Origin of the sequence: Alkanindiges illinoisensis (assembly GCF_004377485.1) — a bacterium.
Taxonomy (GTDB): domain Bacteria; phylum Pseudomonadota; class Gammaproteobacteria; order Pseudomonadales; family Moraxellaceae; genus Alkanindiges; species Alkanindiges illinoisensis_A.
In genome coordinates this window covers 115,344-168,314 of the sequence record NZ_SNTY01000036.1, presented here as the reverse complement: position 1 = coordinate 168,314, position 52,971 = coordinate 115,344, and the positions used below count along the sequence as shown (strand labels likewise).

The 52,971-nt window shown below is 48.3% G+C and carries 54 protein-coding genes and 1 pseudogene (1 of these 55 cut by a window edge); 29 read left to right on the top strand and 26 right to left on the bottom strand.

The window, feature by feature from the left end; translation table 11 throughout:
• Positions 1-112, top strand: a pseudogene (locus tag E2B99_RS09780) (IS982 family transposase); the annotation flags it as partial.
• A 436-nt stretch (positions 113-548) separates the two neighbouring features.
• On the opposite strand, the gene E2B99_RS09775 reads toward E2B99_RS09780, so the two are convergent.
• The 4 genes from E2B99_RS09775 to E2B99_RS09760 all read right to left on the bottom strand — a co-directional run bounded on the left by E2B99_RS09775 (position 549) and on the right by E2B99_RS09760 (position 4,679).
• Entirely contained in the window at positions 549-1,670 is a 1,122-nt protein-coding gene (locus tag E2B99_RS09775; RefSeq protein WP_134244787.1) for a hypothetical protein, read from the bottom strand.
• Entirely contained in the window at positions 1,667-2,080 is a 414-nt protein-coding gene (locus tag E2B99_RS09770; RefSeq protein WP_134244786.1) for a DUF2345 domain-containing protein, read from the bottom strand. Before E2B99_RS09770 ends, E2B99_RS09775 begins: the two co-directional genes overlap by 4 nt.
• 366 nt (positions 2,081-2,446) lie before the next feature.
• Entirely contained in the window at positions 2,447-3,610 is a 1,164-nt protein-coding gene (locus E2B99_RS09765) for a fatty acid desaturase family protein (RefSeq protein WP_134244785.1), read from the bottom strand.
• A 43-nt stretch (positions 3,611-3,653) separates the two neighbouring features.
• Positions 3,654-4,679 carry a ferredoxin reductase gene (locus tag E2B99_RS09760; protein ID WP_134244784.1) on the bottom strand — a complete coding sequence of 342 codons (1,026 nt, stop codon included), beginning with the start codon at positions 4,677-4,679 and terminating at the stop codon, positions 3,654-3,656.
• A 219-nt stretch (positions 4,680-4,898) separates the two neighbouring features.
• Between E2B99_RS09760 and E2B99_RS09755 the strand changes: the two genes are divergently transcribed.
• Positions 4,899-5,555, top strand: a complete 657-nt coding sequence (locus E2B99_RS09755) for a TetR family transcriptional regulator (protein ID WP_134244783.1) — start codon at positions 4,899-4,901, stop codon at positions 5,553-5,555.
• 80 nt (positions 5,556-5,635) lie between these two features.
• On the opposite strand, the gene E2B99_RS09750 is transcribed toward E2B99_RS09755, so the two are convergent.
• Positions 5,636-6,280 carry a thiol:disulfide interchange protein DsbA/DsbL gene (locus E2B99_RS09750; RefSeq protein ID WP_134244782.1) on the bottom strand — a complete coding sequence of 215 codons (645 nt, stop codon included), beginning with the start codon at positions 6,278-6,280 and terminating at the stop codon, positions 5,636-5,638.
• A 228-nt stretch (positions 6,281-6,508) separates the two neighbouring features.
• Here E2B99_RS09750 and ubiG point away from each other — a divergent pair, with 228 nt between their 5' ends.
• The 6 genes from ubiG (at position 6,509) to E2B99_RS09720 (ending at position 12,130) form a co-directional block, all read left to right on the top strand.
• Positions 6,509-7,255 carry a bifunctional 2-polyprenyl-6-hydroxyphenol methylase/3-demethylubiquinol 3-O-methyltransferase UbiG gene (gene ubiG, locus E2B99_RS09745; RefSeq protein WP_134244781.1) on the top strand — a complete coding sequence of 249 codons (747 nt, stop codon included), beginning with the start codon at positions 6,509-6,511 and terminating at the stop codon, positions 7,253-7,255.
• Positions 7,256-7,273: 18 nt separating this feature from the next.
• Positions 7,274-7,975, top strand: coding sequence for an HAD family hydrolase (locus E2B99_RS09740; protein ID WP_134244797.1), 702 nt, complete (start codon positions 7,274-7,276; stop codon positions 7,973-7,975).
• Between the two features lie 120 nt (positions 7,976-8,095).
• Positions 8,096-8,848 (top strand): YciK family oxidoreductase, encoded by a 753-nt coding sequence (locus tag E2B99_RS09735; protein ID WP_134244796.1) that lies wholly within the window; start codon positions 8,096-8,098, stop codon positions 8,846-8,848.
• Between the two features lie 219 nt (positions 8,849-9,067).
• Positions 9,068-10,234, top strand: coding sequence for an acetylornithine deacetylase (argE, locus tag E2B99_RS09730; RefSeq protein ID WP_134244780.1), 1,167 nt, complete (start codon positions 9,068-9,070; stop codon positions 10,232-10,234).
• A gap of 94 nt (positions 10,235-10,328) precedes the next feature.
• Positions 10,329-11,675, top strand: coding sequence for an amino-acid N-acetyltransferase (argA, locus tag E2B99_RS09725; protein ID WP_134244779.1), 1,347 nt, complete (start codon positions 10,329-10,331; stop codon positions 11,673-11,675).
• A gap of 89 nt (positions 11,676-11,764) precedes the next feature.
• Positions 11,765-12,130, top strand: coding sequence for a hypothetical protein (locus tag E2B99_RS09720; protein ID WP_134244778.1), 366 nt, complete (start codon positions 11,765-11,767; stop codon positions 12,128-12,130).
• Positions 12,131-12,235: 105 nt separating this feature from the next.
• On the opposite strand, the gene E2B99_RS09715 is transcribed toward E2B99_RS09720, so the two are convergent.
• Complete coding sequence (locus tag E2B99_RS09715) at positions 12,236-13,243, bottom strand: LLM class flavin-dependent oxidoreductase (protein ID WP_134244777.1); 1,008 nt, start codon at positions 13,241-13,243, stop codon at positions 12,236-12,238.
• A 194-nt stretch (positions 13,244-13,437) separates the two neighbouring features.
• Here E2B99_RS09715 and E2B99_RS09710 point away from each other — a divergent pair, with 194 nt between their 5' ends.
• On the top strand, positions 13,438-13,626 hold the full coding sequence (locus tag E2B99_RS09710; protein WP_026472229.1) for a hypothetical protein: 189 nt from the start codon (positions 13,438-13,440) through the stop codon (positions 13,624-13,626).
• A 74-nt stretch (positions 13,627-13,700) separates the two neighbouring features.
• Here E2B99_RS09710 and E2B99_RS09705 read toward each other — a convergent pair whose 3' ends face one another.
• The 4 genes from E2B99_RS09705 to guaA form a co-directional block, all read right to left on the bottom strand.
• Positions 13,701-13,976 (bottom strand): peptidylprolyl isomerase, encoded by a 276-nt coding sequence (locus E2B99_RS09705; RefSeq protein WP_134244776.1) that lies wholly within the window; start codon positions 13,974-13,976, stop codon positions 13,701-13,703.
• A gap of 36 nt (positions 13,977-14,012) precedes the next feature.
• Positions 14,013-14,876, bottom strand: a complete 864-nt coding sequence (locus E2B99_RS09700) for an alpha/beta hydrolase (protein ID WP_134244775.1) — start codon at positions 14,874-14,876, stop codon at positions 14,013-14,015.
• A gap of 98 nt (positions 14,877-14,974) precedes the next feature.
• On the bottom strand, positions 14,975-15,907 hold the full coding sequence (locus E2B99_RS09695; RefSeq protein WP_134244774.1) for a restriction endonuclease: 933 nt from the start codon (positions 15,905-15,907) through the stop codon (positions 14,975-14,977).
• A 278-nt stretch (positions 15,908-16,185) separates the two neighbouring features.
• On the bottom strand, positions 16,186-17,787 hold the full coding sequence (guaA, locus tag E2B99_RS09690; protein ID WP_134244773.1) for a glutamine-hydrolyzing GMP synthase: 1,602 nt from the start codon (positions 17,785-17,787) through the stop codon (positions 16,186-16,188).
• A 217-nt stretch (positions 17,788-18,004) separates the two neighbouring features.
• Between guaA and E2B99_RS09685 the strand changes: the two genes are divergently transcribed.
• Positions 18,005-19,258, top strand: a complete 1,254-nt coding sequence (locus tag E2B99_RS09685; RefSeq protein WP_134244772.1) for a D-amino acid dehydrogenase — start codon at positions 18,005-18,007, stop codon at positions 19,256-19,258.
• A gap of 38 nt (positions 19,259-19,296) precedes the next feature.
• Here the strand turns inward: E2B99_RS09685 and E2B99_RS09680 are convergent, their stop codons facing one another.
• Positions 19,297-20,421 carry a fatty acid desaturase family protein gene (locus tag E2B99_RS09680; RefSeq protein WP_134244771.1) on the bottom strand — a complete coding sequence of 375 codons (1,125 nt, stop codon included), beginning with the start codon at positions 20,419-20,421 and terminating at the stop codon, positions 19,297-19,299.
• 68 nt (positions 20,422-20,489) lie between these two features.
• Positions 20,490-21,677, bottom strand: a complete 1,188-nt coding sequence (locus tag E2B99_RS09675) for a ferredoxin reductase (RefSeq protein WP_205669667.1) — start codon at positions 21,675-21,677, stop codon at positions 20,490-20,492.
• Between the two features lie 101 nt (positions 21,678-21,778).
• Here E2B99_RS09675 and fabR point away from each other — a divergent pair, with 101 nt between their 5' ends.
• From fabR to E2B99_RS09650, 5 genes are all read left to right on the top strand, one after another.
• Positions 21,779-22,459, top strand: coding sequence for an HTH-type transcriptional repressor FabR (gene fabR / locus E2B99_RS09670; RefSeq protein ID WP_240687791.1), 681 nt, complete (start codon positions 21,779-21,781; stop codon positions 22,457-22,459).
• 217 nt (positions 22,460-22,676) lie between these two features.
• Positions 22,677-23,321: a DedA family protein gene (locus E2B99_RS09665; RefSeq protein WP_134244769.1), complete on the top strand. Its 645-nt coding sequence runs from the start codon at positions 22,677-22,679 to the stop codon at positions 23,319-23,321.
• 302 nt (positions 23,322-23,623) lie between these two features.
• Complete coding sequence (locus E2B99_RS09660; protein WP_026472217.1) at positions 23,624-23,785, top strand: DUF1328 domain-containing protein; 162 nt, start codon at positions 23,624-23,626, stop codon at positions 23,783-23,785.
• Between the two features lie 365 nt (positions 23,786-24,150).
• Positions 24,151-25,650, top strand: coding sequence for a flavin-containing monooxygenase (locus E2B99_RS09655; RefSeq protein WP_430981473.1), 1,500 nt, complete (start codon positions 24,151-24,153; stop codon positions 25,648-25,650).
• 134 nt (positions 25,651-25,784) lie between these two features.
• Positions 25,785-26,528 carry a dienelactone hydrolase family protein gene (locus tag E2B99_RS09650; protein ID WP_134244767.1) on the top strand — a complete coding sequence of 248 codons (744 nt, stop codon included), beginning with the start codon at positions 25,785-25,787 and terminating at the stop codon, positions 26,526-26,528.
• A 144-nt stretch (positions 26,529-26,672) separates the two neighbouring features.
• Here E2B99_RS09650 and E2B99_RS09645 read toward each other — a convergent pair whose 3' ends face one another.
• A complete protein-coding gene (locus E2B99_RS09645) occupies positions 26,673-27,155 on the bottom strand; it encodes a hypothetical protein (protein ID WP_134244766.1) in 483 nt (160 codons plus the stop codon).
• A 101-nt stretch (positions 27,156-27,256) separates the two neighbouring features.
• Between E2B99_RS09645 and mutY the strand changes: the two genes are divergently transcribed.
• From mutY to ahr, 9 genes are all read left to right on the top strand, one after another.
• Positions 27,257-28,312, top strand: a complete 1,056-nt coding sequence (gene mutY, locus E2B99_RS09640) for an A/G-specific adenine glycosylase (RefSeq protein WP_240687790.1) — start codon at positions 27,257-27,259, stop codon at positions 28,310-28,312.
• 164 nt (positions 28,313-28,476) lie between these two features.
• Positions 28,477-29,121 carry a hypothetical protein gene (locus tag E2B99_RS09635; RefSeq protein WP_134244765.1) on the top strand — a complete coding sequence of 215 codons (645 nt, stop codon included), beginning with the start codon at positions 28,477-28,479 and terminating at the stop codon, positions 29,119-29,121.
• On the top strand, positions 29,093-29,875 hold the full coding sequence (locus E2B99_RS09630) for a hypothetical protein (RefSeq protein WP_134244764.1): 783 nt from the start codon (positions 29,093-29,095) through the stop codon (positions 29,873-29,875). The genes E2B99_RS09635 and E2B99_RS09630 overlap by 29 nt, the downstream gene beginning before the upstream one ends.
• A 133-nt stretch (positions 29,876-30,008) precedes the next feature.
• Entirely contained in the window at positions 30,009-30,608 is a 600-nt protein-coding gene (locus E2B99_RS09625; RefSeq protein WP_134244763.1) for a M23 family metallopeptidase, read from the top strand.
• A 41-nt stretch (positions 30,609-30,649) separates the two neighbouring features.
• Positions 30,650-30,904, top strand: coding sequence for a hypothetical protein (locus tag E2B99_RS09620; protein ID WP_134244762.1), 255 nt, complete (start codon positions 30,650-30,652; stop codon positions 30,902-30,904).
• On the top strand, positions 30,904-31,461 hold the full coding sequence (locus tag E2B99_RS09615) for a M23 family metallopeptidase (RefSeq protein ID WP_134244761.1): 558 nt from the start codon (positions 30,904-30,906) through the stop codon (positions 31,459-31,461). Before E2B99_RS09620 ends, E2B99_RS09615 begins: the two co-directional genes overlap by 1 nt.
• Before the next feature lie 144 nt (positions 31,462-31,605).
• Positions 31,606-32,745, top strand: coding sequence for a sterol desaturase family protein (locus E2B99_RS09610; protein WP_134244760.1), 1,140 nt, complete (start codon positions 31,606-31,608; stop codon positions 32,743-32,745).
• A gap of 52 nt (positions 32,746-32,797) precedes the next feature.
• The gene (locus E2B99_RS09605) at positions 32,798-33,397 is read left to right on the top strand and encodes a DNA-3-methyladenine glycosylase I (RefSeq protein ID WP_134244759.1); all 600 of its coding nucleotides are present in this window, start codon (positions 32,798-32,800) and stop codon (positions 33,395-33,397) included.
• Positions 33,398-33,423: 26 nt separating this feature from the next.
• Positions 33,424-34,443 (top strand): NADPH-dependent aldehyde reductase Ahr, encoded by a 1,020-nt coding sequence (ahr, locus tag E2B99_RS09600; protein WP_134244758.1) that lies wholly within the window; start codon positions 33,424-33,426, stop codon positions 34,441-34,443.
• A gap of 142 nt (positions 34,444-34,585) precedes the next feature.
• On the opposite strand, the gene E2B99_RS09595 is transcribed toward ahr, so the two are convergent.
• The 4 genes from E2B99_RS09595 to dnaJ form a co-directional block, all read right to left on the bottom strand.
• Positions 34,586-35,698, bottom strand: a complete 1,113-nt coding sequence (locus E2B99_RS09595) for a S1 family serine peptidase (protein WP_134244757.1) — start codon at positions 35,696-35,698, stop codon at positions 34,586-34,588.
• 70 nt (positions 35,699-35,768) lie between these two features.
• Positions 35,769-36,467 carry an START domain-containing protein gene (locus E2B99_RS09590; protein WP_134244756.1) on the bottom strand — a complete coding sequence of 233 codons (699 nt, stop codon included), beginning with the start codon at positions 36,465-36,467 and terminating at the stop codon, positions 35,769-35,771.
• A gap of 54 nt (positions 36,468-36,521) precedes the next feature.
• Positions 36,522-37,334, bottom strand: coding sequence for a 4-hydroxy-tetrahydrodipicolinate reductase (dapB, locus tag E2B99_RS09585; RefSeq protein WP_134244755.1), 813 nt, complete (start codon positions 37,332-37,334; stop codon positions 36,522-36,524).
• A gap of 243 nt (positions 37,335-37,577) precedes the next feature.
• Positions 37,578-38,687, bottom strand: a complete 1,110-nt coding sequence (dnaJ, locus tag E2B99_RS09580; RefSeq protein ID WP_134244754.1) for a molecular chaperone DnaJ — start codon at positions 38,685-38,687, stop codon at positions 37,578-37,580.
• Positions 38,688-39,058: 371 nt separating this feature from the next.
• On the opposite strand from dnaJ, the gene E2B99_RS09575 reads away from it, so the two are divergent.
• The gene (locus E2B99_RS09575) at positions 39,059-40,375 is read left to right on the top strand and encodes a PQQ-dependent sugar dehydrogenase (protein WP_134244753.1); all 1,317 of its coding nucleotides are present in this window, start codon (positions 39,059-39,061) and stop codon (positions 40,373-40,375) included.
• Positions 40,376-40,425: 50 nt separating this feature from the next.
• Here E2B99_RS09575 and E2B99_RS09570 read toward each other — a convergent pair whose 3' ends face one another.
• From E2B99_RS09570 to E2B99_RS09550, 5 genes are all read right to left on the bottom strand, one after another.
• Complete coding sequence (locus tag E2B99_RS09570; RefSeq protein ID WP_134244752.1) at positions 40,426-40,860, bottom strand: MgtC/SapB family protein; 435 nt, start codon at positions 40,858-40,860, stop codon at positions 40,426-40,428.
• Positions 40,861-40,965: 105 nt separating this feature from the next.
• Entirely contained in the window at positions 40,966-41,337 is a 372-nt protein-coding gene (locus E2B99_RS09565; RefSeq protein ID WP_134244751.1) for a hypothetical protein, read from the bottom strand.
• Positions 41,338-41,555: 218 nt separating this feature from the next.
• Positions 41,556-41,972 (bottom strand): DUF1810 domain-containing protein, encoded by a 417-nt coding sequence (locus E2B99_RS09560; protein WP_134244750.1) that lies wholly within the window; start codon positions 41,970-41,972, stop codon positions 41,556-41,558.
• A 135-nt stretch (positions 41,973-42,107) separates the two neighbouring features.
• The gene (locus tag E2B99_RS09555) at positions 42,108-45,278 is read right to left on the bottom strand and encodes an efflux RND transporter permease subunit (RefSeq protein ID WP_134244749.1); all 3,171 of its coding nucleotides are present in this window, start codon (positions 45,276-45,278) and stop codon (positions 42,108-42,110) included.
• 3 nt (positions 45,279-45,281) lie between these two features.
• Positions 45,282-46,457 carry an efflux RND transporter periplasmic adaptor subunit gene (locus E2B99_RS09550; RefSeq protein ID WP_430981472.1) on the bottom strand — a complete coding sequence of 392 codons (1,176 nt, stop codon included), beginning with the start codon at positions 46,455-46,457 and terminating at the stop codon, positions 45,282-45,284.
• 169 nt (positions 46,458-46,626) lie between these two features.
• Here E2B99_RS09550 and E2B99_RS09545 point away from each other — a divergent pair, with 169 nt between their 5' ends.
• Positions 46,627-47,259: a TetR/AcrR family transcriptional regulator gene (locus E2B99_RS09545; RefSeq protein WP_134244748.1), complete on the top strand. Its 633-nt coding sequence runs from the start codon at positions 46,627-46,629 to the stop codon at positions 47,257-47,259.
• A 19-nt stretch (positions 47,260-47,278) separates the two neighbouring features.
• On the opposite strand, the gene E2B99_RS09540 is transcribed toward E2B99_RS09545, so the two are convergent.
• The 3 genes from E2B99_RS09540 to E2B99_RS09535 are packed head-to-tail and all read right to left on the bottom strand — an operon-like array spanning position 47,279 to position 48,076.
• Positions 47,279-47,545 (bottom strand): hypothetical protein, encoded by a 267-nt coding sequence (locus E2B99_RS09540; RefSeq protein WP_134244747.1) that lies wholly within the window; start codon positions 47,543-47,545, stop codon positions 47,279-47,281.
• Positions 47,546-47,556: 11 nt separating this feature from the next.
• On the bottom strand, positions 47,557-47,703 hold the full coding sequence (locus tag E2B99_RS14615; RefSeq protein WP_166739030.1) for a hypothetical protein: 147 nt from the start codon (positions 47,701-47,703) through the stop codon (positions 47,557-47,559).
• Positions 47,704-47,746: 43 nt separating this feature from the next.
• Positions 47,747-48,076, bottom strand: coding sequence for a hypothetical protein (locus tag E2B99_RS09535; protein WP_134244746.1), 330 nt, complete (start codon positions 48,074-48,076; stop codon positions 47,747-47,749).
• Positions 48,077-48,351: 275 nt separating this feature from the next.
• Between E2B99_RS09535 and ppc the strand changes: the two genes are divergently transcribed.
• From ppc to E2B99_RS09520, 3 genes are all read left to right on the top strand, one after another.
• Positions 48,352-51,189 carry a phosphoenolpyruvate carboxylase gene (gene ppc, locus E2B99_RS09530; RefSeq protein WP_134244745.1) on the top strand — a complete coding sequence of 946 codons (2,838 nt, stop codon included), beginning with the start codon at positions 48,352-48,354 and terminating at the stop codon, positions 51,187-51,189.
• Positions 51,190-51,282: 93 nt separating this feature from the next.
• Positions 51,283-51,687 (top strand): DUF4259 domain-containing protein, encoded by a 405-nt coding sequence (locus tag E2B99_RS09525; RefSeq protein WP_134244744.1) that lies wholly within the window; start codon positions 51,283-51,285, stop codon positions 51,685-51,687.
• A gap of 40 nt (positions 51,688-51,727) precedes the next feature.
• The gene (locus E2B99_RS09520; protein WP_134244743.1) at positions 51,728-52,126 is read left to right on the top strand and encodes a hypothetical protein; all 399 of its coding nucleotides are present in this window, start codon (positions 51,728-51,730) and stop codon (positions 52,124-52,126) included.
• Here the strand turns inward: E2B99_RS09520 and E2B99_RS09515 are convergent.
• Positions 52,080-52,971 carry the 3' portion of an alpha/beta hydrolase family protein gene (locus E2B99_RS09515; protein WP_134244742.1) on the bottom strand. The gene runs 11 nt beyond the window's last position, so the window shows 892 of its 903 coding nt (coding positions 12-903); its start codon lies off the right edge, out of view; the stop codon is at positions 52,080-52,082. The genes E2B99_RS09520 and E2B99_RS09515 overlap by 47 nt on opposite strands.

Sequence of the window (52,971 nt, the reverse complement as noted above, 5' to 3'; positions counted from 1 at the left end):
TAGAGCACGTAGTCTTCATGGATTTCTGAGTGGAATTTACGCCTCACTATGTGCATATCAACTCACTCATCAAAATAAGCCAACAATTCAAATTAAGGAATCATCGGCTTAAGCACGATTCGGGTTAAATAGCATTATTGTGCTCCTTGTTAAAATACAGTCCAGGCCGTAAACGCTTCTAGTTCTTTATCAAATATGTCGCACTAGGTATTTGAATCCGCATTTTTAATGTTTTTCCAATATACAATTTCCTCCTGCATAGCGATTGATTTCGCTGAAGTATATAAATTGGTTTTTAATTCTTTTAGCTGCCCATAATACCCTAATTTAATTTTATCATCGAATTCAGAGTAACTATAAAAATTACCTTAAAGGTTGAAAGAAATTGAATATCATATAGCCTAACCACAAAAGTATAAATGCACAGCCAATATAGAAGCTTTTTATATATCTAGAGTCACTAATATGATTATCATTCTGATATAAGGTTGGCATACTGAAAATTATAAAACATGAACCTATAAGCATAAAAGCATAAAAGATGAATTTTAAAAAAAGTTCCATGTTGTAAACTCCTCAATTTCAGCATCATAAGCTTCTAATAATTTATACGCTCCCCATCCGCCTATTGCTGAACCGACAAGACCTGCCACAAACATACATAAAGGTGCGGCTGGACCACAAGCAGCCTCTGCTGGAGTACTTACTGCCATTGTTGTAGCAGCACCAGTGGCCATTCCTGTAAAAATGGTAGTCCCTTGCCTAATTGATTCTTTTTCTCTATTTTCAGCATAATAAATCTCTTTCCCTGCAAAAACGACAGTCACGACAAGAAAGACTGTTCCTAACGATCCGACACCTTTCATTTGACTTGTTACTTTGGGATTGGCATTACCTGCACTCCTCATGATTGAGTAATACACACGATTTTTCCCTGTTGGGGATAAAGCATTGAAAAAAGATTTGCCTAATGCCATCTGTTTTTTTATAAACCCATCCAGTTGCCTAGTATTTTTTAATTCTTCATAATTAGTAGGATTGGTTAATTTATATGCATATTTTTCACTTAAAAAGTCAATTGTTAGGCCGTTAGTTTTTATATTTTTAGCTCCAGCCACGCCTACAGCAGTGGTTCTTTTTCTAGTTGTTTCCATTACTTCATTTCTAAGTTTATTACACTCATTAGCTGCCTCTTTTAATGTGAGTTTTCTATCTTTAACAAGCATGATATATTTATTAGATACTTCTTTAGCTTTTTTTTGATACGTCAACCTAAGAACAGGATTTTGTATCGTTTCTTTAGCTATGTAAGATGTTGTTGATTCCCATTGCTCAATAGCAATTTCCAGCTCATTTTTGACTTTTACAGGAACTTTGTTTGATTCAGCTTTCTTGGTTATGCCCTGCGTCATTTTTAATTTGTAAGTTGACTTATTAAAATCTCCATTTTCAAGCGCAGGAATACGAACTCTGGCAAGTTTTGTATTGTTTAAAATTAGTTCAATAAAGATTAAGTCTAATTTATTACAGTTATAAACCCTAGTACAGCCATTATTATCCAGCTTTCCGCCGTAATTTTTATTAGATGAGGTATTTAAAAAAGTATAACTTAAATTGGACAATATATTCTTATCATTACAGAATACTTTTAATCTGGCAGTATACGTCATGCTTCTTGCTCCGTAGATTCAGCATCAGTTTTATGCACGATGATGGTATATTTTTCTTCTTGATCATTTGAGGTAATTCTTACAATTCCATCTTTAGGCACGTCACCACTACGAACATTTCCTTTTGAGTCAATCAGACTAAAAGTGGCTGCACTTCCCAATAACCCATTATCTACTTTATGCCGAACATCAAACTCTAAAATATATCCACCATTACTCGGTGAGGGTAAAAATGGAATATCGCTTATTACCCTCTGCCCACTGCTAAACACATGCTGCCCGGCTTTCACCTCAAATTTACCGCCAGTAATCACTTCAATACCTTTGGCACTGATCCTGATTTGTGAACCACCCGCACTGAGAACAGGCGTGGCAGTACTCCAACTATTGATGGCAAATGATTGATTCATGTTATTAACCTTTAACCTTTGCTTTAATTATGAGGCATTATTTAAATTGGTTCGCATTCTAACCAAACCCTTAATTTTTACCAAATGACTTTTATTGTTGCAATGTAGCTTAAAAAAGCATGATTGTTGTCCTTCATATTTGCATTTTATAATAGACTTCTTTCATAAGTTGTACCAACTCGCCTTCGACAGGCTCAGGCAGCGTTGGTTGAGCTTTTCGAAACCAGACTTATGCAAGAGATCTAATATTTAAAACTAAAAGGAGTTGACTAATATTTTACTCGACAATAAAAAACCCTATCACTATGAAAGCAACAGAGTTTTATAGGGTGTTTTCTACACGGTGCAGCTGTGCTTAAAACCAGTTTAGGCAGCGCGGGCAAACAGGTTTTTCAGTGACAGCTTGGCACGGGTGGCCTTGATCTTGTCAACCATCTGGTCAGGAAGGGAATGCTCAGCCAAACGTACCCACACGCTGGCAAACTGCTTGGCAAAACTGGCTGAGTTGTAGTTCTGGCCATACTCTTCACACACTGCACGTACCTTAGGCGCCATTTCCTGATAGCGGTTGGCTGGTACATCCGGGAATAAATGATGTTCAATCTGGTGGCTCAGGTTACCACTCATAAAGTGAATGATCTTGCCGCCAGTAAAGTTGCTTGAGCCACGAATCTGGCGCAGATACCACTCAGCCTTGGTTTCGTTTGCAGTGTTATCCGGCATCATTTCAGCATCTTCAGTAAAGTGACCACAGAAAATCACTGAGCCTGCCCACAGGTTACGGATAATATTGGCAACAGCATTACCAGCAAATACTGGCAGGAACATCGGGCCAGCAATTACCGGAAAGAACACATAGTCTTTTAAAATCTGACGACGTGCTTTTTTACGGAATTTGGCTGCATCAGCCCATACCTGTTTCCAGCTTTTGGTCTTATAGATAATCGCATCTTCCAGATGCAGGTTTTGCACACCCACGTACCATTCAAATGCCACTAATAATTGTGCTGCCAGAGGAATATTAAACAAGAAGCGTGGTTCCCATTTTTGCTCACGGCTCATGCGCATCAGGCCATAGCCAACATCATGATCCTTGCCAATCACGTTGGTATACGTGTGGTGCATGTAGTTATGGGTATATTTCCAGTCATCGCCTGTGCCCATGGTATCCCAGTCGTAGTTGGCACCGTTTAAGGTGGGGTCATTGAGCCAGTCAAACTGACCATGCATCACGTTATGACCCAGTTCCATGTTTTCAACAATTTTAGACACACCCAGCATGGCTGTACCCAGCAACCAGACCGGTGGAATCCAGCCACCGAACATCAGCATGCCGCGTGAGGCAATTTCGGTATAGCGCACAAAGTTACGCACCTTGTAGATATAGTCGGAATCTTCCTTGCCAATCTTGGCCATAGTCTCGGTACGAATGGCGTCAATCTTGCGGCCAAATTCCTGAATCTCATCAAAGCTTAATGCACGGCTTTTGCTTTTGGTAGCTTTTACCGCATCATAGTTCATCATGTTCATGGTCTTATACTCGATTTATTGGCTAATTCATTAAAAGGCTGGCTTACAGGTCAATTTCAACCGGACTGACTGCTTCGCTCACACATAATTTGATTTGCACATTGTTCTGGTCATTAATTTCGCCAGTCAGCTGGTTCTTCACCGCACCACTGACTTTGGTACACACGCAGGTGTTGCAAATGCCCATGCGGCAACCAAATGATGGTTTTAAACCTGCGGCTTCGGCACTGGCCAGCAAATTGCCACGGCCTTCAAACTCCTGCATGCTGCGGCGGAAATTTACCGGAACCGCTTGTGCATCATCACTCACGGTTACGGGTAAAAAGCTTTCCTGAGTGAGCTTGTCGCTCCAGCCGCGTTTTTGCCAGATCTGGCGGGTGGCTTTCATCAGGCCGGGTGCAGCACACACATAGGTTTCACGGTATTTGGCATCAACACACAGTTGATCCAGCGTTTCTTCATCAAAAAACGCGGGTTTGTCCGCACTGTCCACAATAATGTGCAAGTTAAAATGCGGATGCTTGGCAGCCAGTGCTTCCAGCTCGGCACGGAATGCCGGATCACGGGAATAATAAATCAGGGTCACTGGCAGTTTAGAGCGTTCAAGCGCCTGTTTGGCCAATGGAATCATGGGCGTAATGCCACTGCCAGCAGAGATGAGCAACACCGGATGATCGTGTTTTTTTAAGGTAAATTCGCCCATGGCCGGGGTAATTTCCAATACATCACCTGGACGCGCATCATTGGCCAGATAGTTGGACACACGACCCTGCTTTTTAATCCCCAGCACAATGGTTGAATCGCCAGGATAGCTCACCACACTATAGGCACGTTGATGTTGCACCCCGTCAATCCGCACAGTCACCATGACAAACTGGCCGGGCTGGTACTGATTAAATTTGTTATTGGTACGCAAGGTGAGCTTAATCATGCCATCAGCAATGGGTTCAATGCTTTCAATGCGTGCCATGGTACGACGCAGGGTCCACATCGGATTCACCTTGGCCAGTACAAAATCAACAAAGTCTTCGCGAATCCAGTGTGGTTTGTAGTTGCTGGTCTGTAACATGATGCGGCCCTCTTGCTTATCTTCTGATGCTGGTGTTCTGGATGTATTCACGTATTTGGCAGTTTGCTACTTTAGTGAACACTTGTTAGTATTGTGAACACTTGTACACTAATATAGCGTGTTTTAAATTTGAGTCAACACCTGTACACTGAATTTTTAAAAAGAAGTTTATTTTTTTTGTTAAACTTGTTGCCTCATTAGTTTTTTTGGTCTGTCTGAATGTCGATCAGAGACGAACGCAAGCAACAAAGCCGTCAAGCCCTGCTGGAAGCGGCCCTGACGTTAAGCACCTCTGGACGTTCGTTTAGTACGATCAGCCTGCGCGAAGTGGCGCGTGAAGCTGGTCTTGTGCCCACCGCGTTTTACCGGCATTTTCAGGATATGGATGAACTGGGCAATGATCTGGTGGATCAGGTGTCCATTAGCCTGCATCATTTGTTGCGCAGCCTGCGTGAGGGATACACCGTTAAGGCTGGCTCCAAAACCCGGCTCAGCATTGAACGGTTTTTTAATGCTGTTGACCAGTCCGCACGGCAGTGGCTATTCCTGATTGGCGAGCGCTGGGGTGGCTCATCGGTCGTGCGTGATGCCATTGCGCGTGAAATTCATTTTTTTGTGGATGATCTGGCCGAAGACCTGAAAAAATTGCCGGCCTTTGAGCATGTGGGTGCCACGCAGGACTTGCAGATCATGTCGTCAATTTTAATTAATATGTCGTTTTCCTGGGCCATGACCTGGCTGAATTTGCCGGATAAAAATAACCCGGCCACGCTAGCAGAACAGCGCGAACAATTGATTCAAAACACCACCAAGCAGGCGCAACTGATGTTCCGTGGCATTTCCAACTGGAATAGCGAAGCGGGTAACAAGTCCTGAGTTTGCCTTTATATAGTTGAAATAGGTAGCCATAAAAAAAGCCTCAAACAGTTGAGGCTTTTTTTATACGTTGAAAACGCTTATTTTTTGGCAGGTGCTGGTTTTTTCACCACTGCACGTTCTTTATTGATCAGGTAATTCACCACCTGAATCACTTTTTGGTCTTCGCCTTTCACCACATACTTGCCATTGACGACTAAGGCAGGTACGCCATCCAGCTGGTAGGCCTGCGCCAGTTGCTTGGACTGGGCAATCTTGCCAGAAACTGCAAACGAGTTAAACATGGCATTAAACTTGTTGCTGTCCACGCCATAGCCCTGATAGAAATTCGCCAGTGATTTCTGGTCGAACAGGCGCTGGTTTTTCTGGTGAATGGCATCAAACAATGGCTTGTGGACTTTATTGGTCAGCCCCATCAGGTCAACTGCATAATAGCCACGGGCATTTTGTTCCCATACCGGATTCATGGCCGCCGGGCTGCGCACAAAATTAATGTTGGCAGGTTTGCTGGCCAGCCACGATGCCACATAAGGTTCCAGACGGTAGCAATGCGGGCAGCCATACCAGAAGAACTCACGCACCTCAATCATGCCGGGTTTTTCCACTTTGCCCGGATTGGACAGTACGGTGTAATCCTTGCCTGCTACAAATGGTTCAGCAGCATTAGCCAAACCAGACATAGCCATTACAGATACGGTCATTGCACTTAAAACCAAATGTTTCATCTTGATCATACGTCCTGTGCGTGTATAAAAATTTTAGTAAATGGTAAAACATCTTGTGGGATAGTATATGTGGATTCTGTGAACTTTTGCACAAGGTCACTGTTTTTATTCAATGTTAGCGATTATGCTGGTTTACAATCAGCACATGCAAGGCCTACCAGCGTGCTAGCGCCTGCAATGAATCATGTTGCAAAAATACTTTTAATTAACTTTTGGAATGTTGTGACTATGGCCTCTACAAATGGGTCCGCTACAAACGGGCCAGCTGCCAATGTGGATACACAGGAAATTGCCAAATTTGATGCACTGGCTGCAAAATGGTGGGATACCACGCCAAACTCCGAGTTTTATCCCCTGCACCAGATTAACCCATTGCGCCTGAACTGGATTACTGAACACGGCAATGGCATCAGTGGCAAGAAAATTGTTGATGTGGGCTGTGGCGGCGGCATTCTGGCTGAGTCCATGGCACGCCGTGGTGCTGAAGTCCTTGGAATTGATCTGGCTGAAGCCCCATTGGCCGTGGCCAAACTACATGCCGAACAGGAGAGCGTGACCAATATCAGCTATCGACATGTGCCAGTGGAGCAACTGGCTGCGGAGCAAGCCGGACAATACGACATTGTGACTTGCATGGAAATGCTGGAGCATGTACCTGATCCAGCCGCCGTGGTACAGGCCTGCTTTGATCTGGTGAAGCCGGGCGGCCATGTGTTTTTTTCCACCATCAACCGTAACCCCAAGGCTTATTTGTTTGCCATTATTGGCGCTGAATATGTGCTGCGCCTGCTCCCCCGTGGCACGCATGACTTTAAAAAGTTTATTCGCCCGTCCGAGCTGGCATCCTATATCCGTCAGGCCGGTTTAAGCTATGACCACATCATTGGCCTGCACTACAACCCGCTAACCAAATATTACTGGCTGGCGCCCAATGTGGATGTCAATTATATGGTGCATACGCGGAGGCCTGCCTAAATGAGCTTGCAACAGCCGCTGCGTGCTGTCCTGTTTGACCTTGATGGCACCCTGATTGACACCGCACCGGATTTTATCCGCATCATTCGCCTGATGTGTGAACAGGCTCAAATTCAGGTTCCCACAGATGACCTGATCCGTGCGCAAGTGTCGGAAGGCGCGCGCGCGATGGTTAACCTGATTTATCCTGATCTTGAGCTAAACAGCCCGCAGTTGCTACAGATACGCCAGCAGTTTCTGGATATTTATGCCCAGAATATTGCGGTGGATACCTGCCTGTTCCCACAAATGGATGCATTATTGAGTGCACTGGATGAACTGGGCTTGCCGTGGGGTATTGTCACCAACAAGCCTCGCAGCCTGAGTGAATCATTATTGGCAACCCTGAATTTGACCGAACGCTGTCAGGTGCTGGTATGCCCTGATGATGTGAGCCGGACCAAACCTGATCCTGAACCCATGTTACTGGCAGCCAGTCAGCTTGGCTTGCCACCGGAACAAATTATTTATGTGGGCGACCACCCGCGTGATATTGATGCCGGACGTGCAGCAGGAATGCCGACTGTGTTAGCAGCTTACGGCTATTTACCGCCTGACCACAAGGATAATCTTGAGGGCTGGCACGCCAATCATATTGTCTACAATGTTGATGAATTGATTGAATTAATCCATCAATCGGCTCACCATTTGCTCACAGAGCAACGCCCAGCCGGATGCTAGAATCCTAACGTGTAAGGCCGGGAAATACTGGCTTTGCCCCAAGCCAGCCTATAGGCCATTTATCCTGTTCAATAATTATTAATGAATAAAACAGAGGATGCTATGATTGATTTAAAACAGATTAACCTCAAACAGTATCAGCCCCGCACCGACTTGCTGGCAAACCGGGTGATTCTGGTGACTGGCGCCGGTGATGGCATTGGCAAGAGTGCTGCCCTGACCTATGCCCGTCATGGCGCAACCGTGGTGCTGCATGGCCGTACTATTTCCAAACTCGAAGCCGTGTATGACCAGATTGAACAGGCTGGTGGCGCCAAACCCGCGATTCTGCCCCTGCATTTGGCCAGCACTTCAGAGCTGGAATATTCACAACTGGTGACCACCCTGCAAAACCAGTTTGGCCGTCTGGATGGCATTTTGCACAATGCCGGCATTCTGGGGCATCGCATTGCACTGGAGCAATACGATGTACAAACCTGGGATGAAGTGATGAATGTGAATCTGCGAGCGCCATTTTTGCTGACCCAGTCGCTGCTGCCACTCCTGAAACAATCGCAGGATGCCAGCGTTATCTTCACCAGTAGCGGCGTGGGCCGTACTGCACGCGCCGAATGGGGTGCCTATAGCGTGTCCAAATTTGGTGTGGAAGCCTTAAGCACCATTTTTGCTGCCGAATTTGCCAGTAACCCGGCCATCCGCTTTAACTGTATAAACCCCGGTGCTACCCGTACCAGTATGCGGGCAGACGCTTACCCGCAGGAAAATCCGCAAACGGTGGCTACACCGGACAGTATTATGCCAGCATACCTGTACCTGATGGGACCAGACAGTCGTGGTGTGAGCGGTGAATCAGTCGATGCACAGCAACCATAAGTCAGCCAGTAAAAACAGGCCAGTACAGACAGATGAATTCAGTTTTTTTCAGGCTGTGTTTTCACAAGGCCTGTAAAACATGATAAAACCTTAATCTTGCTTCTAGCCTTGCTGGCTAACTGGTCTGTTGCAAGCCGCTCATGAAATAACGCTTTAATGAGTGCGCCCCTTAATATGTAATGCTTAAATAATCTGTATTTGCAAGGAAACCCTGCCCCTATGATAAAGCCGCGCTTACGCCAGCAGCTTGCCGAGCTAACCGCCATTCCCAGCATTTCCTGTACCATGCCGGAGCAGGACATGTCGAATGTGCCGGTGATTGAAACACTGGCAAACTGGTTTGAAAGTGCCGGTTTTATTTGCGAAATCATGCCGGTTGCGCCCGGCAAGGCCAACCTGATTGCCGTTCGTGCCGGAACTGACCCGCAGGCACAGGGTGGGCTGGTGCTGGCTGGCCATTCGGACACGGTTCCGTTTGACCAGAACCTGTGGAAAAACGATCCCTTTAGCATGACAGAACGCAATGGCAAGCTATATGGGCTTGGCATGGCGGATATGAAAGGCTTTTTTGCCCTGATTCTGGATGCCGTGGCCAACTATGCCAGGACACCATTTCGGGCGCCGCTGATTGTAATTGCCACCTGTGATGAAGAAACCTCAATGGCTGGTGCCCGCGCCTTGATGGAACAATCCAAAGGACAAGGACGTTTTGTGCTGATTGGTGAGCCGACCAACCTAAAACCTGCGCGCCTGCACAAGGGTGTGATGCTGGAACGCGTGGTGATTACTGGCAAGTCCGGCCATTCCAGCGATCCCGAACTGGGCCGCAATGCCATTGATGCCATGCATGAAGTGGTCAACCGCCTGCAACAATTTCGCACCAGCCTCAAAAACATCCAGCAGCCGCTGTTTCCAGTGCCGTATCCCACCCTGAATCTGGGCTGTATTCATGGTGGCGACAATCCCAACCGCATTTGTGGCCTGTGTGAATTGCAGTTTGATGTGAGGCCACTGCCCGGCATGGAAATTGAAAATATTCGCGCTGATATTCGCCACCTGCTGAAAGGAATCGAACAGCAGTTTGGCGTCAGCATGCTGTATGAACCAGCCACTGCAGGTTCCGGTGCTGCCGAAACCCCAGCCAACTCACCATTTGTGCAAAAAATTGAAGGCCTCTTGGGAGAAACTGCCGGTGCAGTATCATTTGGCACAGAAGCACCGTATTTTCGGGCGCAAAACATGGATACCGTGATTCTGGGGCCGGGCAATATTGAACAGGCACACCAGCCGGATGAATATCTGGAAATTAAAAATATTTCACCCATGCTGTTATTATTAAACCAGTTGATTCATTACTATTGCGTTCAGGGCAATGCCCGGCTTTAAAATCCATCGGGTTCGTTATATAACGTGTTATCCCTTTTTTATAGCAATTCTGGTGAAAGAATTTGCCGGATTTAACAGGTAGACCATACTTGCCATGACAGACGAATTTTTGTGTCCAGACACCATGACAGAACAATACGTTCACTGGTTCCGTAACTCTGCGCCCTACATCAATGCCCATCGTGACAAAACTTTTGTGCTGATGTTTGGTGGCGAAGCGGTAAACCATGAGAACTTTCGCAACATTATCCATGATATTGCCCTGCTACACTCACTGGGCATTCGCCTGATTCTGGTGCATGGTGCGCGTCCGCAAATCAATGAAAACCTGATTGAATATAATCTGGAAACTCCATTTCATAATGACCTGCGTATTACCACCCGTGAAGCATTGCGCTGCGTGCTGGATGCGGTGGGTTCCATTCGTCTGGAAATTGAAGCCTTGTTGTCCATGGGTCTGGCCAATTCGCCCATGTATGGGGCGCGCATTGATGCAGTATCCGGTAATTTTGTGACCGCACGTCCGTATGGGGTACGCGATGGCGTGGATTATCAGCTCACGGGTGAAGTGCGCTCGGTGGATGTCGATGCGCTGCAAAAAAGTCTGGCCAACCGCAATATCATCGTGCTTGGCCCAACTGGCTACTCCACCACAGGTGAAGTATTCAACCTGCTTGGGGAAGAAGTGGCGGTTAAAACAGCCATTGCCCTCAAGGCCGACAAGCTGATTTTTCTGGGTGAAAAAGAAGGCATTAGCGATGATGACGACCGCTTGCTGCGCGAACTGATTCCCAATGAAGTGGAAAAATACCTGCGTAACAAACCGCTGGACAGTGAATTGCTGCTGCACATGAAAGGTGCTGCTGATGCCTGCCGGGGTGGCGTGCGCCGGGTGCATATTATTTCCTATGCGCGTGATGGCGCGCTGCTCCAGGAACTGTTTACCCGTGATGGTTCCGGCACCTTGATTAGCCATGACCCATATGAAGAAATCCGTACTGCGGATATTGACGACGTGGTGGGCCTGATTGAACTGCTGCGCCCACTGGAAGAAGAAGGCATCCTGGTGTATCGCTCGCGTGAACGGCTGGAAACCGAAATTGACAAGTTTGCCGTGATTGAACGCGATGGCATGATTGTGGGTTGTGCCGCCATGTATCCAATTCCAACCACGGGTGATGAAGTGCACGCCGCCGAAATTGCCTGTGTTGCGGTGCATCCCAACTACCGTAGTGGCAACCGGGGTGCCGAGCTGCTGGACTATCTGGAAGCCAAGGCACGCAGCAAAGGCATCCGTGACTTGTTTGTGCTCACCACCCGTACTGCGCACTGGTTTATTGAACAGGGCTTTGAGCCGGTACCCGTTGAAGCACTGCCCAATGCCCGGCAAGCGCTGTATAACTATCAGCGCAACTCCAAAATCTTTAAAAAGATGATTTAGTTAAATTGAATAGGACTTATAAAATATTATATTAGTCCTATTTTTCATTTTTAGTCTTAAATCAATTATTAATTAAGAAAATTTCTGATATGCAACTCAATAGAGATACTATTTTTACTGCTTTTTTTATAATTGTTATATTTTTAGGTTTATACTTTTTTGGAATTACCTACTCTTTAATGGGTAAATATACCAAAGAAGGATCAAAAATTCCTAATAAAGAATACTCTATTAAACTTAATAATAAAGGCAGTATTCGTTATATAACTCCAGAACAAAGTGAAAAATTAAATAATAATACTTTAATAGACTTCTTTCATAAGTTGTACCAACTCGCCTTCGACAGGCTCAGGCAGCGTTGGTTGAGCTTGTCGAAACCAGACTTATGCAAGAGATCTAATGTTATTTATTTTCTTTCCCTTAATATTAGTGATGGGAGGATTTCTAGATTATAAGAAGGGTTTGCTTAAAGATAATTCAGCAATATTTATTAAAAAGAATGATCGTTAATTCTTTCTAACCCCTATGCTGAATTTCTTGAATTTATTTTGGCTATCAAACTATTGATGCTTTCCCTTAAATATTTCAGCCACGATTTCAAAGCTTCTTAACCGGTCTGTAAACTCATATAAATCACCAGTAAAAATCAATTCATCCGCCTTGGTTTGCTGCACAATATCTGTGAGTCGCCGCTTGATTTTCTCTGGCCCACCAATGGCCGCCATGCCTAAAAAACTATTTAAGCTGGCTTGTTCATGCGGATTTAATTCACGCATCTGCCGGGTTGGCGGCTGGCTTTTAATACTCTTGCCCTGCATCAGGTTTAAAATGCGCTGGTACAAACTGGTGGCCAGATATTCAGCCTGTGCATCGCTGTCTGCTGCAATCAATGGTACGCCCAGCATCACATACGGTTTGTCCAGTACCTTGGAGGGCTGAAAATTTTCCCGATATAGCTTGATGGCATCCATCATAAAGCGCGGTGCAAAATGCGAGGCAAAGGCATATGGCAAACCCTTAGCGGCTGCCAGTTGCGCACTAAACAGGCTGGAACCCAATAGCCAGAGTGGCACATGCGTACCTTGCCCCGGTACGGCCTTAATACGCTGGTCGGGTTGTGGCTCGCCCAGTAAAGCTTGAATCATGCTCACATCTTCGGGAAATTCTTCAGCAGTTTCCAGATGATTGCGACGCAAGGCACGCGCTGTATATTGATCAGCGCCGGGTGCACGACCCAGCCCCAGATCAATCCGGTTGGGATATAAAGTGGCCAGCGTGCCAAATTGCTCAGCCACCACCAGTGGTGAATGATTGGGTAGCATGACACCACCGGAACCCACACGAATGGTTTGGGTGTTAGCCGCGAGATAGCCAATCAACACGGCAGTGGCCGAACTGGCAATGCCGTCCATGTTGTGGTGTTCAGCCACCCAAAAACGGGTATAGCCCAGTTGTTCTGCATGCTGTGCCAGCGCCAGTGAGTTTTTAAGGGCTGTAGCTGCATTACTATCATCGCGGATAGGTGCCAGATCGAGAATCGAATATTTGCAGGATAACAAAACCGACATAAGGGTTCCTCATAAGCGCAGATAAATCCCAAAACAGGAATCCAGGACTAGAAAAATATGCCTAAAGTGTAGCGGGTTTTATCTATCACACCGCCTGCAATTACATAAACATTAAAAACACAGCATTTCTTAACAGCCAGCAGCGCCAGTTTGCTTTAGGGTGAAATCATCAACTCAGCACATGGAGGAACACGATGTCTCACAAGCAAAACCAGCCTGCAGGCGGTCATAATGTAAAACAAGTGAACGGCCAGCTGGTACAGGATCATGGTGGTAATGATCAGGACAACCGCAATCAAAGTACGCGTGACCAGCGTAATAAAGGCCAGGGGCCGGAAGGCGGCCAGACCAACCACAATAACTATCAGCAATCACGCCGATAGTGAATTTTGCCAAGAATCAGAAAGCATGGGTTTGGCCCATGCTTTTTGTTTTAAATGAGTAGAAATAAAGAAGATTAATAACGAAACTTGATTTCGACCAGATGAAAACCAAACTGGCTTTTAATCGGGCCATGGATTACTTTTTCCGGCTTGGTAAACACCACTGTATCAATTGGTTTGACTAACTGGCCTTTTTTAATTTCACCCAGCTCGCCACCTCTTTTGGCCGAATTACAGGTCGAGTGCTGCTTGGCCAGTTTGGCAAAATCAGCGCCATTGGCCAGTTGGGCTTTCAGCTGTTCGGCCTGTTCACGGGTTTTGACCAGGATATGACGGACGATGGCGGGCATGAGGATGCTCTGATAAAAAATTAATGAATCGATTATTTATAAGCGTGCTGTCGGCATGCGCTGGCTTAACCAGCATAATAGCTGGGCAAGGGTTTCATCATGGCCAATGTCATTGAGCAACTCATGATAACCACCCTCAACCGTATACAGCGTCTTATCTAAGGCCGCAATGGTAGCTAAAAATCGCGTGCTGCTTAGATAAGGAACGAGTTTGTCCTTAGTGCCGTGCATCAGTAATACGGGCGTTGTCCAATCTTTATAATGCGGCCAATTGGGATGCGACAGCTTGGACAAACTGGCGCCAACCTGTAAAGGCACGCTACCATGATACATCAGCGCATCATTGGTTGCATGGTTCACCTGTGACTTAATACGAGATAAATATTTGGCTTTTAGCGGCGGCTGAACAGGAACAGACGGAAAAACCTTAGCAAGCGGCTGCGATAATATGCGCACTGGCGCAGGTATATTCATATCTAGCGCGGCACTGCTTAATATCACGCCTTGAATACCTTCAGACTGCTGAACCACACTGCTAGCAGTGACCAATCCACCCAAAGAATGCCCCATTAGAAAAATGGGTAACGGCTGTGCTGCCAGTTTACGCCGTGCCGCTAGATGATCTTGCACCGCTTGTGTCACGTCAACATGCCCTCGTTTACCAGAGGAATAACCATGACCATGCAAATCGATAGCATAAACAGAAACCCCTTGTGCCTGTAAATGCCCAATGAGGTGACTATATTGCTGCGCATATCGCTGTGCATATTCACCATAACCATGTTGTAGCAGTAGTACAGCGCGTGGATGATCTGCTTGCCACACATAGCCTTTAACGCCTGTGCCAATATCCCAGTCTTGCGGTGTATTGATATTATTGTTGGATACGGAGGCAGACATTATTTTCTCTTATCAGCAATTAATACGGCAAATAATGGCCGAATTTACTCATTTTTTATAGGATGGTTTAGAAAACTTGAGCTAATTTTTAAACTCTGTTAAATACTTTCTTCAAAGCGGTCGCTGTCTATGCGGTACACATGAAAACTTCGCTCAATGGTGACGCCCAAGCCAAACTCAATCATGAGTGAAGTCAAGCGATCACCATCGATGAGCACGATGCCAGATTTTTTAGCGGATTCTATAGCTTCTTTACTAAAACTAGATGTTGTAATAAACACACCTTTTTTAGCTACTTGATCTGCCAATGCGCCTTTAAATTGCTGAATATCTGGGCGACCGATTGTGTTTTCCCACCGCTTGGCTTGAATGTAAATTTTGTCTAAACCTAATCTGTCTTCACTAATAATGCCATCAATACCACCATCGTTGGTTTTACCAATGGCTTGTGCAGCATCTTGATGTGAACCGCCATAACCCATCGCGACCAGTAGATCGACAACTAGGCGCTCAAAGAAGGCTGGACTATTTTCTTTTATTAACTTTAACAAATCACTTTTAATTGTACGTTTTAATAGCTCTGCATTATCTTGCAACATCTCCTCAGGAGTTCTAGTTTCTTCTAATAATGAAAAATTCGGTGAATTGGAATCAGGTTTCAAATTTTGATTATTTATACTTAAATCGCCCGATTTATACTGAGCAAAACTTTCAAATTGCATTAAATATTCATTGTTAATAGCAGATAATTGTGACAGATCAATGGAATGTCCTACAGGACTTAACTCACAAAAGCCTCTTTTAGGTTGTTGAATAAGGGCTGCTTTAACTAAGTAAGTTTTTGCCCAACCTACTCGATCATAGAATACAGTTTTTGTGCCACTTGGAAGCATTAAACTTAGCTCTTCGCTTGTTAGGCCTGATCTATCAGATAGAATTTGCGTTGCTTCACTCAATTTAATTGGTTTTTTTTGTTCAGCCAATAGCTTCATTAATGGCAACATTAGTTGGTTATATGTCGGCAAAGTCACTTTTTTCTCATTAAGTTTCTAATTTAAAAATAGTATAAACAAAAAAGGACCCTTTCGCGCCCCTCTTCATAAGTAGCTCTACTTCAAACCCCAGCTGCCGCGAGCAAAGCTCTTGGCGTAAATTCGGCTGAAAGCGTTGCTTTCAGAAATCCCACTGCCGCAGGCGTAGCCTTTGGCGTAAAACTGGCAAGCGGCAGCGCCGCTTGAAATCCCTACTGCCGCAGGCATAGCCTTTGGCGTAATTTTGGCTGAGAGCAATGCTCTCAGAAACCCCAAAATTACTCCCATTCAATCGTTGCTGGTGGCTTACTGCTTACATCGTAGACCACCCGCGATACCTCCTTGATTTCATTCATGATGCGATTGGAAATGGTTTCTACTAAATCATACGGCAGGTGGGCAAAACGCGCGGTCATAAAGTCCACAGTTTCTACCGCACGCAGCGCAATCACCCATGCATAACGACGACCATCACCCACTACACCCACCGATTTCACCGGCTGGAATACCGCAAAGGCCTGTGCCGTTTTGTCATACCAGCCACTGGTGCGCAGTTCCTGCATAAAAATATCATCGGCACGGCGCAGGATGTCGGCATATTCCTTTTTCACTTCGCCCAGAATACGCACACCAAGGCCTGGACCCGGGAACGGATGGCGGTAAATCATACTGTGTGGCAAGCCTAATGTCGTGCCCAGCTTGCGCACTTCATCCTTAAACAGGTCGCGCAATGGCTCAACCAGATCAAAGGCCAGATCATCCGGCAAGCCGCCCACATTATGATGCGACTTGATCACATGCGCCTTGCCCTGTTTACTGGCCGCTGATTCAATCACGTCAGGATAAATGGTGCCTTGGGCCAGGAACTTGACGCCTTCCAGCTTGCGCGCTTCTTCGGTAAACACCTCAATAAATTCGCGGCCAATGATCTTGCGCTTTTTCTCTGGATCTACTTCACCCGCCAGTGCAGACAGGAAACGTTGTTCGGCATCAGCACGAATCACGCGAATCCCCATGTTTTCAGCAAACATTTGCATGACCTGATCACCTTCATGCAGGCGCAGCAGGCCGTTATCCACAAACACACAGGTGAGCTGGTCGCCAATCGCCTTATGTAACAGCGCTGCCACGACTGAGGAATCCACGCCACCAGACAGGCCCAGTAACACTTTTTCCTCGCCAATCTGCTCACGCAACTGCTCAACACGCAACTCAATAATATGCTCTGGTGTCCACAAATTACCGCAGCCACAAATCGTATGCACAAAGCGTGAAATCAGTGCTTCACCTTGCAGGGTATGAGTGACTTCCGGGTGGAACTGGACGCCGTAAAAATTGCGGGTTTCATCACTCATGGCGGCAATCGGGCAACTTGGCGTGCTGGCACTGATCTTAAAGCCTTCTGGCAGCGCCACTACCTTGTCACCGTGGCTCATCCACACGCGCAGTTGCTTGGGTGCATCTTCAATGCCGGCAAACAGGCGATCCGGGAATTCATGGATCACATCGGCGCGACCAAATTCCTGAAAGTCGCTGGACTGCACATCACCGCCCAGTTGCATGGCCATGGTTTGCATGCCATAGCAAATCCCCAGTACCGGCACGCCCAGATTAAATACCACTTCTGGCGCACGCGGGCTGCCCTCAACCGTGGTGCTTTCCGGCCCGCCAGACAGAATAATGCCGCTGGGTGCAAAGGCACGAATGTCATCCTCGCTCATGTCATAAGCGTACATTTCGGAATACACACCGGCTTCACGCACACGACGGGCAATCAGCTGGCTGTATTGCGAGCCAAAATCCAGAATAAGAATACGGTCCCCAGTGATGGACGTATTGATTTGCGCATTAATTTGAGCAGTGGGCTGATTAGCAGTCATGGCAGGCGGCTTCAAATAAAAGGAAAAATTTAGCGCGTTATTCTAGCATTTTTATTGGATGACGCGAAGGTTTGGCACATAATTTGGGCGCCACGCACAAAGCCTTACCAAAAGCAGCAGTCCCACAGCACTGTGTTGGCCTGTTTCATGCTACATCTAGTTCATGTCTGAATGATGATTGATGTCTGCCATCACTCACTGACAGGAGGGCAAACCAATGAAAATCATTGTGCTGGGTGCTGGGGTTATTGGCGTGACTGCGGCCTGGTTTTTACGGCAAAAAGGCTTTGAAGTTGTGGTGATTGAGCGGCAAGCCGGGGCGGGTCTTGAAACCTCGTTTGCCAATGGCGGCCAGATTTCAGTGTCGCATGCCGAGCCTTGGGCCAATCCAGGAGCGCCCAAAAAAGTACTGCAATGGCTAATGAAAGAAGATGCGCCGTTATTATTTCGCCTGCGCGCCGACCTGTTGCAATGGCGCTGGGGCATGCAGTTTTTAAGGGAATGTACACCAGAGCGAACCCGGCATAATATTATTCAAATTGTTAATCTGGGCACCTATTCACGGGCCAGCCTGCAACAGTTACGCCGTGATACCGGCCTTCATTATGATGAGTTAAGCAAAGGTATTTTGCACTTTTATACCAGTGAACAGGAATTTGCAGCAGCACTCGAACCCGCTAAAATTATGCGTGAATTTGGCTGTGACCGCCATGTGATTAGCGCACAGGAAGCGATTGCACTGGAGCCTGCATTGGCGTCCATCCAGCACCAGATTGCTGGCGCCACCTATACCGCCGCCGATGAATCCGGTGATGCGCACCAGTTTACCCAAAACCTTGCCAAGCTCTGTGCGGCTCAAGGCGTGCAATTTCTATATAACACCACCATTCTGGGTTTAATGGCTACTAGCCAGCAAATCACCGGGGTCAACATCCGTAATGAACAGGGTGAGCAAACCTTAACGGCTGACAACTATGTGCTAGCGCTGGGCAGTTATAGCCCGCAACTGGTTAAACCGCTGGGTCTGGACTTGCTGATTTATCCCGCCAAGGGTTATTCAGCCACTTTTCCTATTCTTCAGGCGGACAAAACACCCAGTGTTAGCCTGACCGATGATGAATTCAAGCTGGTATTTTCCCGGCTGGGAGACCGCTTGCGGGTGGCAGGCACTGCTGAACTCAATGGCTATAGCACCGAACTCAATGAGGTGCGCTGCAAAGCCATTACCCGGCGCGTCATGCAGTTATTCCCTGAAGCAGTGGATATAAACCGGGTGCAATACTGGACAGGTTTGCGCCCTGCCACCCCATCCAATGTGCCTTATATTGGCCGCTCAAAAATTGCCAACCTATTTTTAGATACAGGCCACGGCACGCTGGGCTGGACGCATGCCTGTGGTTCGGGCCGGACGCTGGCTGATATTGTGGCTGGACAAAAACCGGAAGTGGACTTTGCCTTTTGCGGGTTTTAAAGCCAAAAGAAGGCCAAGTAGCTCCCCAGATTTAATGATTAAACCGCTTTCACCACCTGTGCCATTTTTGGCTGGCTGGGCAAACTGTGTCGTACAATCCGCCATAGCACCTGTCCAAACTGCTTGCGAAAGCTGCCGGTATTGTAATGAATCCCATAGCGCTCGCAAATTTCCTGAACTTTAGGCGCAAGCTTGGCATAGCGATGGGCCGGAATATCTGGAAACAGGTGGTGCTCAATCTGGTGGCTTAAATTACCGGACAGTAAATGCAGCAGCTTGCCGCCACTTAAATTGCTTGAGCCACGAATCTGGCGATAATACCAGTGGCCCCGGCTTTCGTTTTCCACGACTGCCTTGGGGAAAAGCTCGGCATCTTCAGTAAAATGACCACAGAAAATAATGCTGAATGTCCACAGGTTACGCATGCCATTGGCCGCGAGGTTACCCAGAAATACCGGTAAAAATGACGGCCCGGCAATTACTGGAAAAACGACATAGTCCTTCACCAGTTGCCGCATGATCTTTTGCCGGGTGGGCTGCCAGCGCGCCATAAACTCCTGCTTGCTCATGCGGCCTTGCAGGTATTTACCAATTTCAAGGTCCTGAATGGCAACACCCCACTGAAACAGCATGGCCAGCGTCATTGCATACAATGGCTGTCCCAGATAAAACGGATGCCAGCGTTGTTCAGGAAAAATACGCAGCAAGCCATAGCCCACATCGTCATCCATACCTTTAACATTGGTATAGGTGTGATGCTTGAAATTATGGGTTTTACGCCAATTGTCGCTGGTGCCCACGGTATCCCACTCGTAGCTTTTGCCCTGCAAGGCCGGATCATTCATCCAGTCATACTGACCATGCATCACGTTATGCGCCAGTTCCATGTTTTCCAGAATCTTGGCAATACCCAGCAAGGTGGTGCCAGCCAGCCATGCCGGTGGAAACCAGCCCAGAAACAATAAGCCACGCCCGGCCATGGCGGTATAGCGCACAGACGCCACAATCTTGCGGATATATTTGGCATCGGCTTCGCCCAGATCAGACAGGGTTTGCGCGCGCAAGGCATCCAGTTCAGCCGCCAGCATGTCCAGCTCGGCCGCATTTAAAGAACGGCTCTTTTGGCTCTTGGGTAACTTGAACTTGGGCTTTTTTAATAACATGGCACAGTGTCCTCTTCTGTATTTGGTTTAATGTGTTGCAATCTTTTTGGCCAAGGCACACTAATGGTTTAAATGTCCAGTACCAGATCACTGCTTGCACGACTCACACACACACGCAAGGCTGGATGTTCATCATGCTGAGATTCACCGGAAATCAGGTGCTGGGTACTGCCAGAAACCTTATGGCAGGCACAGGTGTTGCACAGGCCCATACGGCAACCGCTGGGATGATTGATGCCTTCTGCTTCCAGCGCAGCCAGAATGGACTGCCCAACAGGCACGGTTAAAATACGGTTTTGCTGTTGCAGGGTGATTTGTACGGTGTTGCATTTTGTGGCCTCCGCATCCGCAGGGATTTGCGGTGGCGAAAAGGCTTCGGCCTGAAACGAGGCCACCTGGGCTTGCAATATTTGCTGCGCGCTACCAACAAACCCTGCCGGTCCACAAGCCAGCACATGGCTATTTTTCAGGTCTTCCTGCTGGGCAAACTGGCTGGCCTCAATCCGGCCACTACGCTCATACGGCTGGCGTTGCTCTTGCTGGGTATGATCTTGCTGGGTCAAATACAAATGCAGGGAAAAATTGGGCTGGATTTTGGGCAGGGCCAGCAATTCCTGAATAAAGCAGGCTTCTTCACGGCGGCGCACCCAGTAATGCAGTTGTACGGTCTGTTTGCTGGGAAATAGCCCGCCCTTGGCCGCTTGCCGGGCATATTGGCGCAGCAGGCTGATCATGGGAGTAATGCCGCTGCCTGCTGCCAGCAGTAATACAGGCTGTTGCAAAGCAGGCCACTGAAACTCACCAAACGGCTGGCCCAGATACAGCACATCACCTTCACGCGCTTGCAGGCACAACCAGTTACTCAGACGTCCGCCTTCTACCTGCTTGACAGTAATGGCCAGCAAGCCCGGCTGCTCAGGCACCTGACTGGTACTATAACTGCGCGCAACACGCACTCCATTAATCTCGGTAGCCACACTTATATGCTGGCCAGCTTGCGGTATCACCACATGACGGTTGGGTTTTAGGATTAATGTCACACTGTTACTGGCAGCTTCCTCACGACCCACAATTCTGGCCATAGGCTGATCCAGCGACCATAGCGGATTAAACTTGCTAGCCCAGAAATTCACCACATTAGGATCCATGGCAATATCAGCAAAGCCACGCAAGCGTTGCCATAGCGCCAACCCGGTCCTTGAGTCACCGGAGCTTGACGGCAAGATATCTGGTGAAGCAGGCTGGCTATTAAGCATGGCAAAACCTTGATCAATTGAGTACAGATTAGTTATTATACAGGTGTATAGACAGTTGTATATTATCTTTTTCGGTTTTTTGTCTTTATAATGAAACTGTCTTGTTAAGTAATCCGTCATTTATGCCATTGCCTGCCGCTGCAACCACTGGTGATCTGGAAAACCGTGCTCCACAAGGACGACGGGTAACGATCAGCCGGGCAGAAATTATTGATGCTGCCTTAAAACTACTGGGGCCGCACCGCAGTGTATCAAGCTTAAGTCTTCGTGAAGTGGCGCGCGAAGCAGGCATTGCGCCCAACAGTTTTTACCGGCATTTCCGGGATATTGATGAACTGGCCATTGCCCTGATTGAACAGGCTGGTAGTGCCTTACGCAGCATTATTGGCACAGCACGGCAACGTGCCTCGCGTGAGCGCAGCGTAGTACAAAGCTCCATGGAAGTGTTTATGGAACAGTTACGGCTAGAACAAGGCAACCTGCCCCTGTTATTGCGTGAGGGAAAAGTGGGCTCGGCAGCCTTCAAGCAGGCCGTGGAACAACAGCTATGTTTTTTTGAAACTGAGCTTAAGGAAGATCTGGTACGGCTGGAACAGTTGCATGGCAACCAGTTGTATGCGCCCGAACTGGTGGCCAAGGCCATTACCCGGCTGGTGTTTGCCATGGGTGCCAATGCCATGGAACAGGATAGCGACAGCCAGAACCGTATTCTGGCGCAAACCGTTGACATGATTCACATGATCATTGCCGGTTCACGCCACATGGCCAACCGTGATTCATAGCCGACCGTGATCCATAGCTGGTTGATGCGATTTATCTTTACTCAATAATCAGACCATTAAAACATTCACTAATCACTGAGTTTTCTGTTCAGCTTAAATCCTAACGATGCTCAGGATTAAGCCAGTCTTATTTATTTTGTATTCCCCCAGACAAGCTAATGACAGTCCGGCAGACTATTGTTAGCATTTGTTGCAAATTTTGCCTGATACCGCCTAAATGGAACTGATTGATTTTATCCTGCATGTTGACCAGCACCTGCTTGAATTTGTTCGTGATTACGGCACCTGGGTTTATGCCATCCTGTTTTTAATTATTTTTGTGGAAACCGGCCTGGTGGTCATGCCACTGCTTCCCGGTGACAGCCTGCTGTTTGCGGCTGGTGCCATTGCTGCCACGGGTGCAATGGATCCGGTATTGCTCAGCATCCTGCTCTTTATTGCTGCGGTAATGGGCGACTCTCTCAATTACCAGATTGGCCGCTACATTGGCCCGCGTGTATTTAGCATGAACCTGCGTTTTATCAAGCGCGACCATTTGCTAAAAACCCAGTCGTTCTTTGAAAAACATGGCGGCAAGACCATTATTTTTGCCCGTTTTTTACCCATTATCCGCACCTTTGCCCCATTCATTGCCGGGGTTAGCCATATGCAGTATTCACGTTTTTTAATGTTTAACGTGATTGGCGGTGCTGCATGGATTTTGTCATTTGTATGGCTGGGTTTCTTTTTTGGCAACTTGCCGGTAATCAAGGATAACTTTACCTACGTTATTTTTGCCATTATTGGCATTAGCATGTTGCCTGCGGTGCTGGAAATGCTGCGCCAGTACTGGCCAAACAATAAGCCCAAGGCAAAGAATTAGTCATATTTAGATACAAAACTGATAAGCTCAGCAGTATCTCAGTGGGTGGATTATTTTAGTTGGGTTAAGCTGTGCAAACGGCTATCCCAAAGTGTTCACCTCCTGTAAGCTTTGTTTCATAGTTAACTCAACCATTATTTAAAATAAGTCATTGATAATAAATATATTTATTTAAAAATTCAGGATGTTTCTGTTTATTTCAAGGCGCAACATAAGCGTGTAAAACCGAACACAAAATAAACAGCCCAATTTTTTTAAGCGCTTATATTAAAAAAACAAATTTTATAAATGGAGAATTCATCATGTTTCGTTGGGCAATCATTTTTGCAGTTATCGCCTTAATTGCAAGCTTGTTAGGTTTCGGTGGTGTAGCCGGTCTATCTCAAGACTTTGCTATTATCTTCCTGGTTGTGGCTATTATTCTGGCTGTGGTGGCCTTTGTTAGCCGTGGCAGAATGCCTTAACCCGCAGATTTCCTGTAAAACAAAAGGTTTTGGTGATCATGTCTTACATGATCCAGTGAACCAGACAAAAAAGCGGCCTCGGTCGCTTTTTTGCTAGTTGTACTTTTTAAGCGCCTCGCTCTCAACTTCTTATAGCAAATTTAACTGCTCCTAGTTTTATTATTAAATTTCTCTACTGAAACTTTGCAGCTAAAAGACGCCTTTATCAATAATACTGCATGTAATTGGCAAACAATGCCGTTTTTCTCTTAAAAACGATGCTTTCGGATTTTGAAGAATGCCATTAGCCATGTCACTATGTTTTTCGCTGCTGGGGTTTTAATATCTTTTGCACTGAACCTGAATAATAAATCCTGAGAGACATGATGAATAATTTTACTAACTTGTCGGCCAACCCTTGCTACGAAGTCATTATAATGGGCGGCGGTTTTGCCGGGCTTGGCGCAGCTATTCAGCTTAAGCAGGCCGGAATTGAAAACTTTATTTTGCTGGAAAAAGCCGCTGAGCTGGGCGGTGTCTGGCGTGAAAACACCTATCCGGGCTGTGCCTGTGATGTGCCCTCCAGCCTGTATTCCTATTCCTTTGCACCCAATCCGCACTGGAGCCGGATATTTGCCGGACAGGCCGAAATCAAGCAATACCTGCAAGATACTGCCGAGCGCTATGCAATCATGCCGCATGTGCGCTTTGGCCATGAAGTGCTGTCGGCACACTGGTCGGATACCACAGATTGCTGGACGGTTGCCACCACTCAGGGTGAATTTTGTGCGCGCTTTGTGATCATGGCCTGTGGCCCCATGCATGAGCCAGTATTTCCCAAGGTAAAAGGCATTGATAGCTTTACTGGCGAGATTTTTCACTCCTCACGCTGGCGCCATGACATTGACTTAACCGGCAAGCGGGTGGCAGTCATTGGCACCGGTGCGTCGGCCATTCAGTTTGTGCCACAGATCCAGCCCAGGGTAAAACAGCTCAGCGTTTTTCAGCGCACGCCACACTGGGTATTGCCCAAAATGGACAGCAGCCTGCCTAAACCTGTACAGCAGTTATTCCGCTTCCTGCCCTTAACCCAGCAAGCCATGCGCAGTACGGTCTATGCGATTTTTGAAAGCTTAAACGGCGGCATGCAAAGCCCCGCTGCCATGCGCCAGTTCCAGCGATTGGCTCGTTTTAACCTTCACTATGCCATTAAAGACCCGGCCCTGCGTCGCAAGCTAACGCCCAATTATGTGATTGGCTGCAAGCGCGTGCTGCAATCCAATGACTGGTATCCGGCACTGGCACAGCCCAATGTTGAGATCATTGCCAGTGGCTTGCAGGAAATTCACGGTAATACCCTGATTGCAGCAGATGGCAGCAGCACTGAAGCAGATGTGATTATTCTGGGAACCGGCTTTGAAATTGCCGAGCCACCGATTGCCCAGCGTATTTATAACCGGCACGGACAAAATATGGCTGATGTCTGGCAAGGCAGTCCGGAAGGTTACATGGGCACCATGGTGGCTGACTGTCCTAACGGCTTTTTGATGTTTGGGCCTAATATTGCTGTGAGTTCCTCGGCATTTATTATTATTGAAGCGCAACTGGCCTATATCATGGATGCGATCCGGCAAGCCCGCCAGCATGACATTCGCAGTATTGAACCAGACCCGGAACGTATTGCTGCTTTTAACAGTCGCGTGCAGGATGCCTTAAAAAATACCGTCTGGAACAGTGGTGGATGCAGCAGCTATTTTATTGACCGTAACGGCCGTAACAGCACCGTATGGCCTTGGACAACCTTTAAAATGCGCCAGCAACTCAGCCATTTTAACCTGAATGAATACCTGCTGGATCAACATGCCGGTGAAGTGGCTGAAAGCTAACCAGACGGCACTCATCAGGCAAAGGTAACATTTTCAATTCAAAAAGGCCATCTAAACTGTACTGGTTACCCTGTTTTTTTGGCTACACTGCTGCAAGTTTTATTGAATAAAAACAGCTTAGTGGAGAAACTTTAATGGCACAGCCTGCAATTGACTCACATGAAGTGCGCTATACCTCGCCTGAAGGTACGACGCTGGTTGGACATCTGGCACTGCCGAAGGAAACCAACGGTACTGTTCCCGGCATTATTGTTTGCCCGGAATGGTGGGGGCTAACCCCTTATCCCAAGCAACGTGCTGAAGAACTGGCGGCACAGGGTTATGCGGCACTGGCTATTGATGTGTACGGTGATGGCAAAGTGACCGATCAGGCCAGCCAGGCCAATGAATGGATGAGTGACCTGCTGGCCAATCAAGATTTACTGATGCAACGTGCCAAGGCCGGGCTTGATTTTCTGGCGGCACAAGCCGAAGTGGATGCAAGCCGCATGGCAGCCATTGGGTTTTGCTTTGGCGGCAAAATTGCACTGGACATGGCACGCGAAGGTTATGACCTCAAAGGCGTGGTGAGTTTTCATGGTAATTTAAGCCCTAAATTACCTGCCAAAGCCGGTCAGGTAAAAGCTGAACTGCTAATTGAACATGGTGCAGAAGACAGTATGGTTTCCATGCAAAGTCTGGAGCAGTTCAGGCAGGAAATGGATGCAGCACAAGTGCGCTATCATGTGGATGTGTATCCGGGTGCCAAACATGGCTTTACCAATCCGGTGGCTGATGACCGTGCGCGCCTGAATGGCATTGATCTGGGCTTTAACGCGCAGGCTGCCGAGCAATCCGGTCAGGCTATGCTGGCATTTTTTAAGCGAATTTTTAAATAAGCCAGTATAGGTGTAACCTGTTCAAGCGTTGATGCAAAGCCCGTGACTCTGGGTAATCTCAGGGTCACTTTTAATATGGTGGTTTTCTTTATTTATATTAAATTTAAATCAATCAAACTCTAATTTTCTCTAGTCATGCATCACTTAAAGCTTAGCCTGCAACCACTCATTAATTTCCTTATATTCCAGTAAGAATGGCGAAAGCCCTAAAAACTGCTTTAGAAAAACTTCTAATGTTAAGATAACGTGTTCCAAGTCTTCAATTTCACAAAATTTTGGAACCCACTGCGTTCTGGCCAATTCCATTAAAAGCTCACAGGTGATATAGCAATTTTTATGATGAGGAATAAGGAGAATATTTGTTTCTACCCCTTGTTCATAAAGACTGATGATCGCCTTTTCACCTAATTTTAAAGAATTAATAACACCTGGGACGTGCTCCAGAAAAACAGCCAGGTCAGTTCTTACATCAACATTCCATGATCTATCATCACAAACACATAATTTAAACTGTCCTGTTTCTGCTAATTGATCACAAGTATCCATTAAAAGCTCTCTATAATCAGTATCATAAGGCTTTTTAAAGTGCTGGGAACGCGTGGTTAAATTGGTTAAAAGCATATTCATGATAGCTACCTTATTATCTGGTAATTGTCCTTGAGGGTTTCTCGTTCGTCCCCATTAATAGCCTGAATTTTATAATTAAGTCTAAAACAGGTAGTGCCCGCTTGAACCCGATTCTGACCGAAGAACAACCTGCTGATTTTGCCACTCGCCTGCTGGACTGGTTTGACCAGCATGGCCGCCACGATTTGCCGTGGCAGGTGCGGGACAATCCATACAAGGTTTGGGTGTCGGAAATCATGCTGCAACAAACCCAGGTCAAAACGGTGCTGAATTACTTTGACCGCTTCATGCAGCGTTTCCCTACCGTTGAAACACTGGCACAGGCGAGCTGGGACGAGGTTGCACCGTATTGGGCAGGACTTGGCTATTATGCTCGGGCGCGTAACCTGCACAAGGCGGCTCAGCAGGTGGTGGCTCAAGGCGGCTTTCCAACCACATTAGACGGCTGGATGGCGCTATCAGGTATTGGCCGTTCTACCGCAGGCGCTCTCATGTCTTTGGGTTTGCAGCAATACGGCGTAATTATGGATGGCAATGTCAAGCGGGTGCTAAGCCGACATCAGGCGATTGCAGGCGACAGTATGTCTACACCTGTTATAGCACAGCTTTGGCAACTGGCCACACAGCTTACTCCCAAGCAACGTAATGCCGATTATACGCAAGCGATTATGGATCTGGGTGCGACCATTTGCACCAGTAAAAAACCCTTGTGCCTATATTGCCCGGTGGGTGAGGATTGCAAGGCTTACCAGCAAAACCGGGTACTGGATTTCCCGCAAAAAAAGGTGGCCAAAGCCACGCCAGAAAAACAGGCGTTTGTGATTATTCTGGAAAATAGCGAAACAGGACAATGGTTGTGGCAACAGCGCCCAAGTGAAGGCTTGTGGGGTGGCTTGTATTGCCTGCCGATTATAGAGCAACCAGAACTGGCAGCATTTGAAGCCCGGTTTTCACTTACCGCTGCGAGCAGCATGCCAATGGTTAAGCATTCATTCACCCACTTTACCTGGTTTTTAACACCGCAAGTCTTTGAGATAAATACTGCACAACTGGAAGGATTACAGCAATATTTTGTAGCCAGTCAGTGGCTGGATAAACAACAAGCCGTGGATAAGGGAATTCCAAAAGCCATGCTGAAAGTGCTAGGGCAATCTTAGAATTGCCTGACCTTTTAACCTTTACAAAAATTAAAATTTATTAACTCAACTTTACATTAAATCTAAAATTGCTAAACTTATGTTTTGATCACTATTTTTTCTGATCCATGAAAATAAAAATTTTTTCTTATTCTGTGTTTTGCATTAACCTCCTGCTTGGCAGCTTGCTGATCTCACAAATAAGTTATGCAGCTGATGAGAATTCTCACCTGTTTGACTATGCAAGCTGGTTCAATCCGAGTCTTGATCCAAAAGATAAAATCTTTGTGTCTATGGATGCCAAACGCGACAATGGCCTGCCCTGGATATTTTACTATTATATTGGTGCAGTGGATGGCGAAGAAGGTGAAACACGTTTTGAAGCCATGCCTGAAGGAATCCCGGTTGATCTAACCGATGCCTATATCGGCTTTAACAGCAAGTCAATGGGTAAAGGCGCGCCTAAAGATATTAAAATCCTTCAAGCTCTTTTATCAAAAAATCTGCCAGATCAGCATGTGTTGATAGAAGCCCCGGATCTCACACCTTATGATCCTCAGCAGTTACGCTATCAAACGTTATTAAAACCTTATAACAATCAAAGACTACTGCAAGAACCCGCCTCTTTTGGGCTTAGTCAGATCCGCTCAGAACATCTAAAACCAGTTGCTTTGTATATTGTCACTGGACAGGGGCCAATCCCTGATGAAATTCAGCAATTTATCGACCAGACTCATGGCTCATGGTTTCAGCGGTACCGTCATATCATTTTTTCCTTACTGATTGTGCTGGCTGCTTTTTATGGCTATTACCGTTACGCCAGCCGCTAATAACACCAGAGAAACCACAGTGAATTCCTTTATTAAATTTTTTGCGTTAAGTGTGCTGATCAGCCTGTTTTGTTTACCTACTTATGCAGCTTTAGAAACCAAGGTATTAGGTTTTAAACAAATTTCTGATTTTAACAGTCCTGTGCCTAGCCCAGAAAATACATTATCCCTAACAGCAGTTAATCCTAATTTACCGGTCTGGATTTGCCTTTATTATGTGGGACTTAAACAGGGTGATAACCGGGACGCCTATAACCAGATTGCGCTATACAGTGATGATCTTTTGCTCAGTAGTAATCCACAGGTAAACAAACTTCTGGCTGATGCCCTGCCAAATCGGCAGGAATTTGCACTGGATGAAAATAGTGATGTTGAAGACTTGCTGGACCAGCAGCTCGATACTTCAATTTCACCAGTCTTGCTGCCGATAGATGTTAATGCCAAAAAAATCAGGGTTTATAGTACGACTGCGGATTATACCCAAAGTATTGATGCAGATGGCACCCTCAAGCTGAGTGTGGTCAGCCAGCAACAGCAGGATTTCAAGCCGCTGGCAATCTATGTGATTGTAGGTCAGGGCGAGCAGCCTGAGGCTTTAACCAAGCTCAGGACTATAGATAATATGATGGATGGAGATTCCTTTAAGCGCTCACATCAGATGGCCATGCGTGAAGCATTTACCCCTCAGCTTAAACTGCTACTGATGATTGTGGCTTTTTGCGGCCTTTTCTATATGTACAAAAATAAAGACTAATCCATGGGTTATTATTGAAATCAGCAGAATTAGCATTGTAGGGAAATGATGTGCTGTATTGAAATGTTGTCTGGTTTTTCATTATCGGGTTATGCTCACCGCTGACTCGCTCTTAATGGAAAACCATGCCTTTATGAAGGATCATGTACTGACGCCGCACTGGCCTATCCGGTCAGTTAATCATACGTTTAATGTTTTTAGCAAAGCCCTGCTGTTGCTTAGCCTGATCATACTGGCAGGCTGTGCCTCTACTCCCAAGAAAACACCCCTGCCGCCCGCGGCGCAAGCACAAATTAATGCGCTGCGTACTATTCCGTTGCCCGAGCGTTTGCCCATCCCTGTTAAAGGCATCAAAGCCTACCAGTTAAAGGATACCTGGGGCGCAGCCCGCAGTCAGGGGCGCAGCCATGAAGGCATTGATATCATGGCAGAGCGCGGCACCAAGGTGTTGAGTGCCACCACTGGAATTGTGGTGGATATGCGCAATAACAATTTAGGTGGAAAAGCGATCTGGATTGCAGGCCCGGCCGGTAGCTATCATTACTATGCACATCTCGACAAGCACAAGCGTGGTCTGAATGTGGGTGACCGGGTCAAGAAGGGCCAGGTGATTGGTTATGTCGGCAATACCGGCAATGCGCGTGGCGGCTCACCGCATTTGCATTACGGCATTTACCTGAGTGGCAAGGGTCGTGGTGCGGTTAATCCGTTTTTATATTTATTCAGGTCCTAACACAGGTTCTGGTTTTAAAACACTTCTTATTAGGGTTTAGCATGTCCATTCAACTGGCAGAACACATGGCAAACTTTGCCGAATGCGGTAACCAGCAGCGCATTATTCTTAAAAACGGCCAAATGCTACAAGGCTGGATTATGGAAATTAATGAAGATGCCTTGCTGATGAGCACTGGTTTTAATGAAAAATCCGGGCACGATAACTGGATAAATTTTGATGAGATTGACCTAAGCCGCCTTGAGTTCTGGGATATTCGGGAACAGCACTGGATGACTTGGGTGATGCCGGATTAATGCAGTTTTCTACATGGCAGCGTTATCTAAAGCAGTTCATTATTGTTCTATGGATAGGCAGCCTTGCTGGATGCCAGCGTCCGGAATCAGGCCATCAACCGGGGCTGTTTCAGTTGCCAATGGAATATCTGCACCTGATGCAAACACCGCTGCCAGCGCAGTTGCCAGTACCGGTACAAGGGGTTAAGCCACAGCAAATTGCTGATACCTGGGGTGCAGCGCGCAGTCAGGGACGCCGCCATGAAGGTGTGGATATTTTTGCTAAACGTGGCACACCAGTACTGAGTACCACAGAAGGCCTGATCCTGTCTGTTGGGGTCAATACGCTGGGTGGCAATGTGGTCTGGGTGCTGGGGCCGGACATGAGCCGCCATTATTATGCGCATCTTGAATCCTATGGCCAGTTTAGCCAAGGGGACTGGATCAAGACAGGTGATGTGATTGGCTATGTGGGCAATAGCGGCAATGCCCGCACCACGCCGCCACACCTGCATTACGGTATTTATCGCAATGGTGAAGGTGCTATTAATCCTTACCCTTACCTGATCCGCGACTAGACAGGTTTTCGCTGGATTTATAGCCTGTTTTCACTTATAAATTAAGTTTATTACCCGACAATCTCTGCCTGAATTTTAAATCGCACCACCCCAATAGCCCTATAGAATAGCGGCGATACAAGAAACCCAAAACCTGGAATAATAATGACGAACCTGCTGCGCAAACATCTGGAAGACCAGCCACTCAATTATGGCCATGGCAAAATCTCGGCCTTTATTGCCATTAGTTTTGGGCTGCTGGCTTGCCTGACTGCATTTTGTTTTTTATTTCCCAATTTGCTCACCATGCCGGAATTACGTTCCGTTTATAACCCGCTGCTCATCAAGGTGCTGCTGTTTAGTGGCATTGGGGTGGGCTTTATCGCAGGACTGTGCTCGGTATTTCGCAATCCTAACCGCCTGTGGGGCCTGAGCGGCATTTTCTTGAATACCTGTGCGGCCTTGCTGGCCAGCGGGCAAATTGAAGGAAGTCCTTATGAAGCACGCAATGTGTATGCCGGGCTGGATTACTTTATTTTAACCCTGCTGGTGCTGGCACTGGTGTTTATTCCCATGGAACGCATGTTTGCCAAGTATCAGCAGCAAAAAATCCTGCGTAAAGGCTGGGTGACTGACCTTAAGTATTTTATGTTTAGCCATCTGGGGATTCAGCTGCTGGCCTTTTTTACCATTATTCCGGCACAGGTGTTATTTAACCAGTGGATTAATCCGCGACTGCATCAACTGGTCAGCAGCCAGCCACTGGCATTACAATTTCTTGAAATCCTGCTGGTGGTGGATTTTTTTAGTTACTGGATTCACCGCAGCATGCACAAGGTGCCACGGCTTTGGCGCATTCATGCCGTGCACCACTCCTCACTGCAAATGGACTGGCTGGCGTCCAGTCGCGTGCATGTGGCTGAACTGATCCTGAACCGTTTTGTGGGTTATATTCCGTTGCTGTTTTTAGGATTTTCCCCGGCAGCCACCTATGCTTACCTGATTTTTATTTCCTTTCATGCCATTTTTATCCATGCCAATGTGCGCTTTCGCTTTCCATACCTGCGCTGGATGATTGCCACACCCGAGTTTCATCACTGGCATCACTCTTCGGAAGATGAAGCACTCGACAAAAATTTTGCAGCCTTTTTGCCAATTTACGATGTGATTTTTAAAACTGCTCACATGCCTGCCCATTTACCACAGCGTTATGGCACCACGCCCAGCACCAAAGTGCCGGAAGGCTTTGTCGATCAACTGATTTATCCATTTAAAAAACGCAAGAAAAAGAAAGCTGCACCCTAAACTTATAAATAGCACTAATCACTATTAATGAATACAACAACAGGATTAAACCATGACAGCATCCTATACCGAAGCCCGCGAAACTGACATTCAGCGCTGTGGCTGGTGCAGCAATAACCCGCTCTACCAGCACTACCATGACCATGAATGGGGCAAGCCCAGCCATAACCGCCAGCAGTTGTTTGAAATGCTGTGTCTGGAAGGCCAGCAAGCGGGCCTCTCATGGATTACCGTGCTGAAAAAACGGGACTGTTATCGGCAGTGCTTTTTTGATTTTTTGCCTGAAAAAGTGGCACAGCTTGGTGAGGCTGAGATTAACCAGTATCTGCAAAACCCCGGTCTGATCCGCCATGCCGGCAAGCTCAATGCCATTGTAGCAAATGCGCAGGCGTGGCTGGCAATGGAGCAGCATGGCTTTAATATGGTTGAATGGCTATGGTCATTTGTCAATGCAAAACTACAACCACAGGCTCTTCAGAATTACACACAAAACCCTGTTCAAATCGCGGCCAGTCTGGCAATGTCAAAAGCACTCAAAAAAGCCGGTTTCAAGTTTGTCGGGCCAACCACCTGCTATGCCTTTATGCAGGCTGCAGGGTTGGTAAATGACCATGAAGCCGGATGCAGTAGCCGTTTGCTGGCTACCCATTAATTTTTTATTCACGCAAGGAACACAGCATGAGTATTATCCGTACCTATGCCGCTCTCGAACCGGGCCAGCCCCTACAACCTTATGACTACGATGCCGGCGAACTCAAAGCCCACGAAGTTGAAGTCAAGGTGGAATATTGCGGGGTATGCCATTCGGATTTATCCATGATTGACAATGAATGGGGCGGCGCCAAATATCCGCTGATTGCCGGGCATGAAGTGATTGGTACGATCACCCAGCTTGGCAGTGAAGCCCGTGGGCTAGAGGTTGGCCAGCGGGTGGGCATTGGCTGGACTGCCGATAGCTGCCAGCATTGCGATTGCTGTATAGGCGGCAAACAGGTGCTGTGCCAGAATGGCACCACAGCCACCATTGTGGGCCATGCCGGGGGCTTTGCTGAAACCGTACGCGCGGGCTGGCAATGGGTCATTCCAGTGCCGGATGACTTAAACCCGGAAGTGGCTGGCCCGCTATTATGCGGCGGCATTACCGTGTTTGATCCCTTGCTGCGCCATAATATTCAGGGTGTGCATAAGGTTGGGGTGATTGGCATTGGTGGCTTGGGCCACATTGCCATCAAGCTGGCCAAGGCATGGGGCTGTGAAGTGACCGCCTTTAGTTCCAGCCCGGATAAAACCCAGGAAATTCTGGACATGGGCGCGCATCAGGTAATCAATAGCCGTGATAAAGACCAGCTCAAAGCCCTGCGCGGCCAGTTTGACCTGATTATTAATACCATTAATGTCAGTCTGGACTGGATGCCTTATTTTGCAGCCCTCGCACCGGAAGGCAAGTTTCATACGGTTGGCGTGGTGCTTGAGCCTTTAGCCGTGCCTGCTGGTGTCTTGATTGGCGGCGCCAAAGCAGTGACGGGTTCGCCGACGGGTTCGCCGCTGGCATTACGCCAATTGCTGCGCTTTGCGGCCCGCACGCAGGTTGAACCCACGGTTGAAGTATTTCCCATGTCACAAATTAATGAGGCAATCCAGCATTTGCGTGATGGAAAAGCCCGCTACCGGGTAGTACTTAAAGCGGATTTTGAATAAATTTTTTGATCATGTCTTAAAAACAAATGGCCTGCTCGAACTTTAACTGGTTCAGCAGGCCATTTTATTGCTTTCACACGTTATCACTACACAGAATTTTATAGGCTAATGCAGTGTTTCTCTTAAAGCCAATTTAGACAGGTTATTTTCTGGCAAGCCATTTGCGCCGAATCAGCATTAAGCTACCCAAGCCCAGCAACATTCCCACAGAAATACTGCCACCACCGCCTGAACCTGAAGTACTGGCTAACTGTTGCGCCTGCTGCTGTTCCTGTTGCTGCTGATATGCAAGCGGATCCACATAACTTAAAATCCAGCTGGCATAATTGGCAACCCGGGTATACACGCCGGGCAAGATGCGCTCACCGCAAGGCGTGTCTTCACCCCAGCTGGTAATACCCGCCAGCAAAGGCTGACCTGAACGGATATTTACCACCAAACCTGAGCCACTGTCACCCGCGCAGGTGTCCGCAGGGTCTTGCTGGTCTGCCCCGCTGGCACACATCATGTTGTTTGTCACAGGCCAGCTCTTGTTATTGTAGAGATAGCGACTGCTACCACAGTTGACAATCTTAAGCTGCCCTACCTGCAAGCGTGAGGGATACAGCGTTTCCTGTGTGCCATTACTGGCGGTTACCACGGTTTCACCCCAGCCTGCCACCTGAGCCAGGCTGCCCAGCGCTGTATACTGGCTGGCCTGTGCGGGCTGTAGCCAGTTAATTGTGTCACAACGCAGGCCACAGGCCTGTAAATCAACGGGTTCTGACAGCTTCAACAGGGCAATGTCCTTGTCCAGATTAACCCCGGCATCATAACCGGGATGAATAATCTGCCGACTCACCCGGATCACCTGGGTGGCTGGGCTGTTAATCTGATCAAGGTCTACTGTTCCTGCGACCACATAATGATCAGTAATTAGCTGCTGCTCAAGCGTCTGCGGATTAAAGCAATGCGCGGCTGTGACTACCCACTGTGCATTAATCAGGGTACCGGAACAAATATAGGCAGCCTGTCCATCAGCGTTTTGTGCAAACAGGGCAACCTGCCACGGCACCTGTGTACTGCTGGCTGTTGTTCCATTGACCACAGTCGGTTTGGCAATAATGATATTTTGGGTTTCTGTGGCCACGGTATTGATGGCTGTATTGGCCTGTACTGGCACAGGCAAGCTGAAAAACACGCTGGCGATCATGCCAGACCAGTAAGGATTAATTTTTTTCAAGGGAATGCCTGCCTGCACCATAAGACAACGCATTATGGGTCTGAAAATTTCTGTCAATCAAGAGAAGCTCTACCCGGAGTTTTAATGCCGGGTAGATGATTTGTTATTTTTTGGCGTACGGGTCTTTAACCATGCTGAGCTGTGCATTCTGATAACGGCTGTTTTTGACATAGTCCTTCATGCGGCCCAGCATCTGGTACGGCTGCTGCTGTACAAACATATTGGCCACAGCCAGCGGAATCACCCCGCCCGGATCTCCATAACCTGTGGTGGATACTTCTGTTTTGGCAGGTCCCAGAGGTTTCAGGGTCCAGTCCCCTTCATAATGGGTTAGGCGAACCACATTATGGCGCGGTGGAACCCGGTTATCATTAATTGCCTTGTTTTTAATAGTCACTGTGCCGTCACTGGCCTGACTGATTTTGCCCTGAATCAACAGGTCACGGTCCTGCAAGGGAAACGGAAAATCCAGCTGCATACGAATGACAAAACTGTTTTGCGCCTCATTACGATCCACCACATTCACTGCACTGACATACGGCACCCACTGAACCAGATAGTCGGTATCCAGAATCATGGCAGCAATACTGGTGACATTGGCATTAATGACGGTAGTAGCGCGGTAGTTAAAGGCGGGATTATCCGGTAGCTGATAAGTCCAGACCTTCACCCCGTTTTTATTGATGGCCAGTTTTGCTTTGGACATGTCGGCTGCTGCGTGACCTGTCCCCAGGGTAAGCAGGCTTAGCCCAATGGCATAGCACAGCTTGCGCGCAGTAGACCCGCTGACGGTGTTTTTCATATGTAAATATCCTGCCTGATCAGCGTATACGGCTGAGTTTTCGTTGTTGTGCCCTTAATTTTTTAATGACAATACATCCTGCATGTCATAGCGCGCAACCGGTTGCTGAATCACCCAGGCGGCTGCACGCACTGCGCCACTGGCAAAGTTCATGCGGTTGGTGGCCAGATGCTTGACCTCAACCCGCTCGCCTTCACCAATAAACATCACCGTGTGTTCACCCACAATATCGCCACCCCGGATGGTTTCAAAACCAATGGTCTGGCGCTCGCGTGGCCCAGTATGACCTTCACGTCCGTAAACCGCAACGTCTTTGAGGTTACGTCCCAGCGCGTTAGCCACGGTTTCACCCATCATATAAGCCGTACCGGAGGGTGCATCCACTTTATGGCGGTGATGGGCTTCAATGATTTCAATATCCACGGTTTCACCGAAGGCTTTGGCCGCCAGTTCCAGCATTTTAAGGGATACATTCACGCCCACCGAGTAGTTGCCGGAATACACCACAGGAATATGCTGCGCGGTGTCACTCACCAGCTGCTTTTGTACATCAGATAAGCCTGTGGTGCCAATGACAATAGCAACCTTTGCATCACGGCAAATCTGCAAGTGGGTTTCGGTGGCTTGTGGCGTGGAAAAATCAATTACCACATCACACTGGTGAATCACCTCTTCCAGACTGGCGGCCACCTGCACGTCCAGCTTGCCGACGCCTGCCAGTTCACCCGCATCAGTGCCAATCAGTGAGCTACCGGGGCGCTCGACTGCTGCAGCAAGCGGATAGCCTGCCTGATGCACTGCCTGAATCAGCATGCGGCCCATACGGCCACCTGCGCCCAAAATCCCAATGCGTGGTGAAGTTGCCATGCGTACTCCTAATGCCCTAATTACCGAATGCAAAAATCAAATAATAACCGGGTTAACGGGTGAAAGGGTCTTAATGATCAATGACCCCATAATCTGAACACACTACTATAGAGCAATTTTGGAGCAAGCTACAGATTTGCCTGCAAATTCTGGTTTTTGCCATTTTTATCTCATAAAAAGGACATAAAAAAGCCTGCTTTCAATCAGCAGGCTTTTTGATGTCCTTTTTGGTCAAATCAGTGATTAATCAAACAGGCGCTCAAAAAATGATTTTTTCTTGGGCGATTGCTGGTCATCACCATCCAGTGTGGCTTGCAGTTCCTGTAACAGTTCTTTCTGGCGGCTGGTTAGATTCACCGGAGTTTCCACTACCACGCGGCACAGTAAATCACCCACCATGCTGGTACGTACGGGTTTTACGCCCTTGCCACGCAGACGGAACAGTTTGCCAGTCTGGGTGCCTTCAGGAATCTTCAGGCTCACGCGACCATCAAGCGTTGGAATTTCCACTTCCTTGCCCAGCGCTGCATCGGTAAAGCTAATCGGCACATCCATATACAGGTCGGCACCATCACGCTGGAATACCGCATGCTCGCGCACCACCACTTCGACATACAAATCGCCAGGCTGAACACCCGCACCGCCTGCTTCACCCTCACCGGTCAGGCGAACGCGGTCACCATTGTCTACACCGGCGGGAATACTGACTTCCAGCGTGCGCTTGCGTTCGGCCACGCCTGCACCATGGCAGACATTACACGGATTTTTGACAATCTTGCCACGACCCTGACAGGTATGACAGGTTTGCTGAACTGAAAAGAAACCCTGCTGCATGCGCACCTGACCCGAACCATGACAGGTTTGGCAGGTGGTGACATCTTCAGGGTTTTTAGAACCTTTACCATTACAGGCTTCACAGGCTGCTGGTGCTGTAAAGCTGATGGTTTTTTTCACACCCTTAACCGCTTCTTCCAGGGTCAGTTCCAGCACATAACGCAGGTCTGCCCCACGGCGCTGACGCTGGCCACCACCGCCACGGCCACCAAACATGTCGCCAAAAATATCACCAAACTGGCTAAAGATATCCTGTGCGTTAAAGCCGCCACCACCGCCAAAGCCACCCATGCCTTCAAAGGCACTGTGTCCCATGCGGTCGTAGGCAGAACGCTTGTCGCTATCGGACAAGACTTCGTAGGCTTCCGAAGCTTCCTTGAATTTTTCCTCAGCGTCCTTGTTATCAGGATTACGGTCCGGATGATATTTCATGGCCAGCTTGCGATAGGCCTTTTTAATTTCGTCCTCGCCTGCACCTTTGGATAACCCTAAAACCTCGTAGTAGTCTCTCTTTGCCATGGCTGGCATAACTCCTAACCAAAATCAATTAAACAATTGCGGCTAATCTTGGGGCAATGTGCTGTTTTTGCAAGCACTATTTTTCATAAAAAATGCGGCGAATGCGTGCCCGGCTAAAAAACTGCCACCGTACAAAGAAAAACCAATGTGAAATGAAGCGCTTGCTGTAACCAATCAGCAACTTGTTTGAACAGGACAATGACAGTGATTTTTGTCCATTGGCCTACAGTAAATCCATAACAAACCATTAGGCCACAAATGTCACTGCTAAGGTTACTGCCGTAGACAGACTAAACCCGTTTTTTTAAGCGGAAAGGTTTTAAACCCTACCGCTTGAGGCCTTTTAACCGATACTGACTGGAGTTGATCCGATGTCTATGTCCTTGAAATTTTCCATACTAGCCATTGCAGGACTCCTGTGCCTGACCGGCTGCGGCCACAAAGCCAACCTGCCCATTGATGCCAGCTATGGTTCTAATCCCGTATTGCCCGCGCCACAGAAAAACTTGCTCCCCACGGTACACATTGCACCAGCCAAGGGTTGGCCTGCCAATACCATGCCCGTTGCAGCCAGTGGATTAAAAGTACAAAAATTTGCGGGTGGCCTGATTCATCCGCGCTGGCTGTATGTGCTACCCAATGGCGACGTACTGGTGGCTGAAACCGATGCCCCGCCCAAGCCGGAAGACAGCAAGGGCATTAAAGGCAAAATCATGACACTGGTGATGAAACGTGCGGGTTCATCCCATCCCAGCGCCAACCAGATTAGCCTGCTGCGTGACACCAATGGCGATGGAGTTGCCGACCAGCACACCGTATTTTTGAAAAACCTGAATTCGCCATTTGGCATGACGCTAATCGGCAACACGCTGTATGTAGCCAATACCGATGCTGTGGTCAGCTTTCCTTATCAGCCGGGTGCTACCAGCATTAATACAACGGGCACCAAGGTGCTAAATTTACCTGCTGGGCCAATTAACCATCACTGGACCAAGAATGTGATTGCCAGTGCCGATGGTAGCAAGCTGTATATTACGGTTGGCTCCAACAGTAATGCCGCTGAAAAAGGGCTGGACAATGAACAGGATCGCGCGCGCATTCTGGAATTTGATATTGCCAGTGGCAAGGTACGTCCTTTTGCCACTGGATTACGCAATCCCAATGGCATGGACTGGCAACCACAAACTGGCGCACTCTGGACTGCGGTAAATGAGCGCGATGAAATTGGCAGTGATTTGGTGCCGGACTATATGACGTCGGTTAAGGATGGCGGTTTTTATGGCTGGCCGTATAGCTACTATGGCCAGCATGTGGATGCCCGGGTAAAGCCACAAAATCCGGAGCTGGTGGCGCGCGCCTTAAAGCCGGACTATGCACTGGGTAACCATACTGCATCTCTGGGCTTAAGCTTTTATCAGGCGGATTTAATGCCGCAATATAAAAATGGCGTATTGATTGGCCAGCATGGCTCGTGGAACCGCAAACCGCGCAGTGGTTACAAGGTGGTGTTTGTGCCGTTCCAGAATGGTCAGCCCGCTGGTAAACCGCAAGATGTACTGAGTGGCTTTGTTAATGCCAAAGGCGACGCCATGGGCCGTCCAGTGGGTGTGGTTGTAGACAAGGCTGGCGCGATTCTAGTGGCTGATGACGTGGGTGATGTGGTGTGGCGTGTGTCACCAGCAAGCTGAATGTAGTTGCAGGGGTTTAATGGATGATGGGCAAGCCATGGCAAAACCTGTTATGGCTTGTCTTTTGCCTTGAACCGCTCCGAGAAGTGAAGAATCAGAAAACTCACCATGGACAAGATTACTGCAATTTCATAACGACCGTAAGCAACCGAAATGCCAATTGCGCCTGTGTTCCATAAGCTGGCAGCCGTTGCAGTCCCTTTTACCCCCGCCTCACTTTTAAAAATTGCACCGCCACCAATAAAACCCATGCCAGTGATAATAGCGTACATCACTCTGGCCTCAGCATCTGACCCTTGGTACATATCCCTGCCAACCAGCATAAATGCACACGATGCAATGGTGACCAGTGGAAATGTTCTAAGTCCGGCGCCACTATCTTTCATTTCGCGATTCAGGGCAATAGGCAATGACAACACAAACGCAATGCCCAGTTGAAAAAGATGATAGGCCATTAACGTTAAGTTAAAATCAAATTCAAACATGTGGCCTTTACTGCTCTAAATTGGTTTAAGGATTATTCAACTTATGATCTATAACACTTACAAGCACCTTACAGAGAAGCTCATTGAACCAATAATTATGCATTTTTAGTAAATTACTTTACCTTTGCTCCAGTACAGTAAACCTTTTACGCTACGATAGATTAGCCACAATGTGGCCAATCCCCCCATACTCGCTGCGGTAATGGCGCTGTAAAAACCTATGCCCTGTGTCACTGGCAACCAGAACAATGGCAATAAAAACAACGCCGCAAATACCACCAGGGCTAACAAACCTACACAACTGCGCATAATCCACAAATGATGGGAACGTAGCCAGACATCCTGACTCTGGTTTAAAAAGTGATGACTGCTCCATAGCGCAATCAGTACGCCAAACCCTAAAAGCACCGACAGCAACATCAGGCCATAATTGATCCCTACCCACTGCTGCTGTGAAAATGCTGGTCGCGCGGCCATATTGTTCCTTTTCCACCCCGGTATTTTTAGCCCAACGCCTGATTATTACAAAAATCGTAAAATCCAGATAGTAAACTAGGCAAAATTATCTACTGGCTATTTCTAACTCTTCCCTGATAGCCATGTGTAGGCCATGTCAGCCGCTGAGTATATCAAAACTCCTTACTGCATCAGACAGCATTAAAAAATAAACCTGCGGTGCATTAGTTAGTCTTTAGTTAGTCCGTGAGGTGAAGCATTTTCAAGGTTTTTTGATCAGTGGCAGTGATCCGCGACAGTGCCTCGGCAAATACTGAGTTTTCATCGGTAATAGCGGCAAACAGGGTCATACAGGATGAAAACTTTAATGCATCAATACTACCAAACAGGGAAAGTACCGACTGACCTGAATCCAGCACGGCCTTGGTGATTTGTTGCAAGCGGGGGCCGAGTACAGGATGGTTCAGATAGTCCTGTGCCTCGGCGCGGTCACGGATGCCAAAGTAAACCGACGTGGAACTGTGGCCAAGGCCGCGCAGTTGCGGAAAGATATACCACATCCAGTGCGATTGCTTGCGGCCATTTTGAATTTCACGCAGGGCCATTTCATAACTGGCATCCTGTGCTTCCACAAAGCGGTTCAATGAGTCTGTCATCAGTTTTTTCCTACACTGTGCGGTATGATCAGGTGTTTTGCCACTTACTGTTTTGCTATTAGCCGTTGTGCCATAAGCTTGCCCTATATTTCAACCAGCTTATGGCACGGCCTGATCTTCACCACTGTGGTCAAATTAGCTGACTTGAGGCGGTTTGACCTTAAACCACGCGGCATACAGTGCAGGCAGGAACAGCAGGGTTAATGCGGTAGCGACAATTAATCCGCCCATAATCGCCACTGCCATTGGCCCAAAGAAAATGCTACGTGATAGTGGAATCATGGCCAGCACCGCTGCCAGTGCCGTGAGCACAATGGGCCGAAAACGCCGCACGGTTGCTTCAGTAATGGCCTGCCACGGACTCAGGCCACTGCTGATGTCCTGCTCAATCTGGTCAATTAAAATCAGCGAGTTACGCATAATCATGCCGGACAAGGCAATGGTGCCCAGCATCGCCACAAAGCCAAACGGCTTGTTGAGCAGCAGTAAAAACAGCACCACGCCAATCAGGCCCAGCGGGGCGGTAAGCATCACAATTAGCGTGCGTGACATACTGCGCAATTGCAGCATCAGCAAGGTCATTACCACCACCAGAAATAATGGCATCCCGGCATTCACTGAAGCCTGGCCACGGGCAGAATCTTCTACCGTTCCACCTACATCCAGTAAATAGCCACTGGGCAATTGCTGGCGAATGCCATCCAGCGTGGGTGAAATCTGGTTGACCAGTGTCACGGGTTGCTTATTGGTGCGAATATCCGCACGCACGGTCACCGTAGGCAAACGGTTGCGATGCCAGATAATGCCTTCCTCAAAGCCATAGCGCAGGTTGGCAATTTGTGCCAAAGGCACGCTGCCGCCATTGCTGCTGGGCACGGCAAGGCTGGCCAGATTTTCTACCTGTGCCCGCTCACGTTCGGCACCACGGATGCGAATTTGAATTAGCTCGCGTTTTTCACGATATTGGCTAATGTCCATACCGCTAATGGAACTTTGTAAAAATTGTGCCAGCGTGCTGCTGTCTACACCCAGTGCCCGTGCGCGATCCTGATCAATGTCCAGATAAATGATCTTGCTGGGTTCCTGCCAGTCCAGATGCACATTGGTCACATTGGGATTTTCACCAATCTTGGCTGCCACCTGACGGGCAATCTGGCGTACCTGCTGCATGTCTTCACCGGACACCCGGAACTGTACCGGATAGCCGACAGGCGGGCCATTTTCCAGCAAAGATACCCGGTTGCGCACCTCGGGGAATTGTTGATTCAAGGTCTTGATCAGCCATTGGCGCAAGGCATCGCGGTCTTCAATGCTTTTGGCCAGCACCACAAACTGGGCAAAGCTGGCTTGTGGCAACTGCTGGTCTAGCGGCAAATAAAAACGCGGTGAACCGGTGCCTACATACGCCACATAGTTTTCAATGCCCGGATGGCCTTTGAGCATTTTTTCAAGGCGCGCCACTTGGCTTTCCGTGGCTTTTAAGGACGCCCCTTCGGCCAGTTTTAAATCCACCATGATTTCCAGCCGGTTGGAAGGCGGGAAAAATTGCTGTTGTACCAGCCCAAATAGCATGATTGAGCCAATAAATGCCGCCACGGTAATGCCAATCACGGTTTTGCGATAACGCACGCACCATTGCACCAGACGACGGAACTGCTGGTAAAAACGGGTAGCATAGGGATCATGCGGGTCGTGCTCTATTGCAGTGGCCGATGGATTAATCACCTGATCTGCTGGAATTGAAGTAGAGACAGAAGACCGGTTTTTGTGCTTAAACCTTAACCACAGGCGCTGATACCACGGCGCCTGATGCTGCATTTGGCTTAAATCAGGCAGCAGCTTGTCACCCAAGTAAGGCACAAACATCACGGCAGCCACCCACGAGACCAGCAAGGCAATGGTCACCACTTCAAAAATGGAACGGGTATATTCCCCGGTGCCAGACTGTGCCGTTGCAATCGGCAAAAAACCCGCCGCGGTAATTAGTGTTCCGGTCAGCATGGGAAATGCCGTGCTTTGCCACATAAAGCCGGCGGCTTTAATACGGCTAAAGCCCTGCTCCATTTTAATCGCCATCATTTCCACGGCAATAATGGCATCATCCACCAGCAAGCCCAGCGCCAGTACCAGCGCACCAAGGGAAATTTTATGCAGGCCCACATCAAAATAATTCATGACGGCAAAGGTCATGGCCAGCACCAGCGGAATGGAAAATGCCACCACCAGTCCGGTGCGAAACCCTAGCGAAAAAAAGCTGACAATCAGCACAATAATGACGGCTTCAGCCAGTACCCGCACAAATTCGCCCACGCTTTCCTTTACCGCGGCAGGCTGGTCGGATACCTTGCTCAAGGTCATGCCAGCCGGTAAGGTGTCCTGCAAGCGGGCAAACTCAGTTTCCAGATTTTGGCCCAGTGCCAGAATATCACCGCCCTTTTTCATGGCCACCGCAATGCCAATGCCGTTGTCGCCCATAAAGCGCATACGTGGCTGTGCTGGCTCGCTAAAACCGCGGTATACCTCAGCCACGTCAATCAGACGAATGCTGCGGCCTGCCACATAAATCGGCATGTTTTTAATGTCATCGAGCGACTTGAACTGGCCACTCACCCGCAGTTGAATGCGATCGGTTGGCGTTTCAAAATACCCGGCGGGTACAATGGCGTTTTGGGCTTCCAGCGCTTGCTGCACGGCACTTAAAGGCAAGCCCAGACTCACGGCTTTGGTGTTGGACAGCTCAATCCAGATTTTTTCATCCTGCAAGCCAACCAGATCAACCTTACCCACATCCTTAACGCGCTGGAGCTGCAATTGCAGGCGATCCGCATATTCCTTCAGCACGGCATAGTCAAAATCCTTACCAGTGAGCACATAAATATTGCCAAAGGTATCGCCAAACTCATCATTAAAATATGGGCCCTGCACGCCAACCGGTAGGGTTTGCTTGATGTCACCCACCTTTTTGCGCACGTTGTACCATAGGTCGGGAATATCCTTGGAACGCATGGAATCACGCGCCATAAAGGTAATCATCGATTCGCCAGGCCGTGAATAGGCAATAATCTTGTCGTATTCCCCGGTTTCCATCAGCTTTTTTTCAATGCGGTCAGTCACCTGCAATGACACCTGCTCAGCGGTGGCACCCGGCCAGTAGGTTTGGATCACCATCACCTTAAAGGTAAAGGGCGGGTCTTCACTTTGTCCCAGCTTGCTGTACGACACAAAGCCAATCAGGGCCAACAGAATCATAAAAAACAGTACTAAGGCCCGGTTGTTTAAGGCCCATTCGGACAGATTAAAACGCATGATCTAGTCCTTTTTGGCCGTAATTGATGATGCAGTCTGAGGCATTGACTGCGCATTTTGTTGAAACACAGGCTGGTTATTGCGATTCACCGCGCGAACTTTCTGGCCCGGTTGCAACAAATGCACGCCGCCAATTACCACCCAATCCTGTGGGCTTAAACCAGCCAGCACCGGCACACTATCACGGCCATAAGCACCAATGCGTACCGGTTTTTTCATTAAGGTTGAATTGGCTGGATTGACGACCAACACATAGCTTTGCTGCTGCTCGGCTGTGACTGCTGCCAGTGGCACTTGCAAGGTTGCATTGGTGGCGGGATTGGTGACCAAAACCCGCGCACTCTGGCCAATCTTGACGGGTGCGCCTGCATTGGCAAAGGCAACCCGTACTGCAAAGGTACGCGAGGCATCGGCAGCCGGGGAAATTTCACGTACATAGGCGGGTAGCAATTGCTGTGGATTTGACCATAACGACACCTGCACTGGCTGGCGTGGCTTAAACTGTTCAATCATTTGTTCCGGCACGCCAATTAGCACTTCACGTTCGCCATCCAGCGCCAGACGGTAGACGGGTTGCCCGGCACTCACCACCTGTCCGGTTTCAATGCTGCGGCTCACCACCACGCCGCTTTTATTTGCATATAACGTGGAATAACTGGCCTGATTGCTGACCACATTTAAATTGGCCTGCGCCTGCTGCACATTACTGCGTGCGGTTTTGTACTGGTTTTCAATCTGGTCAAACTGCGAGCGGCTAATGGCATTGGCAGGCAACAACTGGCGATAGCGTTCCAGTTCGCCTTTGGCCGTACGCTCAACCGATAACGCGCTGTCCAGTTGCGCGCGAGCCGCACCCAGTTGCAGGTTGGCATCAGTGGAGTCGAGTACCGCCAGTGCCTGCCCGCTGCGCACCTGGTCACCCACTTCCACCAGCCGCTGGGTCACCTTGCCGGCCACCCGGAATGACAGGTCTGCTTCCTGCCGTGCCCGGACTTCACCGGAATAGCTGCTTTGACCGCTATTGCTGCTCAACGGTTGCGCCACCATCACGGCACGCAAGGGTGCTGGTGGTGGATCGGCTTTCTGGCAAGCACTAAGCCCGGCGGCCAAAGCCATTGCCAGCATGATCAGCAAATGTGTTGCCAAACGGCGCACCTGCTGTTCCCCAGTATGATTCATTGCCCCAAATTTGATGTGGTCACGCATGTTTTGGTATTCTTTTGTCAATTTTGCTAATTTTTATACTAATGAGTTTATAAAATAAAGTAAACCAATCAGTATAGTAATTTAAGAGTATAAATCAGGTACAATTGATGCAATCTACGTCAGGTTAGACAAGCTGTTGCGCATGAGCGATTTACGTCATACGGCCACGCCGGGCCGGCCAAAGGATATGGCCAAACGGCAATCCATTCTGGATGCTGCCAAATGCCTGTTTCTGGAACTGGGCTATGAAGGCAGCAGCATGGATAGCATTGCCCTGGCCGCCGGAGTATCCAAGCTCACGGTGTATAAGCACTTTAATGACAAGGAAACCCTGTTTATTGCTGCAGTGGAAAATCACTGTGAAAACCAGTTGCCTGCACTGGATTTTGACTTAAAAACCGACATGGCGATTGAAACTGCTCTAAACCGCATTGCCCTGCGTTTTCAGTCGATTATTTACAGCAAGGAAGGGCTGGAACTGCACCGCCTGATGTGCAGTATGACCCAGCATAACCCCACGCTGGTGCACAAGTTTTTTGCCGCTGGGCCAACGCGGGTGCTCAGCCACATGACCCGCTTGCTGGAACAGGCCCATTCCCAGCGCAAGTTAAGCATTGCCAACAGCCTGCAAGCCGCTGAGCATTTTTTAAGCCTGTTTTGTGGACACCGCCACATGCGCGTGCTGTTTGATATTGAAGCTGCGCCCAGTGAACAGCAACAACAACAACTGGCACAGGACAATATTGCCTTTTTTGTGCGGGCTTATCGTTGCTAGCCATTACTCATTTTAGCGTTCATTCACTAAACGGATTCAGCCGGATCATCAGTGGCAGGCCCAATTGCTTGAGCAATGCTGCGCGAGAATGCGGATTGCGTGCTGCTTCCTGTGCAATCAGTTGGCTAAATTGCTGGTTAAAGCCTTGCCGGGGGTGTTGGCGTAATACATCTTGCCGATATGTTTTGTTCAATCGATAAAACCGCGCACCAATCACATCACAGGCTGCACCCTGTTGTAGTAAGCGGCTTTCCACACTGTCATGTTCATCCAGATGTGCATTCATGTGCAGGCAAATCATGTCCGCCACTGCCTCAGCTTTTTCTGCTGGATAATTGACGTTCTGGCTCCATGTTTTTGCAGCTTCGGCACTCGCCAGCGTAAAACAGCCACAATGCGGCCCGGCATGGGATTGGGCATGTGCTTCCGTAAAACCAAGGTCATGAAACAGGCAGCCAATCAGCAGGCTTTCAGGATCAAAGCCAAGCTATTCAATCTGACCCAGCGCCGCACCCCAATAATAGGTTCGCCATGAATGGCCAATAAGTGCGGGCGTGGCACAACCTTCCAGCTCACGAATGGCTTCCCTGAAAAAACGGTTATCCGGCACCTCAATGTTTTGTAGGGTCAGGTCAACTTTGGGCTGATCCAGATGCAGCATCGTCCTTAAAAACTGCGTCATGCTGGGGAGCAAGGCACGACGAATTAAGGCCTGTTTTTCCTTCAAGCTTAAACGGCCATTACTGGATCTTGTCCATACATAGCTTCCCAGTGGCGCCGTATTGTGTATGGTATTTTCATTGTTGTTATTCATCATAAGTTATCTACTAATTAGAGTAATTGCTCTAATTTAAAATAATCCAATTTATACTTAAAATCTAGAGTAATTACTCTAAAAAGTTAGATTTGTCTTATTTGTCCTAAAAAAGACAGACAGAATTAATGTCTGGCTGCTGATTCTGGCTAATGGCTATGCTGTGCCAAGGCTGGTAAAAATAATTTGCAATTAAAAACTTAAGCTGGCCTAAAACTGGCATATATTCAAAGCAGATGCGTCCAAGTGGTTTGAAAGTTCTGATTGCCGGAGTGCCTATGTTTAACGCCAATGACCCTGCTGATTGCCACGCCTGTCAAATCAGCGCCGATTCACAATCCGGTGAGCAAACCGATCCGCACGCGCCCCTGCGTGATGATGTGCGCCTGCTGGGTAATTTGCTGGGTGATACCCTCAAGCAGCAGGTTGGGCAGGCATTATTTGAAAAAGTCGAACAAATCCGGCATCTGGCCAAGCAAACCCGCGATGGTGATGAACAAGCCAAAAACCAGCTTGATGCCGTGCTGTCCAATTTAACTGAACAGGAACTGTTGCCAGTGGCGCGGGCATTTACCCAGTTTTTAAACTTTGCCAACATTGCCGAGCAGTATCACCGGGTGCGCCGCCGCCGTGACTGGCAAAGCCGTAAAGACACACCACCGCAGGCTGGGTCACTACAAGAGTTGATTCCACGTTTGCTGGCGGCCAATTGTACGCCCGACCAGCTATGGCAAACCGTGCTGGAACTGGATATTGAACTGGTGCTGACCGCGCATCCCACTGAAATCAGCCGCCGTACCCTGATTCAAAAATATGATGAGATTGCCGAATGCTTGCAAATTCTGGATCAGCAACAGTTAACCGTGCAGGAAAAACAGGCGGTGCTAGATCGGCTTAAGCGCCAGATTATTGCAGCGTGGCACACTGATGAAATCCGCAGTCACAAACCCACCCCCGTGGATGAAGCCAAATGGGGCTTTACTGCGATTGAACAAACTCTGTGGTTTAGCATTCCGCAGTTTATGCGTGAACTGGATGCAGTGGTACTGCAACACACGGGCAGGCATTTGCCGCTGACCCATGCCCCCGTGCGGTTTGCCTCATGGATGGGTGGTGACCGCGATGGCAACCCCAATGTGACCCATCAGGTGACGCAGGAAGTCCTGCTACTGGCACGCTGGCAGGCCGCTGATTTGTACTGGCGCGATGTGGATGCCCTGCGCTGGGATTTATCAATGGAAGACTGCAATGCAGCCTTACGCGAGGTGGTGGGTGAACGTTCCCGTGAACCCTACCGTGATATTTTGCGCACCGTCCGCACCCGGCTGGAACATACCCGCAACTGGCTGCATGCCCAGATTCGCGGTGCAGAGCAGCGTGTAGATCAGGGTACAAACCGTAGTTTTTCTGATCTGTCCAGCAATAGCTCAGCCATTGGCAGTGCAGCTATTGCTAGTAGCGCGGTTTACCATAATACCGATGAACTGATGCAACCCTTGCTGCTGTGCTACCAGTCGCTGGTGGATTGCAACATGCAGGATGTCGCCAATGGCGAGCTGCTGGATTTGATCCGCCGGGTGGCCTGCTTTGGCATTGAATTGCTCAAGCTGGATGTACGGCAGGAATCCGGCCGCCATCGTGAAGCCCTCAATGCCATTACTGAATATTTAAAACTGGGTTCCTATCTGGAGTGGGATGAAGCCCGACGCCAGCAGTTTTTATTGCAGGAACTCAATAACCCGCGCCCATTGCTGCCACATGATTTACATGTGCATCAATCGCATAGTGGCTGGTCGGACAATGTGCAGGAAGTATTGGCCACCTTTGACATGCTGGCTCGTCAGCCACATCACTCGCTAGGGGCTTATGTGATTTCAATGGCAGAATACCCCAGTGATGTGCTGGCAGTGATGCTGCTGCAAAAAGAAGCTGAAATGCCAAGACCCTTGCGTGTGGTGCCGCTGTTTGAAACCTTAAAAGACCTGAACAATGCCGCCAGCAGCTTGCAACAATTGCTGGAAATTGACTGGTATAAGCAGGCCATTACCGTCAGTGATGGACAAGGGCGGCAAGAAGCTAAACAAGAGATCATGATTGGCTATTCGGATTCCGCCAAGGATGCTGGTTTTCTGGCTGCCAACTGGGCGCAGTACCGTGCGCAGGAACAACTCACCCAAGTGGCCGAACAGCATGGCATCCAGCTGACCCTGTTTCACGGTCGCGGCGGATCGATTAGCCGGGGCGGGGCGCCCACCTATCAGGCCCTACTGTCACAGCCACCGGGTTCGGTCAAAGGCAAAATCCGTGTGACCGAACAGGGCGAAATGATCCGCTTCAAGTTTGGCATGCAAGGCATTGCCCTGCGCAATCTGGAGCTGTATGCCAGTGCCACGCTGGAAGCTACCCTGCTGCCACCACCAGCGCCCAAGCCGGAGTGGCGTGCCCTGATGGACAGCATGACCAAAGTGGCAGTTGGCACCTATCGGCAAACCGTGCGGGAAAATCCGGTCTTTATTCAATACCTGCGCACTGTGACACCAGAGCTGGAACTGCAAATGCTACCACTAGGCTCGCGTCCGGCACGCCGTAAGGTGAGCGGTGGCATTGAATCGCTGCGGGCCATTCCGTGGGTATTTGCCTGGACTCAGGTGCGCCTAATGTTACCTGCCTGGCTTGGAACCGGACGTGCCTTGCGCACGGCTCTGACAGAAGGCCAGCGCACTACCATTGACGACATGATGCAGCACTGGCCTTATTTTCAAACCCTGCTCGACATGCTGGAAATGGTGCTGGCCAAGGCAGACCCGGCCATTGCAGCCTATTATGAATCGCGCTTAACCCATGATGCGCAGTTGATTGATCTGGGCAAGGAATTGCGGCGCAGGCTGGACAGCGCCACCCAAACGCTGCTGGAGGTCATTAACCAGCCCGCCCTGTTGCAGCATGAATCCATGCTCAAGCGTTCGATTAATGTACGCACGCCGTATATTTTACCGCTGCATTTGTTGCAGGCAGAACTGATGCAGCGCCGCCGCGAGCATGACGACAGTACCTACGACCATGCGTTAATGGTCACCATTGCTGGCATTGCCGCAGGCCTGCGCAACACAGGTTAACCTAGCAGACGTTAAAACCAGCTAGACTTAATGCATGCAATCAAATGATTTATAATGGTTTTATAGACTAAAATTTCATGAGAGGAGAATGATATGGGCGCATGGGGCACTGGAATTTTTGAGGATGACACTGCACTGGATACCGTGCAAGAAGCCATTGACAGCACAGCAGCAGATTTTCTCCAGCAGGTGATTCTCACTGAAGACGATGAAGAATATCTGGAATATGACCGCGCGCATCAAATCATTATTGCCGGGGTAATTCTGGATGCCCTGCTCAATAGCACAGTGTATGAGCACAATGACGAAGCTTTTGAGCAATGGCTGGAACAGCAAAACAGGGACAGTGTGAATGAGTTCAAGCCGGTAGTGCTGGCAGGGCTTAAAATTGTTCTGTCTGGCCAGTCAGAACTCAATGAACTCTGGCAGGAAAACAACATGGAATATCCCAACTGGCGTGCCAATGTGGAAGGCATGATTGCCCGGCTGCAAGACTAATGATTAAATCGCAGCCTAAAATAATAACTTGAGATTGTTCATGACAAAATTAATCGTGCTGGCAGGTGCAGTGGTCAGTCTGCTATTAAGTAGCTGTGCAAAAACCAACCATGATGCACCAGCCGAATTGTCTGATAATAATAAAGTGAAATCTGAAATAGCTGAACAGGTTCATTCCAATACAGTCAGCACTTTAAATCATAGCTGTGCGAACTTAGACCTGAACACGCTTATTGGTTTTACAGAAGGCACAGTTGAAGCAAGCTGCCAGCCCGTTAGAGATTTTCACTTAAAACAGTTTAAATGTTCAGTGTCACAAAATGCTTTTGGGGCTGAACTCGATGCTATTGTCCTTAAAACAGATCAACTGTCCGTTTTTGCTTATGCGTCTTCTAAAGACTGTCAGCATGCGGTTGAGATTCGGAACGCGAATGAATAATGGCATCCAGCACTACAGGCCATAAACGCTGGTGTGAACTTCTAAATAAATCCATATGACCAATGTGCCCAAAGCCTTCCGTGGCTGGCTCAAGGCAAATAGTGCGTTGTGCTGCATTCGGATACAAGCGTAACAAGTCCGCTACATTAGCCCGGGTGGCAATTTCATCATCACTGGCATGAATGGCCGTTACTGGACAGCGAATTTCTGCGTGATAATGCTGGTCAACACTTTTGCCCAATGCATTGGCCACATAACCCGGCTTGCTGCACCATTCTGCCCACTGGCGCGCCACGCCTTTGGGCAGGTTTTCGCCCCAGCCAATTTTCTTGTTGTTGGCATGCCCGTATAACCGGATATTTAATGGCATATAGACATTAAACAATACCGGAGCCAGCCATTTGGTTTTGCCGCTTAAGCCTTTAACATGGCCTGTCGAGCCAGCAATGGCAATTACCTGTGCAATTTTCTGGTGATTGCGTACCAGCCCAGTGAGCTGACCACCAGCACTATGGCCGATTAGAATTACTTGCTGCTGACCCGTATGCAGGGTAAGCCAGTCCAGTGCGGCAGGAATATCCAGCTGACCCCAGTCCTGAATACGGGCGTTGCTGTATTTCACTGGCTCATGCAGCGACTGGCCAATCCCGCGAAAATCAAACACCAGCACCGCATGACCTTGCTGACTTAACCACTCACAAAACCTGAAATAAAACTGCTGCACAATTCCGGTGGCCGGGCACAGCAGGACAGGCCGTTTTTGCTGGGCGTCTTCGGTCTTAAAAAAATGGCCAGACAGTGCATAGCCATCTTCAGCAATGATTTGGACAGCTTGAGGAGTACTA

Bases quoted from the DNA above. Each gene is read 5' to 3' on its own strand.
- E2B99_RS09775 (WP_134244787.1), bottom strand. From the start codon at position 1,670: ATGACGTATACTGCCAGATTAAAAGTATTCTGTAATGATAAGAATATA.
- E2B99_RS09770 (WP_134244786.1), bottom strand. From the start codon at position 2,080: ATGAATCAATCATTTGCCATCAATAGTTGGAGTACTGCCACGCCTGTT.
- E2B99_RS09765 (WP_134244785.1), bottom strand. From the start codon at position 3,610: ATGAACATGATGAACTATGATGCGGTAAAAGCTACCAAAAGCAAAAGC.
- E2B99_RS09760 (WP_134244784.1), bottom strand. From the start codon at position 4,679: ATGTTACAGACCAGCAACTACAAACCACACTGGATTCGCGAAGACTTT.
- E2B99_RS09755 (WP_134244783.1), top strand. From the start codon at position 4,899: ATGTCGATCAGAGACGAACGCAAGCAACAAAGCCGTCAAGCCCTGCTG.
- E2B99_RS09750 (WP_134244782.1), bottom strand. From the start codon at position 6,280: ATGAAACATTTGGTTTTAAGTGCAATGACCGTATCTGTAATGGCTATG.
- ubiG (WP_134244781.1), top strand. From the start codon at position 6,509: ATGGCCTCTACAAATGGGTCCGCTACAAACGGGCCAGCTGCCAATGTG.
- argE (WP_134244780.1), top strand. From the start codon at position 9,068: ATGATAAAGCCGCGCTTACGCCAGCAGCTTGCCGAGCTAACCGCCATT.
- argA (WP_134244779.1), top strand. From the start codon at position 10,329: ATGACAGACGAATTTTTGTGTCCAGACACCATGACAGAACAATACGTT.
- E2B99_RS09720 (WP_134244778.1), top strand. From the start codon at position 11,765: ATGCAACTCAATAGAGATACTATTTTTACTGCTTTTTTTATAATTGTT.
- E2B99_RS09715 (WP_134244777.1), bottom strand. From the start codon at position 13,243: ATGTCGGTTTTGTTATCCTGCAAATATTCGATTCTCGATCTGGCACCT.
- E2B99_RS09710 (WP_026472229.1), top strand. From the start codon at position 13,438: ATGTCTCACAAGCAAAACCAGCCTGCAGGCGGTCATAATGTAAAACAA.
- E2B99_RS09705 (WP_134244776.1), bottom strand. From the start codon at position 13,976: ATGCCCGCCATCGTCCGTCATATCCTGGTCAAAACCCGTGAACAGGCC.
- E2B99_RS09700 (WP_134244775.1), bottom strand. From the start codon at position 14,876: ATGTCTGCCTCCGTATCCAACAATAATATCAATACACCGCAAGACTGG.
- guaA (WP_134244773.1), bottom strand. From the start codon at position 17,787: ATGACTGCTAATCAGCCCACTGCTCAAATTAATGCGCAAATCAATACG.
- E2B99_RS09685 (WP_134244772.1), top strand. From the start codon at position 18,005: ATGAAAATCATTGTGCTGGGTGCTGGGGTTATTGGCGTGACTGCGGCC.
- E2B99_RS09680 (WP_134244771.1), bottom strand. From the start codon at position 20,421: ATGTTATTAAAAAAGCCCAAGTTCAAGTTACCCAAGAGCCAAAAGAGC.
- E2B99_RS09675 (WP_205669667.1), bottom strand. From the start codon at position 21,677: ATGCTTAATAGCCAGCCTGCTTCACCAGATATCTTGCCGTCAAGCTCC.
- E2B99_RS09665 (WP_134244769.1), top strand. From the start codon at position 22,677: ATGGAACTGATTGATTTTATCCTGCATGTTGACCAGCACCTGCTTGAA.
- E2B99_RS09660 (WP_026472217.1), top strand. From the start codon at position 23,624: ATGTTTCGTTGGGCAATCATTTTTGCAGTTATCGCCTTAATTGCAAGC.
- E2B99_RS09655 (WP_430981473.1), top strand. From the start codon at position 24,151: ATGAATAATTTTACTAACTTGTCGGCCAACCCTTGCTACGAAGTCATT.
- E2B99_RS09650 (WP_134244767.1), top strand. From the start codon at position 25,785: ATGGCACAGCCTGCAATTGACTCACATGAAGTGCGCTATACCTCGCCT.
- E2B99_RS09645 (WP_134244766.1), bottom strand. From the start codon at position 27,155: ATGAATATGCTTTTAACCAATTTAACCACGCGTTCCCAGCACTTTAAA.
- E2B99_RS09630 (WP_134244764.1), top strand. From the start codon at position 29,093: ATGGCTATTACCGTTACGCCAGCCGCTAATAACACCAGAGAAACCACA.
- E2B99_RS09625 (WP_134244763.1), top strand. From the start codon at position 30,009: ATGAAGGATCATGTACTGACGCCGCACTGGCCTATCCGGTCAGTTAAT.
- E2B99_RS09620 (WP_134244762.1), top strand. From the start codon at position 30,650: ATGTCCATTCAACTGGCAGAACACATGGCAAACTTTGCCGAATGCGGT.
- E2B99_RS09615 (WP_134244761.1), top strand. From the start codon at position 30,904: ATGCAGTTTTCTACATGGCAGCGTTATCTAAAGCAGTTCATTATTGTT.
- E2B99_RS09610 (WP_134244760.1), top strand. From the start codon at position 31,606: ATGACGAACCTGCTGCGCAAACATCTGGAAGACCAGCCACTCAATTAT.
- E2B99_RS09605 (WP_134244759.1), top strand. From the start codon at position 32,798: ATGACAGCATCCTATACCGAAGCCCGCGAAACTGACATTCAGCGCTGT.
- ahr (WP_134244758.1), top strand. From the start codon at position 33,424: ATGAGTATTATCCGTACCTATGCCGCTCTCGAACCGGGCCAGCCCCTA.
- E2B99_RS09595 (WP_134244757.1), bottom strand. From the start codon at position 35,698: ATGCGTTGTCTTATGGTGCAGGCAGGCATTCCCTTGAAAAAAATTAAT.
- E2B99_RS09590 (WP_134244756.1), bottom strand. From the start codon at position 36,467: ATGAAAAACACCGTCAGCGGGTCTACTGCGCGCAAGCTGTGCTATGCC.
- dapB (WP_134244755.1), bottom strand. From the start codon at position 37,334: ATGGCAACTTCACCACGCATTGGGATTTTGGGCGCAGGTGGCCGTATG.
- dnaJ (WP_134244754.1), bottom strand. From the start codon at position 38,687: ATGGCAAAGAGAGACTACTACGAGGTTTTAGGGTTATCCAAAGGTGCA.
- E2B99_RS09575 (WP_134244753.1), top strand. From the start codon at position 39,059: ATGTCTATGTCCTTGAAATTTTCCATACTAGCCATTGCAGGACTCCTG.
- E2B99_RS09570 (WP_134244752.1), bottom strand. From the start codon at position 40,860: ATGTTTGAATTTGATTTTAACTTAACGTTAATGGCCTATCATCTTTTT.
- E2B99_RS09565 (WP_134244751.1), bottom strand. From the start codon at position 41,337: ATGGCCGCGCGACCAGCATTTTCACAGCAGCAGTGGGTAGGGATCAAT.
- E2B99_RS09560 (WP_134244750.1), bottom strand. From the start codon at position 41,972: ATGACAGACTCATTGAACCGCTTTGTGGAAGCACAGGATGCCAGTTAT.
- E2B99_RS09555 (WP_134244749.1), bottom strand. From the start codon at position 45,278: ATGCGTTTTAATCTGTCCGAATGGGCCTTAAACAACCGGGCCTTAGTA.
- E2B99_RS09550 (WP_430981472.1), bottom strand. From the start codon at position 46,457: ATGAATCATACTGGGGAACAGCAGGTGCGCCGTTTGGCAACACATTTG.
- E2B99_RS09545 (WP_134244748.1), top strand. From the start codon at position 46,627: ATGAGCGATTTACGTCATACGGCCACGCCGGGCCGGCCAAAGGATATG.
- E2B99_RS09540 (WP_134244747.1), bottom strand. From the start codon at position 47,545: ATGAATGCACATCTGGATGAACATGACAGTGTGGAAAGCCGCTTACTA.
- E2B99_RS14615 (WP_166739030.1), bottom strand. From the start codon at position 47,703: ATGACCTTGGTTTTACGGAAGCACATGCCCAATCCCATGCCGGGCCGC.
- E2B99_RS09535 (WP_134244746.1), bottom strand. From the start codon at position 48,076: ATGATGAATAACAACAATGAAAATACCATACACAATACGGCGCCACTG.
- ppc (WP_134244745.1), top strand. From the start codon at position 48,352: ATGTTTAACGCCAATGACCCTGCTGATTGCCACGCCTGTCAAATCAGC.
- E2B99_RS09525 (WP_134244744.1), top strand. From the start codon at position 51,283: ATGGGCGCATGGGGCACTGGAATTTTTGAGGATGACACTGCACTGGAT.
- E2B99_RS09520 (WP_134244743.1), top strand. From the start codon at position 51,728: ATGACAAAATTAATCGTGCTGGCAGGTGCAGTGGTCAGTCTGCTATTA.